The sequence below is a fragment of the Nocardia jinanensis genome, from assembly GCF_014645735.1.
Classification (GTDB): Bacteria; Actinomycetota; Actinomycetes; order Mycobacteriales; family Mycobacteriaceae; genus Nocardia; species Nocardia jinanensis.
This window is the reverse complement of the sequence record NZ_BMMH01000003.1, coordinates 452,265-508,748: the sequence shown is the minus strand read 5'-3', so window position 1 is coordinate 508,748 and position 56,484 is coordinate 452,265. Positions and strand designations below refer to the sequence as shown.

At 67.4% G+C, this 56,484-nt stretch carries 57 protein-coding genes, 1 tRNA gene and 2 pseudogenes (2 of these 60 running past the window's edge); 39 read left to right on the top strand and 21 right to left on the bottom strand.

The genetic code is table 11. From position 1 onward, the window contains the following. Positions 1 to 170 carry the final stretch of a winged helix-turn-helix transcriptional regulator gene (locus IEY68_RS11230; protein ID WP_058854139.1) on the top strand. Its footprint begins 226 nt before the window's first position, so the window shows 170 of its 396 coding nt (coding positions 227–396); the start codon falls outside the window, past its left edge; the stop codon is at positions 168 to 170. Between the two features lie 145 nt (positions 171 to 315). Here the strand turns inward: IEY68_RS11230 and IEY68_RS11225 are convergent, their stop codons facing one another. Further along, complete coding sequence (locus tag IEY68_RS11225) at positions 316 to 489, bottom strand: hypothetical protein (protein WP_189094215.1); 174 nt, start codon at positions 487 to 489, stop codon at positions 316 to 318. Between the two features lie 235 nt (positions 490 to 724). After that, a pseudogene (locus IEY68_RS37070) lies at positions 725 to 931 on the bottom strand (AsnC family transcriptional regulator); the annotation flags it as partial. A gap of 174 nt (positions 932 to 1,105) precedes the next feature. On the opposite strand from IEY68_RS37070, the gene IEY68_RS11220 reads away from it, so the two are divergent. The 3 genes from IEY68_RS11220 (at position 1,106) to IEY68_RS11210 (ending at position 4,657) form a co-directional block, all read left to right on the top strand. Beyond that, complete coding sequence (locus IEY68_RS11220; protein ID WP_156426102.1) at positions 1,106 to 1,249, top strand: hypothetical protein; 144 nt, start codon at positions 1,106 to 1,108, stop codon at positions 1,247 to 1,249. 475 nt (positions 1,250 to 1,724) lie between these two features. Then, positions 1,725 to 3,776: an Hsp70 family protein gene (locus IEY68_RS11215; RefSeq protein WP_058854141.1), complete on the top strand. Its 2,052-nt coding sequence runs from the start codon at positions 1,725 to 1,727 to the stop codon at positions 3,774 to 3,776. Positions 3,777 to 3,859: 83 nt separating this feature from the next. Next, entirely contained in the window at positions 3,860 to 4,657 is a 798-nt protein-coding gene (locus tag IEY68_RS11210; RefSeq protein ID WP_058854142.1) for an HAD family hydrolase, read from the top strand. A 70-nt stretch (positions 4,658 to 4,727) separates the two neighbouring features. Here the strand turns inward: IEY68_RS11210 and IEY68_RS11205 are convergent, their stop codons facing one another. From IEY68_RS11205 to IEY68_RS37065, 6 genes are all read right to left on the bottom strand, one after another. After that, positions 4,728 to 5,477 carry a sirohydrochlorin chelatase gene (locus IEY68_RS11205; protein ID WP_058854143.1) on the bottom strand — a complete coding sequence of 250 codons (750 nt, stop codon included), beginning with the start codon at positions 5,475 to 5,477 and terminating at the stop codon, positions 4,728 to 4,730. Beyond that, positions 5,477 to 6,805, bottom strand: a complete 1,329-nt coding sequence (locus IEY68_RS11200; RefSeq protein WP_058854144.1) for a sulfate adenylyltransferase subunit 1 — start codon at positions 6,803 to 6,805, stop codon at positions 5,477 to 5,479. The genes IEY68_RS11205 and IEY68_RS11200 overlap by 1 nt, the downstream gene beginning before the upstream one ends. 1 nt (position 6,806) lies before the next feature. Further along, positions 6,807 to 7,757 (bottom strand): sulfate adenylyltransferase subunit CysD, encoded by a 951-nt coding sequence (gene cysD / locus IEY68_RS11195; protein WP_058854145.1) that lies wholly within the window; start codon positions 7,755 to 7,757, stop codon positions 6,807 to 6,809. Further along, positions 7,736 to 8,500 (bottom strand): phosphoadenylyl-sulfate reductase, encoded by a 765-nt coding sequence (locus tag IEY68_RS11190; protein WP_229718712.1) that lies wholly within the window; start codon positions 8,498 to 8,500, stop codon positions 7,736 to 7,738. The genes cysD and IEY68_RS11190 overlap by 22 nt, the downstream gene beginning before the upstream one ends. Then, positions 8,497 to 10,230 carry a nitrite/sulfite reductase gene (locus IEY68_RS11185; protein ID WP_058854146.1) on the bottom strand — a complete coding sequence of 578 codons (1,734 nt, stop codon included), beginning with the start codon at positions 10,228 to 10,230 and terminating at the stop codon, positions 8,497 to 8,499. Before IEY68_RS11185 ends, IEY68_RS11190 begins: the two co-directional genes overlap by 4 nt. Before the next feature lie 130 nt (positions 10,231 to 10,360). Then, positions 10,361 to 10,453: an Ms4527A family Cys-rich leader peptide gene (locus IEY68_RS37065; protein ID WP_357054283.1), complete on the bottom strand. Its 93-nt coding sequence runs from the start codon at positions 10,451 to 10,453 to the stop codon at positions 10,361 to 10,363. A 151-nt stretch (positions 10,454 to 10,604) separates the two neighbouring features. Here IEY68_RS37065 and IEY68_RS11180 point away from each other — a divergent pair. Continuing rightward, a pseudogene (locus IEY68_RS11180) lies at positions 10,605 to 10,847 on the top strand (SgcJ/EcaC family oxidoreductase); the annotation flags it as partial. A 75-nt stretch (positions 10,848 to 10,922) separates the two neighbouring features. Next, on the top strand, positions 10,923 to 12,080 hold the full coding sequence (hemW, locus tag IEY68_RS11175) for a radical SAM family heme chaperone HemW (RefSeq protein ID WP_058854243.1): 1,158 nt from the start codon (positions 10,923 to 10,925) through the stop codon (positions 12,078 to 12,080). A gap of 121 nt (positions 12,081 to 12,201) precedes the next feature. Here hemW and IEY68_RS11170 read toward each other — a convergent pair whose 3' ends face one another. From IEY68_RS11170 to IEY68_RS36745, 3 genes are read right to left on the bottom strand one after another with little or no spacing between them, the layout of a single operon-like run. Next, positions 12,202 to 13,092 carry a WXG100 family type VII secretion target gene (locus IEY68_RS11170; RefSeq protein WP_058854147.1) on the bottom strand — a complete coding sequence of 297 codons (891 nt, stop codon included), beginning with the start codon at positions 13,090 to 13,092 and terminating at the stop codon, positions 12,202 to 12,204. Beyond that, positions 13,092 to 13,436, bottom strand: coding sequence for a type VII secretion target (locus tag IEY68_RS11165; protein WP_058854148.1), 345 nt, complete (start codon positions 13,434 to 13,436; stop codon positions 13,092 to 13,094). Before IEY68_RS11165 ends, IEY68_RS11170 begins: the two co-directional genes overlap by 1 nt. 7 nt (positions 13,437 to 13,443) lie before the next feature. Then, a complete protein-coding gene (locus IEY68_RS36745) occupies positions 13,444 to 14,112 on the bottom strand; it encodes a YbaB/EbfC family nucleoid-associated protein (protein ID WP_058854149.1) in 669 nt (222 codons plus the stop codon). 192 nt (positions 14,113 to 14,304) lie between these two features. Here IEY68_RS36745 and hrcA point away from each other — a divergent pair, with 192 nt between their 5' ends. The 17 genes from hrcA to IEY68_RS11075 all read left to right on the top strand — a co-directional run bounded on the left by hrcA (position 14,305) and on the right by IEY68_RS11075 (position 31,843). Beyond that, positions 14,305 to 15,336 (top strand): heat-inducible transcriptional repressor HrcA, encoded by a 1,032-nt coding sequence (gene hrcA / locus IEY68_RS11155; RefSeq protein ID WP_058854150.1) that lies wholly within the window; start codon positions 14,305 to 14,307, stop codon positions 15,334 to 15,336. A gap of 172 nt (positions 15,337 to 15,508) precedes the next feature. Continuing rightward, entirely contained in the window at positions 15,509 to 16,672 is a 1,164-nt protein-coding gene (gene dnaJ / locus IEY68_RS11150) for a molecular chaperone DnaJ (RefSeq protein WP_058854151.1), read from the top strand. Positions 16,673 to 16,676: 4 nt separating this feature from the next. Next, a complete protein-coding gene (locus tag IEY68_RS11145) occupies positions 16,677 to 17,417 on the top strand; it encodes a 16S rRNA (uracil(1498)-N(3))-methyltransferase (protein ID WP_058854152.1) in 741 nt (246 codons plus the stop codon). A 190-nt stretch (positions 17,418 to 17,607) separates the two neighbouring features. After that, positions 17,608 to 19,764 carry a PhoH family protein gene (locus IEY68_RS11140; protein ID WP_058854244.1) on the top strand — a complete coding sequence of 719 codons (2,157 nt, stop codon included), beginning with the start codon at positions 17,608 to 17,610 and terminating at the stop codon, positions 19,762 to 19,764. Positions 19,765 to 20,263: 499 nt separating this feature from the next. Beyond that, positions 20,264 to 20,833: an rRNA maturation RNase YbeY gene (gene ybeY / locus IEY68_RS11135; RefSeq protein ID WP_058854153.1), complete on the top strand. Its 570-nt coding sequence runs from the start codon at positions 20,264 to 20,266 to the stop codon at positions 20,831 to 20,833. A 5-nt stretch (positions 20,834 to 20,838) separates the two neighbouring features. Then, positions 20,839 to 22,161 carry a hemolysin family protein gene (locus tag IEY68_RS11130; RefSeq protein WP_058854245.1) on the top strand — a complete coding sequence of 441 codons (1,323 nt, stop codon included), beginning with the start codon at positions 20,839 to 20,841 and terminating at the stop codon, positions 22,159 to 22,161. Next, positions 22,154 to 22,504, top strand: coding sequence for a cytidine deaminase-like protein (locus tag IEY68_RS11125; protein WP_058854154.1), 351 nt, complete (start codon positions 22,154 to 22,156; stop codon positions 22,502 to 22,504). Before IEY68_RS11130 ends, IEY68_RS11125 begins: the two co-directional genes overlap by 8 nt. Beyond that, positions 22,497 to 23,411 carry a GTPase Era gene (gene era, locus IEY68_RS11120; RefSeq protein WP_058854155.1) on the top strand — a complete coding sequence of 305 codons (915 nt, stop codon included), beginning with the start codon at positions 22,497 to 22,499 and terminating at the stop codon, positions 23,409 to 23,411. Before IEY68_RS11125 ends, era begins: the two co-directional genes overlap by 8 nt. A 645-nt stretch (positions 23,412 to 24,056) precedes the next feature. Beyond that, on the top strand, positions 24,057 to 25,649 hold the full coding sequence (locus tag IEY68_RS11115) for a sensor histidine kinase (RefSeq protein WP_063916426.1): 1,593 nt from the start codon (positions 24,057 to 24,059) through the stop codon (positions 25,647 to 25,649). A 2-nt stretch (positions 25,650 to 25,651) separates the two neighbouring features. Continuing rightward, entirely contained in the window at positions 25,652 to 26,065 is a 414-nt protein-coding gene (locus tag IEY68_RS11110) for a roadblock/LC7 domain-containing protein (protein WP_030523153.1), read from the top strand. After that, entirely contained in the window at positions 26,062 to 26,421 is a 360-nt protein-coding gene (locus IEY68_RS11105) for a DUF742 domain-containing protein (RefSeq protein WP_058854156.1), read from the top strand. The genes IEY68_RS11110 and IEY68_RS11105 overlap by 4 nt, the downstream gene beginning before the upstream one ends. Continuing rightward, complete coding sequence (locus tag IEY68_RS11100) at positions 26,402 to 27,028, top strand: GTP-binding protein (protein ID WP_058854157.1); 627 nt, start codon at positions 26,402 to 26,404, stop codon at positions 27,026 to 27,028. Before IEY68_RS11105 ends, IEY68_RS11100 begins: the two co-directional genes overlap by 20 nt. Beyond that, on the top strand, positions 27,025 to 28,308 hold the full coding sequence (locus IEY68_RS11095; protein ID WP_058854158.1) for a cytochrome P450 family protein: 1,284 nt from the start codon (positions 27,025 to 27,027) through the stop codon (positions 28,306 to 28,308). Before IEY68_RS11100 ends, IEY68_RS11095 begins: the two co-directional genes overlap by 4 nt. Continuing rightward, positions 28,305 to 29,543: a cytochrome P450 family protein gene (locus IEY68_RS11090; protein ID WP_058854159.1), complete on the top strand. Its 1,239-nt coding sequence runs from the start codon at positions 28,305 to 28,307 to the stop codon at positions 29,541 to 29,543. The genes IEY68_RS11095 and IEY68_RS11090 overlap by 4 nt, the downstream gene beginning before the upstream one ends. Before the next feature lie 184 nt (positions 29,544 to 29,727). Beyond that, a complete protein-coding gene (gene recO / locus IEY68_RS11085; RefSeq protein WP_058854246.1) occupies positions 29,728 to 30,486 on the top strand; it encodes a DNA repair protein RecO in 759 nt (252 codons plus the stop codon). Positions 30,487 to 30,605: 119 nt separating this feature from the next. Next, positions 30,606 to 31,421, top strand: coding sequence for an isoprenyl transferase (locus IEY68_RS11080; RefSeq protein ID WP_058854160.1), 816 nt, complete (start codon positions 30,606 to 30,608; stop codon positions 31,419 to 31,421). Next, positions 31,418 to 31,843 carry a hypothetical protein gene (locus tag IEY68_RS11075; protein ID WP_058854161.1) on the top strand — a complete coding sequence of 142 codons (426 nt, stop codon included), beginning with the start codon at positions 31,418 to 31,420 and terminating at the stop codon, positions 31,841 to 31,843. Before IEY68_RS11080 ends, IEY68_RS11075 begins: the two co-directional genes overlap by 4 nt. A 6-nt stretch (positions 31,844 to 31,849) precedes the next feature. Here IEY68_RS11075 and IEY68_RS11070 read toward each other — a convergent pair whose 3' ends face one another. After that, on the bottom strand, positions 31,850 to 32,494 hold the full coding sequence (locus IEY68_RS11070) for a TetR/AcrR family transcriptional regulator (protein WP_058854162.1): 645 nt from the start codon (positions 32,492 to 32,494) through the stop codon (positions 31,850 to 31,852). 102 nt (positions 32,495 to 32,596) lie between these two features. Between IEY68_RS11070 and IEY68_RS11065 the strand changes: the two genes are divergently transcribed. Further along, positions 32,597 to 33,583: an ABC transporter permease gene (locus IEY68_RS11065; protein ID WP_058854163.1), complete on the top strand. Its 987-nt coding sequence runs from the start codon at positions 32,597 to 32,599 to the stop codon at positions 33,581 to 33,583. Between the two features lie 77 nt (positions 33,584 to 33,660). Here IEY68_RS11065 and IEY68_RS11060 read toward each other — a convergent pair whose 3' ends face one another. Both IEY68_RS11060 and IEY68_RS11055 read right to left on the bottom strand, forming a co-directional pair. After that, entirely contained in the window at positions 33,661 to 34,104 is a 444-nt protein-coding gene (locus IEY68_RS11060) for a Fur family transcriptional regulator (RefSeq protein ID WP_189094206.1), read from the bottom strand. Between the two features lie 3 nt (positions 34,105 to 34,107). Then, positions 34,108 to 34,461 carry an ArsR/SmtB family transcription factor gene (locus tag IEY68_RS11055; protein ID WP_058854248.1) on the bottom strand — a complete coding sequence of 118 codons (354 nt, stop codon included), beginning with the start codon at positions 34,459 to 34,461 and terminating at the stop codon, positions 34,108 to 34,110. A 278-nt stretch (positions 34,462 to 34,739) separates the two neighbouring features. Between IEY68_RS11055 and IEY68_RS11050 the strand changes: the two genes are divergently transcribed. Beyond that, positions 34,740 to 36,125: a glycine--tRNA ligase gene (locus IEY68_RS11050; protein WP_058854164.1), complete on the top strand. Its 1,386-nt coding sequence runs from the start codon at positions 34,740 to 34,742 to the stop codon at positions 36,123 to 36,125. A 108-nt stretch (positions 36,126 to 36,233) separates the two neighbouring features. Here the strand turns inward: IEY68_RS11050 and IEY68_RS11045 are convergent, their stop codons facing one another. Continuing rightward, a complete protein-coding gene (locus IEY68_RS11045; RefSeq protein WP_058854165.1) occupies positions 36,234 to 36,503 on the bottom strand; it encodes a WGxxGxxG family protein in 270 nt (89 codons plus the stop codon). A gap of 168 nt (positions 36,504 to 36,671) precedes the next feature. Here IEY68_RS11045 and IEY68_RS11040 point away from each other — a divergent pair, with 168 nt between their 5' ends. Continuing rightward, positions 36,672 to 37,349 (top strand): MBL fold metallo-hydrolase, encoded by a 678-nt coding sequence (locus IEY68_RS11040; RefSeq protein WP_058854166.1) that lies wholly within the window; start codon positions 36,672 to 36,674, stop codon positions 37,347 to 37,349. 848 nt (positions 37,350 to 38,197) lie between these two features. Continuing rightward, positions 38,198 to 38,674, top strand: coding sequence for a hypothetical protein (locus IEY68_RS11035; RefSeq protein ID WP_058854168.1), 477 nt, complete (start codon positions 38,198 to 38,200; stop codon positions 38,672 to 38,674). Between the two features lie 164 nt (positions 38,675 to 38,838). Here IEY68_RS11035 and IEY68_RS11030 read toward each other — a convergent pair whose 3' ends face one another. Both IEY68_RS11030 and IEY68_RS11025 read right to left on the bottom strand, forming a co-directional pair. Next, positions 38,839 to 39,741: a cutinase family protein gene (locus IEY68_RS11030; protein WP_082681249.1), complete on the bottom strand. Its 903-nt coding sequence runs from the start codon at positions 39,739 to 39,741 to the stop codon at positions 38,839 to 38,841. Positions 39,742 to 39,940: 199 nt separating this feature from the next. Further along, complete coding sequence (locus tag IEY68_RS11025) at positions 39,941 to 40,471, bottom strand: MarR family winged helix-turn-helix transcriptional regulator (RefSeq protein WP_058854169.1); 531 nt, start codon at positions 40,469 to 40,471, stop codon at positions 39,941 to 39,943. Positions 40,472 to 40,896: 425 nt separating this feature from the next. Between IEY68_RS11025 and IEY68_RS11020 the strand changes: the two genes are divergently transcribed. From IEY68_RS11020 to dnaG, 3 genes are all read left to right on the top strand, one after another. Next, positions 40,897 to 41,469, top strand: a complete 573-nt coding sequence (locus IEY68_RS11020) for a YdcF family protein (RefSeq protein ID WP_082681250.1) — start codon at positions 40,897 to 40,899, stop codon at positions 41,467 to 41,469. A gap of 68 nt (positions 41,470 to 41,537) precedes the next feature. Continuing rightward, positions 41,538 to 42,785 carry a deoxyguanosinetriphosphate triphosphohydrolase gene (locus tag IEY68_RS11015; protein WP_373292968.1) on the top strand — a complete coding sequence of 416 codons (1,248 nt, stop codon included), beginning with the start codon at positions 41,538 to 41,540 and terminating at the stop codon, positions 42,783 to 42,785. Between the two features lie 64 nt (positions 42,786 to 42,849). Beyond that, positions 42,850 to 44,781 carry a DNA primase gene (gene dnaG / locus IEY68_RS11010; RefSeq protein ID WP_058854171.1) on the top strand — a complete coding sequence of 644 codons (1,932 nt, stop codon included), beginning with the start codon at positions 42,850 to 42,852 and terminating at the stop codon, positions 44,779 to 44,781. 6 nt (positions 44,782 to 44,787) lie between these two features. Here dnaG and IEY68_RS11005 read toward each other — a convergent pair whose 3' ends face one another. After that, on the bottom strand, positions 44,788 to 45,036 hold the full coding sequence (locus IEY68_RS11005) for a hypothetical protein (protein WP_058854172.1): 249 nt from the start codon (positions 45,034 to 45,036) through the stop codon (positions 44,788 to 44,790). Positions 45,037 to 45,234: 198 nt separating this feature from the next. Here IEY68_RS11005 and IEY68_RS11000 point away from each other — a divergent pair. From IEY68_RS11000 to IEY68_RS10990, 3 genes are all read left to right on the top strand, one after another. After that, a tRNA-Asn gene (locus IEY68_RS11000) sits at positions 45,235 to 45,307 on the top strand. Between the two features lie 442 nt (positions 45,308 to 45,749). After that, positions 45,750 to 46,250: a Fic family protein gene (locus tag IEY68_RS10995; RefSeq protein ID WP_189094204.1), complete on the top strand. Its 501-nt coding sequence runs from the start codon at positions 45,750 to 45,752 to the stop codon at positions 46,248 to 46,250. Positions 46,251 to 47,184: 934 nt separating this feature from the next. Then, on the top strand, positions 47,185 to 47,724 hold the full coding sequence (locus IEY68_RS10990) for a hypothetical protein (RefSeq protein ID WP_058854175.1): 540 nt from the start codon (positions 47,185 to 47,187) through the stop codon (positions 47,722 to 47,724). A 991-nt stretch (positions 47,725 to 48,715) separates the two neighbouring features. Here IEY68_RS10990 and IEY68_RS10985 read toward each other — a convergent pair. Next, positions 48,716 to 48,964, bottom strand: a complete 249-nt coding sequence (locus tag IEY68_RS10985) for a hypothetical protein (RefSeq protein ID WP_058854177.1) — start codon at positions 48,962 to 48,964, stop codon at positions 48,716 to 48,718. Between the two features lie 205 nt (positions 48,965 to 49,169). Here IEY68_RS10985 and IEY68_RS10980 point away from each other — a divergent pair, with 205 nt between their 5' ends. Then, positions 49,170 to 50,003 carry a sigma factor-like helix-turn-helix DNA-binding protein gene (locus tag IEY68_RS10980; protein WP_189094203.1) on the top strand — a complete coding sequence of 278 codons (834 nt, stop codon included), beginning with the start codon at positions 49,170 to 49,172 and terminating at the stop codon, positions 50,001 to 50,003. Between the two features lie 204 nt (positions 50,004 to 50,207). On the opposite strand, the gene IEY68_RS10975 is transcribed toward IEY68_RS10980, so the two are convergent. Then, complete coding sequence (locus tag IEY68_RS10975; RefSeq protein ID WP_058854180.1) at positions 50,208 to 51,005, bottom strand: amidohydrolase family protein; 798 nt, start codon at positions 51,003 to 51,005, stop codon at positions 50,208 to 50,210. 96 nt (positions 51,006 to 51,101) lie between these two features. On the opposite strand from IEY68_RS10975, the gene IEY68_RS10970 reads away from it, so the two are divergent. Beyond that, on the top strand, positions 51,102 to 51,584 hold the full coding sequence (locus IEY68_RS10970; RefSeq protein WP_156426106.1) for a MarR family winged helix-turn-helix transcriptional regulator: 483 nt from the start codon (positions 51,102 to 51,104) through the stop codon (positions 51,582 to 51,584). A gap of 13 nt (positions 51,585 to 51,597) precedes the next feature. On the opposite strand, the gene IEY68_RS10965 is transcribed toward IEY68_RS10970, so the two are convergent. Continuing rightward, positions 51,598 to 52,515 (bottom strand): bile acid:sodium symporter family protein, encoded by a 918-nt coding sequence (locus tag IEY68_RS10965; RefSeq protein ID WP_267886563.1) that lies wholly within the window; start codon positions 52,513 to 52,515, stop codon positions 51,598 to 51,600. Between the two features lie 703 nt (positions 52,516 to 53,218). Here IEY68_RS10965 and IEY68_RS10960 point away from each other — a divergent pair. From IEY68_RS10960 to IEY68_RS10945, 4 genes are all read left to right on the top strand, one after another. Beyond that, positions 53,219 to 54,115 carry a DUF7064 domain-containing protein gene (locus IEY68_RS10960; protein ID WP_058854183.1) on the top strand — a complete coding sequence of 299 codons (897 nt, stop codon included), beginning with the start codon at positions 53,219 to 53,221 and terminating at the stop codon, positions 54,113 to 54,115. 27 nt (positions 54,116 to 54,142) lie between these two features. Then, complete coding sequence (locus IEY68_RS10955; RefSeq protein ID WP_058854251.1) at positions 54,143 to 54,757, top strand: hypothetical protein; 615 nt, start codon at positions 54,143 to 54,145, stop codon at positions 54,755 to 54,757. Positions 54,758 to 54,849: 92 nt separating this feature from the next. Then, positions 54,850 to 55,158, top strand: coding sequence for a hypothetical protein (locus IEY68_RS10950; protein ID WP_058854184.1), 309 nt, complete (start codon positions 54,850 to 54,852; stop codon positions 55,156 to 55,158). Then, on the top strand, positions 55,155 to 56,484 hold the 5' portion of the coding sequence (locus tag IEY68_RS10945) for a PEP-utilizing enzyme (protein WP_058854185.1). 281 nt of this gene lie beyond the right edge of the window; the window shows 1,330 of its 1,611 coding nt (coding positions 1–1,330); it begins with the start codon at positions 55,155 to 55,157; its stop codon lies off the right edge, out of view. The genes IEY68_RS10950 and IEY68_RS10945 overlap by 4 nt, the downstream gene beginning before the upstream one ends.

The window sequence follows — 56,484 nt, the reverse complement described above, 5'->3', positions numbered from 1 at the left end:
ACGGGCTTGTCTCACGTGCGGTGGAACCCACCAGGCCGCCCCGGGTCAGCTACGAGCTCACCGATCTCGGCCGGAGCCTCGCCGGGTCGTTGCTGCAGTTCCTGGACTGGATCCGCCTCCACACGATCGAGGTCGTGGCCGCCCAGCGCCGCCACGACGGGGAGAGCTGAGATCCCGGCGGGTGCGCCGACTCGTTCGGAACCGTCGGAACTGTTCCGCCCGAACATGATCCGCACGCCGCGATCGGGTGATCGGCGTTCACTCCGAGGTCGGCACTGTGTTGTCGACAGCGGCCGTGCTCCGGCGCCGTGGCGGTCAGCCCACGCGACTCCTCCGGACCGGGGCGAAACGTTCGGCGTACGCGGTGATCGGCGCGCTCTCGATCCGCTCGACTCCGGCCAGCGCCCCGATCCGATCGGTGAGGTAGCCGTACAGGGCATCGGCGTCGCGGCAGATCGTGACCGCGAGCAGATCGATCGGGGTGCTCACCGAGCATCGCCAGCGACGCCGCGCCCGAACCGGGAACTCGGAACAGGCAGACGATCTCGGTGCCGCCGGACAATTCGGTGACCCAGGCGGTGTCGTGGCGACCGGCCAGTGCGCGCGCAACGGCGGTGGCCGACCGGGGCCGGACCCGGAGGCGCACCAGCCACTGGGTGTCCACGGCGAGGTGATGGTGCGGTACGGCGCTGACGCGAAGCGCGCCGGTGGCCCGCAACCGGCCGAAGCGGCGGGCGACGGTCCGGTCCGAGACGTCCAGGACGGCGGCGATCCTGCTGAACGGCACGCGCCCGTCGATCTGCAGGGCGTGCAACAAGCACCGGTCGAGGGTGTCGAGCGTGACCGAATCCACCAGATCAGGATAGGGCGGTGCCGGTATCCGTCGTTTCCCGCGCGAGGTGCTGACCGTGGTACCCCTGCGGCGCACCATCGCCTCGTGACCAGCACTGTTCACGGTTTCCATCACACGGGCCCGGTGACCCCGCGACCTCGACGGCCTCACGCGCAGATACGAGTCCTTCGGCTTCACCCTGAGTCCGCGACCCAGGCTGCCGGGCGGATTCTGCCCGGGGAATCCCTGCCCGGCGGCTCATACCTGGCGGCGATGACGATCGCCGTCACCGATATCGGTCGCGCACGTCGAGCGGTCGAGGACGGGGGAGTCGGGACCCGTTCCACCGGAACCGGCTTCTTCGTCTCCGCGTGTGCCGCCTACGGTGCGGGATTGTTCTTCACGACCGCTGGATGACAGCGGCCGTGCGCCGGCCTCGCGGCCGCCTACCGGTATACCGCTTGTCCGTGATCCCGGGGCTACCGCGCAGCTTTCGGCCCGCACCGGAATGTATCGGACGGATGGGCTCTGCTGGTGTACGTGAATCGGTTTTCGACAGCTATTGATCGGTTACCGGTGAGTAGCTGCTGTTTGCGGAGAAAATAGATGTCATCGGGCCTTGCGCGCGGACGAGGTGGCGGACGCTCCGCCGTCCTCTCGTTGTAGTGACATAAGTGCTGTTCAGTCTCATGTTTTCGGGATTCGGTGTAGTGGACTATCGGTTTGTTTCCGTGGGCATGAACGGGGATTTGTTCCGTAACAGTAGCTTTCATCATTGATTATTAGATTTGCCGGCGCTGTTGCAGCTAACCTGTGGACGCTGTTTGGAAAACGACCGCGCCCATGGCTCTTTCATAAGGACGTGGTCTCGGTGCGTTGACGGGATAGCAAATTGACTTCTGGGCTGGGTATCAGCATCGGCACGGTGAACGTGGTCTCGGCGCGAGCCGGGGGGCAGGACGCGCGGCCCGTGGTACGGACACGACGGACCGCCGTCGGATTCGACAGCGGGGGAACCGCCAGACTGGGCGGGATCACCCGATTCTCCACGACGGTCAACGAATTCGCCGATCTGGGGCGTAACCCGGAATCGGTCTATGTGGACGGGCGGATCTGGTCGCCGGCCACGATCTTCGCCTCGGTGGTGCAGGGCCTGGTGGTAGCGGAACCGGCGACCGGGGTGGTCGCCACCCATCCCGCCGGCTACACCGCGAAACAACTGGATCTGCTCCGGCAGAGTCTGGATCTCGCCGGTGTCGGTCACGTCCAACTGGTACCGGAACCCGTGGCGGCCGCCCACTGGCTCGATACCGAGCACGGCCCGCTGGACAGCGGGTTCGTCCTCGTCTATGACCTGGGCGGGAACAGCCTCGATGTGGCGGTGGTCCGCACCGGGCCGGACTGGCCGAACCATCCGGTGGTCGGGAAGCCGGTGCGTTCCTACGAATTCGGGGCCCGGCCACTGGGAGCCTTGATCGCGCGCTGCGCAGGCGACCGGGCGATCGGTCCGGCCGAACCGCAAACCGGTGCGGTCTCGCTCGTATCGTTCGTCGACCCCGAGGGCCTGCGACGCGAACACGTGCGTGATTCGCTGGAAGTGGTGCGGGCGGCGGTGCGTTCGGCCGGGGTCTCGCTCTCCGATATCGGGCGAGTGCTGGTGGTCGGCGGCGCGGCCCGGCCACCACAGATCGCCGAGACCCTCGCCGAACTGGGCCTGCCGGTGACGGTGGCCGCCGATTCCGGGCAGTGCGTCGCACTCGGCGCCGCCGCGATGGCCGCGGAGAGCATGACGCCGGTGGGATCTTCGCGGATCAAGCACCCGCCGATCTTCTCCGGCGCGGCTCTCTTCTCCGCGGTGGCCATGTCCGCGGCCACCATTCTGGGTACCGGGCCGGCGGATACCGAACTGCCGAAGGACCGGACACCGTTACAGAGCCCGGGAGCCGTGCTCTACGAGATCCACGGGGAGGCGCAGGTCGAACGGTCGGGCAGCGGGTGGACCGTGTCCTACGCGCCCCTGGGCGCCCCGGCGCTCATCACCCCCGCGGCGGCGACGCGATCGTACGGCCCGCCGATGCCCGCACAATCGCCGGCCCCGGCGCGGACGGAGACCGATCGGCCGGCCGCGAACAGGGCTGGGACGCATCACGCCCCGTTCGCCGAGCACTCCGATTCCGGACCGCGGCACGAGAACCCGGCTCGATTCGACCCTCCGATACCGTTCGGGCATCCCGGCGGAGGCCGGCCCGACCGTGACAACGCGGAGCCGGGCGAACCCGCCGGGCCCGGGCCCGAGGTGCCGGGCGGCAGCCCCGGACCGGATCGTCCGCCGGTGGTGGACGGCCCGGGCGGGACGTCGCCGGGCGGAGACGAAGGCTCCGGAGACGGTCCGGGTGGATGGTCGCCGGGAACCGGCCTGCCGGATATCGGAGTCCCCGGAGCGGGACAGGACGAGGGTGACGGGTCCGGTGGTGGATGGACCCCGCCGGGTAGCGGTGGTGCCGGGTCGGGCGAGGGTGACGGGTCCGGTGGTGGATGGACCCCGCCGGGCGGCGAAATACCCGGGGCGGGGAATACCGGCCCTGGTGGCTACGGCACCGGCGATTCGGGTGGGTTCGGCGGCGGGGACAGCAGTGGTGCCGGATCCGGGGGTGACGAGGGCTCGGGCGGTACGTCCTCCGGCGGCTCGGGCCGGTCCGATTCCTCCGCTTCGGGACGCTCAGGTGATTCCGGTGGATTCGGCGGGTTCGGCGGACGCCCGTCGGGCAACGGTGGATCCGGCGGCGATTCGGACTCCGGTGGCTCTTCTTCGGGCGGTTCCGACTCCTCCGGCGGGTCGCGTTCCCGGAGTTCGGATTCCGGCGGCTCCCGTTCCGGTGATGGTGGATCGTCACGGGGTGGATCGTCAAGGGGCGGGTCTTCGCACGGCGGATCACACCGCTGAAGCGCCGTGATGTGCGGTGACGCGGCTGTCTGTTCCGGAAAATCCGGTGCCGCGGGTCGGCGCTACACGGCACAATCGGTGATGTGGACACGGACGGGGGCCCGCCGCGGCTGATCGCACTCGATGTGGACGGAACACTGCTGAAGACCGGTGCGCAGGTGAGTGACAGGGTCACCGCCGTCGTGCGCGCGGCGGTCGGGGCCGGAGCGCACGTCGTGGTGAGCACCGGGCGGACCGTGGTCTCCACTCGGCCGGTGCTCGCCGAACTCGGCCTCGTGCGGGGCCACGCGATCTGCTCCAACGGCGCGGTGCATATCGATATCGAGCAGACGATCCCGGTAGCGGTGCACCATTTCGACCCGGCGCCCGCCGTTACCGCGCTGCGGCGGCTGTTCCCGAACATGATCTTCACGGCCGAACGGGTCGGTCAGGGGTTCTGGGCCACCGGTATGAGCCCCGGGGAGTATTACGCCGGTGGCGAATACGTGGTGGTCGACGATCTCACCCTGGGCAGTGAACCGACGCCACGCCTGAACTGCTGGTGGCCCGAGGGCGCACCGGAGGAGATGCACCGGCTGCTGGAGGGGCTGGCGCTGCCGGAGATCAGCTGGGTCTACGGCGAATTCGGTCCCTGGCTCACCATTTCCCGGCACGGTATCTCCAAGGGGTGGGCGCTGGAACACTTGCGTCGCCTGCTCGATATCCCGCGCGACGCCACCCTGGCCATCGGCGACGGTTTCAACGATCGTGAGATGTTCGCCTGGGCCGGGCATTCGGTGGCGATGGCGAACGCACCGGTCGAGCTCCACGGTCTGGTCGACGAGGTCACCGATGATGTCGCCGCCGACGGTGTGGCCGCTGTACTCGAACGATGGTTCTGAGTTCCGGATGCGCGGTGGTGTTCCGGGCAGTACGGCAGTGGTGTCTCAGGCTGTCAACGGTGATGGTGTCTCAGGCCGACAGCGGCAGTGTCCGCGCGAGTGCGGCGTCGTAGCGGTCCCAGACGATCGCGGCGAGTGCCGGATCCGGGCCGAGTACCTCGGCGTGCGGAAGCAGCGGGTCCTGACCGCGTAGCCGGTCGGTGAGCAGACCAGGCGCCAGGAACCAGGGCGCGACCAGCAAGCGGTCGGCCCCGCCGGCTCGTAGCCGCGCTGTCGCCAGGCGGAGCGCGGGTTCCGCGGTGGCGAAACACACCTCGGTGGGAATACCGGTGCGGGCGGCGAGGCGGCGCGCCAGCTGGGCGGTCTGCCGGTTGGCGGCGGCCGAGGACGACCCGACCGCGGCCAGCACGATTCCGAGCCGCTCGGGCGCGGTATCCCAGCCGCGTTCGGTGCTCGCCGTCCGCACACGTTCGTGCAGCACCTCGAGCAGCCGCGGGTCGGCGCCCAACACCTCGGCCTGGGTGAGCCGCAGCCTGGGGTTGCGGGCGGCGGCGTCGGCCAGTAGGGCGGGCAGGTCCACCCGGGCGTGGAACGCGCTGCCCAGCAGCAGCGGGACGACCACCGCGCGGGTTTCGCCGCTCGCGGCGACCGAATCGAGTACCTGCCCGATCGCCGGTGCGTTCAGATCGAGAAAGGCCAGGCGGGCCGGGACCCCCGGACGCGCAGCCCGTACCCGGTCCAGCAACGCGGCGACGGTGGCGGCCGACCGGGGGTCCCGGCTACCGTGCGCCACCGCCACCAGCGTGGGACTGCCCGGCATCAGGCCCTGGTTCCGACCTCGACCGCCGTGAGCACATCCCCGACCAGACCCGCCGCCAGTGTGTTCCCACCCGCCGGGTCGATGAGCAGAAAACTGCCGGTGTGCCGGTTGGTCCGGTAGTTGTCGGCCGCGATTGGTTCGGCGACCCGCACCGAGATGCGGCCGATATCGTTGAGCGACAGCGATTCCGGATTCGGGTCGGCAGCCAGGCGCTGCTCGTCGAAACGTTCGGTGAGCGCGCCCACGATCGCCTGCGTGGTGCGGGTCCCGTGCTTGAGCAGCAACCGGGCACCGGCGTGCAGCGGTTTATCGCCGAGCCAGCAGACGGTGGCGTCGAAGGTATCGAGCGGTTCCGGTGCGTCGTGCGGGGAAGCGATGGTGTCACCGCGCGAGATATCGACCTCGTCGGTCAGTACCAGCGTGACGCTGCGGCCCGCCTGGGCGACCGCGAGTTCGCCGTCGGGGGTGTCGATCCGTTCGACCGTGGTGCGGATACCGGAGGGCAGCACCACCACCTCGTCGCCGGGCGCCACCGATCCCGCGGCGATCTGGCCCGCGTACCCGCGGTAGTCCGGATACTCCGGTGTCCGCGGCCGGATCACATACTGCACCGGGAAACGCAGACCCACCGCGTGCTCGCCGGAGTTGTCCGCGTCCACCGGGACAGATTCGAGATGCTCGATCAGCGACGGGCCGCTGTAGTACGGGGTTCTATCGGAGCGGGTGGCGATATTGTCGCCGTTCAGCGCCGATACCGGAATTTCGAGGACGTCCTCGTCCGGCCAGCCGAGGGTCCGGGTGAGGTGGGAGAACTCCGCGGAGATCTCCGCGAAGACCTTGGCGGCCGCCGCTTGCTGTGCCTGTTCGCTGGGCTCGTCGACCCCGATGAGGTCGATCTTGTTGACCGCCAGGACCAGCTTCGGCACCCCCAGCAACGCCAGCACCGCGGCGTGGCGGCGGGTCTGCTCGATAACGCCCTTGCGCGCGTCCACCAGCAGGATCACCAGCTGGGCGGTCGACGCTCCGGAGACCGTGTTGCGGGTGTACTGCACATGACCAGGAGTATCGGCCAGGACGAACGACCGCTGCGGTGTCGCGAAATACCGGTAGGCGACATCGATGGTGATGCCCTGCTCACGCTCGGCCCGCAGCCCGTCCACCAGCAGCGACAGGTCGGGGGTGGACAGACCCTTGTCCACCGAAGCCCGGGTCACCGCATCGATCTGGTCGGCGAGCACGGATTTGGTGTCGTAGAGCAGACGTCCGACCAGTGTGGACTTGCCGTCGTCGACAGAACCGGCGGTGGCCAGCCTCAGTAGGTCGGACATATCAGAAGTAACCCTCTCGTTTACGGTCTTCCATGGCGGCTTCGGAGACCCGGTCGTCGCCACGGGTCGCGCCGCGTTCGGTCAGCCGGGAGGCGGCGACCTCGGCCAGGATGGCCGCGTTGTCGGCGGCGTCGGACAGGATGGCGCCGGTGGTGGAGCCGTCGCCGACGGTGCGGTACCGCACCGAGCGGGTCTCGAGCGCTTCACCGTCGCGCGGGCCGCCCCAGACGCCGGGGGTCATCCACATGCCGTCGCGCTGGTACACCGGACGCTGGTGCGCGTAGTAGATCGTGGCGAGTTCCACGTTCTCGCGTGCGATATAGCGCCAGATATCGAGTTCGGTCCAGTTGGACAGCGGGAACACCCGGACGTGCTCGCCCGGCGCGTGCCGGCCGTTGTACAGATTCCACAGTTCCGGCCGCTGCCGCTTCGGATCCCACTGACCGAAGGCGTTGCGCAGCGAGAAGATCCGCTCCTTGGCGCGGGAGCGTTCCTCGTCGCGGCGGCCGCCGCCGAAGACCGCGTCGAAGCGGTTCTCGGTGATCGAGTCCAGCAGCGGCACGGTCTGCAGCGGGTTGCGGATACCGTCGGGGCGTTCGGTGAGGCGGCCGTCGGCGAGATAGTCCTCGACGCTCGCCACGTGCAGGCGGAGGCCGTACTTTTCGACCACACGGTCGCGGAAATCCAGCACCTCGGGCAGATTGTGCCCGGTGTCCACGTGCAGCAGCGCGAACGGCAGCGGTGCCGGCCAGAAGGCCTTCAACGCCAGATGCAGCAGGACCGTGGAGTCTTTACCGCCGGAGAACAGGATCACCGGGCGTTCGAACTCGCCCGCGACCTCGCGGAAGATATGGATGGCTTCCGATTCCAGCGCGGCCAGGGTGTCGAAATCCGAGAGTCCGATGGAGCGTTCGGTGGTGAATACGTCGGTCATGATGCGTGCAACCCACATTCGGTCTTGGCGAGGCCGGCCCAGCGGCCACTTCGCGGATCGGATCCCGGCTCCGGCTTCCGTGTGCACGGAGCGCAGCCGATGGATGGATACCCTTCCTCCACCAGGGGATTGACGAGAATCGAATGTTCTTCGATGTAGTCCTGCATCTCGTCGTCGGACCAGGGTGCGATCGGGTTGATCTTCACCAGCCCGAAGCCCTCGTCGAAGGAGATGAGTGGGGCGTTCGCGCGAGTGGGGGCCTCGACCCGCCGGATTCCGGTGACCCACGCGTTGTAGGGCGCCAGCGAATTGGTCAACGGCACCACCTTGCGCAGGCGGCAGCATTCGTTCGCGTTCCGGGCGAACAGATCCTTGCCCAGCAGTGCGTCCTGTTCGGCGACCGTCTGTTCCGGGCGGGCGTTCACCACGTTCACCCCGTACACCGCTTCCACGGCGTCCCGGGTGCCGATGGTCTCGGTGAAGTGATAGCCGGTATCGAGGAACAGCACGTCCACGCCGGGCCGGACCTGGGCGGCCAGCTGTACCAGCACCCCGTCCTGCATATTCGACGCGACGATATAGCCGGTACCGAAGTTCTCGTCGGTCCAGCGCAGCAGCTCGTCGGCCGAGGCGTCCGGGCCGAGTTCGGCGGCGCCGCGTTCGGCCAGCGCCCGGAGTTCGTCGGCGCTCAATTTGGCCGGCAGCAGTTTCTGCTCGGTTGTCACAGTGGGTTCTCCCGTCACCAGGCTCGCGGGTTTCATCGCAGATCGGTTTCCTCGGCGCGCACGGCCCACTGCGCGAACCGTTCCCCGCCTTCGCGGTGTTTGACGAAATTGCGGACCACGCGCTCGATGTAGTCACCGAGTTCGGCGCTGGTCACCTTGTGCTGACGCAGTTTGCGTCCGAAGGCGCTGTCGAGGCCGAGGCTGCCACCCAGATGAACCTGGAAGCCCTCGACCTGATTCCCGTCGCCGTCGTCGACCAACTGGCCCTTGAACCCGATATCGGCGATCTGCGACCGGCCGCAGGAGTTCGGGCAGCCGTTGATATTGATGGTGATCGGCACATCGAGCTCGGCGTTGATATCGGCCAGCCGCTGTTCCAGCTCCGGCGCCAGCACCTGGGAGCGTTTGCGGGTCTCGACGAAGGACAGTTTGCAGAATTCGATCCCACTGCAGGCCAGCAGATTGCGCCGCCAGACCGACGGCCGTGCGTGCAGGCCCAGCGGCTCGAGTTCGGCGATGAGCTGCTCGATCTTGTCGTCGGCGATATCGAGCACGATCAGTTTCTGATAGGGCGTGAACCGGATCCGGTCCGATCCGGCCCGCTCGACCGCGTCGGAGACCTTCGTGAGGATGCTGCCCGAGACTCGGCCGGCGATGGGGGAGAAGCCGACGGCGTTGAGCCCGTTGCGCAGCTTCTGCACACCCACGTGATCGATCGGGCGGCTCGGCTGCTCCGGTGCCGGACCGTCGATCAGCTTGCGTTTCAAGTACTCGTCCTCGAGCACCTGGCGGAACTTCTCGATACCCCAGTCCTTGATCAGGAACTTCAGCCGTGCCTTGGTACGCAGGCGGCGGTAGCCGTAATCGCGGAAGAGGCCGACCACCGCTTCCCACACCTCGGGCACTTCGTCCAGCGGCACCCACGCGCCGACTCGCTGGGCCAGCATCGGGTTGGTGGACAGTCCGCCGCCGACCCACAGGTCCAGGCCGGGGCCGTGTTCGGGATGCTCGACCCCGACGAAAGCGATGTCGTTGATCTCGTGCACGACATCCTGCTGACCCGAGATCGCGGTCTTGAACTTGCGCGGCAGGTTGGAGTACTCCTTCTTGCCGATATAGCGGCGCACGATCTCGTCGATCGCGGGCGTGGGATCGAGGATCTCGTCGAGTGATTCACCGGCCAGCGGGGAGCCGAGCACCACGCGCGGGCAGTCGCCGCAGGCCTCGGTGGTCTGCAGGCCCACCGCCTCGATGCGCCGCCAGATCTCGGGAACGTTCTCGATCTCGATCCAGTGGTACTGGACGTTCTCGCGGTCGGAGAGGTCGGCGGTATCGCGGGCGAACTCGGTGGAGATACCGCCGAGGGTGCGCAACTGCGCGACGTTCAGCGCGCCGCCGTCGCAGCGGATCCGCATCATGAAGTACTCGGCTTCGATCAGGTCGATATTCTCGTCGCCGGTCCAGGTGCCGTCGTAACCCTGCTCACGCTGGGTGTACAAACCCCACCAGCGGAAACGGCCGCGCAGATCGCCCTTGTCGATACTGGCGAAACCGTTCTTGGCGTAGATGTTCTCGATCCGGGTACGAACATTGAGCGGGTTGTCGTCCTTCTTGGACTGCTCGTTCGGGTTGAGCGGTTCGCGGTAACCGAGCGCCCATTGGCCCTCGGCACGGCGGCGGGCCGGTTTGCCGGTACGTGCGCGCGTGGGCCGCTTAGCCGGGGCCTCGGCCTTCGCGGGGGTGGTGGCGTCGGTGCTCGACGTCATGAAATCGCTCCTGCTGGGTTGGTCCAACGTCCGTGCTGAGGGCGCGAGGGGCTGACTCGCGCCCGCGGTGTCAGCGGGCCGAAATCCTCGAATCGGAAGTGCCGGGAATCCGGGAAGGGGCGCAGCTGAGCTACCGGGCGGAACCGGGCAGACAACAGGCGCTGCAGACGCGCTTGTAGTCGACGTGGCGACGTGCCACAAGTCGTACTCCGGATGCGCGCATGCGGACCATTGTGCCATGCCGATGCCCGCGTTCCGATCGCCCTACCAGTATTTCCCGCGAACAAGCGGGAAATTCCCTGGTTCACCGCGTCTATTTGTGACGGCCGTCATATTTCCACCGGCGGTGGTATCCGGAGACTCGGCCCGGACGGACCGCCATCGCCGAGTTCACCGCGCGGGTGCTGCCCGGGGCCACCGCCCACGGCCATGCCACCTATGAAGTCGAACACATCCTGTTCCTGCGGCCCGATACAGCCGCCGTGAAGGTGCGGCAGCGCTACTTCACCACCGCGGGCGAACTCGACAGCGAGGGCACCCCCATGTACGTCATGATCAAGGAAGGCGGCCGCTGGGTGCTCACCGCGAACCAGAACACCCCGATCGTCGAGGGCTGATCCGCCCACGGTCACACTGGAGGGGTGAGTCCCGCCGCCACCACCGCATCGCATACCGACGCCTCCGCTCCGGTACTGCGCGACTTCGGCGGCGGTCCCTTCGGTATCTACATCCACGTACCGTTCTGCGCGACCCGCTGCGGATATTGCGATTTCAACACCTACACCGCCGGTGAACTGGGCACTTCGGCCTCGACACAGTCGTGGGCCGAGGCGCTGCGTGGGGAACTGGCGACCGCTGCCCGGGAGTTCGCGGCGCTGCCCACCGCGACACCCCCGGTGGAGACGGTCTTCGTGGGCGGCGGGACCCCCTCCCTCCTCGGCGGCGACGGTCTCGGGGCCGTACTCGACGCGATCCGCGCGGAGTTCGACCTCGCCCCCGGCGCGGAGGTCACTACCGAATCGAATCCGGAATCGACCTCACCGGCGTTCTTCGACAAGATCCGGGCGGCCGGTTTCACCCGTATCTCGCTCGGGATGCAATCGGCGGCACCGCACGTGCTGGCCGTGCTGGACCGCACCCACACCCCCGGCCGGGCGGTCGCCGCCGCCCGGGAAGCGCGGGCGGCCGGATTCGACCATGTGAACCTCGACCTGATCTACGGAACGCCGGGCGAACGCGATCGCGATCTGGACGCCAGCCTGGACGCGGTACTCGACGCGGGTGTCGACCACGTCTCGGCCTATTCGCTCATCGTCGAGGACGGCACCGCGCTGGCCCGCCGGGTGCGTCGCGGTGAACTGCCCGCACCCGACGACGATGTACTCGCCGCCCGGTACGAGCGAATCGACTCGCGGCTCGAAGCCGCCGGCCTCACCTGGTACGAGGTGTCCAACTGGGCAGCCGGTGATACCGCACGCTGCCGGCACAACCTCGGCTACTGGGACGGCGGCGACTGGCTCGGCGCCGGACCCGGTGCGCACAGCCATCTGGGGGGCGTGCGCTGGTGGAATGTGAAGCATCCCGCCCGCTACGCCGACCGGGTGGCCCACGGCGGGCTGCCGGCGGCGGACTGGGAAGACCTCACCGCCGCCGATCGCTACCTCGAGCGCATCATGCTCGCCCTGCGTCTGCGTACCGGGCTGCCGCTGACCGACCTCGACGCGGAAGGAGCCGCCGCGGCGCGGCGTATCGCCGCCGACGGACTGGTCGCCGTCACGGACGAGCGGTTGATACTCACCGATCGCGGCCGATTGCTGGCCGACGGCGTGGTCCGGGATCTGGTCGGCTGATCACCGGACCTGTGCGGACCTTCATCCGGTAGGACTCGGAACGGCACGGCGTACCCGATCCTGTTTCGAGAAGGGCGTGGCCGAGGGCTCACGCTCTGTTTCGCTGGTTCAGTCGATACGGTCAGGCAGGCGCCGGGGCTTCTTCGGAGCCGGTGATCTCGTTGAGGACTGCCGCCAGCGCGTGCCGGATCGGAGCCATATCCTTGAGCGCCAGCCCGAGTTTGGTGAGCAATACCGAGACCCGGACCGATTCCACGGTGATCCGGTTGGCCGCCGCGAACGCCACCACCGGCGCCGAGGTGCCCAGCGTCAGGCCCAGTTCGATGGTCCAGCCGATCAATGCGCCCGCCAGCGCCACCAGGATGTCCTGCACCATGGTGCGTACCGCGTCGACGATCTTCTGGGCTTTCTCCGTCATCGTGGCGAGACCGGCGGCCGCGGCACCGGCCGCTTCGATACGGTCGATGGCGGTCGCTGCGTAATTGCGGTAGGCGGTGGCTGTTTCACCGGACCACGTGGCGACATCCTGGTCGACGGCTGTCTTCCAATCCGCGCCGATCGCCGTCAGTTCGCCCGCGATATTGCTCCACGTCTCCGCGTATGCCTCGACCATGTCCGGGTTGCCCGCCAAGGCGTCGAAGCTGCGCCGCAGGTACTCGACATGCTCCAGCATCCATCCCGCGATCTGGCCGCCGGCGAATCCGAACGGGTCGGTGACCGCCCCCCACGTGGTGAGTCCGACATCGACCAGACCGAAGGCGGAGCTGAGGTAGTCCTCTTTCCGGAAGTCCGACACCATTTTCCACGCATCGAACGCCAGCGTGCCTTCCAGCGCCCCCCACGGCCCATCCTCGCCGTCGAGGCCGATATTGGAGAAGGTGAACAGCGTCTCCTGGAAATACTGCTCGCGGAAGTTCGTACCGTCGGCGATCAACGGGTTGCCCTCGGGGGCGGCCTCGTCGTCGAACCCCGGTAGTGACTCGTTGAGCCAGTCGCCCACCTGATTGGCCACTACAGTCCCCCGGTGGTTCCGTCGATGGTCGTCTGCAGCCCCTCCAGCGCCTTCGAGATCGCGCCGTCGGCGCCCTCGAACGAATCCGCGTCGGCGGAGAGCTTCTCGGGTACGGCGCCCACCTTGTCGGTGAGATCGCTGATCGCCTTCACGGTGGCGGTGTGGTTGTCGCCGAGCAACCAGTCGACGATGGGTTTGGGGATCTCCCCGTAGCCGTCGTCGGCCGCGCTGATGTAGTTCGCCGCCTGCAGCGCGGTACCGAGTCGCGCGGCGAGTTGCCCGAGAGAGGTGGCGTGCCTGCGCAGAGCTTCGGGATCCACATGCACGGGAACCGGATTCGTCATCGCGGCCTCACACCAGCCATGAGGCGCGGCGGTAGTACTCGCCCTCTTCGTCTTCGACATCGGGGATCAGCGACGAGGGCGCCGGCAGTTGTTCCGGTGACCCCGGGGGCCGCTGGGGTGAGGGCGCCGGGGCGGCGGGTCGCTGGGTAGCCGGTGGTGGTGCCGCCGGTGAATGTTGTGTCTGTGGTGGCTGCGGCGCGGCCGGTGAGTGTGGCGGGACGGGCTGCGGCGGTGGTGGCGCCGGCTGCTGCGACCAGATGGGGTCCGGCGCTGCGGGTGCCGGGGGTGCGGACGTAGTGGGAGCGGGAGTCTCCGGGGCGGCGTACCGGTCTTCGTACTGCTTGATGATGTTCGCGCCGATCGGGTCGTCGCCCACCGCGTCGCGAATGGTCGCGGTGACCTCGCCGACCAGGGTTTCCCGGGCCCGGCGCAGGCACTGCATCACCTCCACCGACAGCGCGGCCGGACTCTTGCGGCGAATACCGTCGGTGAACCGGATATCCGTCGGTGCGCCGTTCGCGTCGACGACCACGACGACACTTTTGTCGCTCGAGGTGATCGTCACCGCCAATTGCGTCATCCGGGTCTGAAGCGACTGGAAACGCTGCGTCTTGCGTTCCATCTCCTGGGCCCACCGGGCCAGGTCGGCGCCGGCCCGGGACGGATCATCGATCACGCGGTTTTCCCCCCTCTGTGTATCTTGATGGTGCGAATCCGACGCTAACATGCGCGCCACGACGGGCACCGGGTGAATCCGCCGGGCGCAATTACACTGGGTAACGAACCCGGTGGTATGCGCGCCGGATTCACCGGATGCGGTGCGCCGGACGACCACATCGACGCGCGGCAAGGCTAGGAGGTGGGGTCGATGTCGAGCACCGAGGATCGGCGCTTCGAGGTCCTGCGGGCGATCGTCGCGGACTATGTCTCCACCAAGGAACCCATCGGCTCGAAAACGCTGGTGGAACGCCACAACCTGGGTGTTTCCAGTGCGACGGTGCGTAACGATATGGCGGTCCTGGAGGCCGAGGGTTACATAGCCCAGCCCCACACCAGTTCCGGCCGCATCCCCACCGACAAGGGCTATCGCCAGTTCGTGGACCGGATCGCCGAGGTGAAACCGCTCTCGGCGGCCGAACGCAAAGCGATCATGCAGTTCCTCGAATCGGGGGTCGACCTCGACGACGTCCTGCGCCGCGGGGTACGTCTACTCGCCCAGCTGACCCGCCAGGTCGCGGTCGTCCAGTATCCGACGGTCTCCGCGTCCACCGTGCGTCATCTCGAAGTGGTGGCGCTCAATCCCGCCCGGCTGCTGCTGGTGGTGATCACCGATACCGGCCGCGTCGACCAGCGCATCGTCGAACTCGGCACCGTCGTCGACGACGAGGACCTGGCCGCGCTGCGGGGCATGCTGGGCGCCGCCATGGACGGTAAACGGCTCGCCGCCGCCTCCGCCGCGGTCGCCGAACTGCCCGAGCAGGCACCCCTCAAACTGCGCGACGTGCTGATCAAAGTGTCGACGGTCATGGTCGAGACGCTGGTCGAACACCCCGAGGAACGCCTCGTTCTCGGCGGCACCGCCAACCTCACCCGCAATGCCGGAGATTTCGGTATCCACGGTTCGCTGCGCACCGTGCTGGAGGCGCTGGAGGAGCAGGTCGTGGTTCTGAAACTGCTGGCCGCGGCCCAGCAGCCGGGGATGGTGACGGTGCGGATCGGCGAGGAAACGCAGGTCGAGGAAATGCGCGGGACCTCTGTCGTCACCACCGGCTACGGCGCCGCGGGCGCCGTCCTCGGCGGTATGGGCGTCCTCGGGCCCACTCGCATGGATTACCCGGGCACTATCGCCTCGGTCGCGGCGGTAGCGCGGTACATCGGCGAAGTGCTGGCGGAGCGCTGAAGTCTCCGGCAAAGGGTCACGGACGGCTCGCTGTTACGCTCGTGTTCTCCGCCGATATAAAGTTGAGTCGACCAGACTAACCTCACGGGCGGGCGGCTCACCCATCAGGAGCCACGCGGCCGGCCGTGCGAGCCGGAGCCGTGGACAGCGACCAAGGACTAAGAGAACTCAAGTGGCACGGGACTACTACGGATTGCTCGGTGTGGGCAGAGACGCCTCCGACCAAGAGCTCAAACGCGCATATCGCAAACTGGCTCGCGAACTGCATCCCGATGTGAACCCGGACGAGGCGGCGCAGACCCGATTCAAAGAGGTCTCCGCCGCGTACGAGGTGCTCTCGGATCCGGAGAAGCGCCGCATCGTCGATATGGGCGGTGACCCGCTCGACGGTGGCGGTGGCGGCGCGGGCGGTTTCAGCGGCGCCGGGTTCGGTGGCGGCCTCGGGGATGTGTTCGAGGCTTTCTTCGGCGGGATGAGCGGGGCCGCCGGTGGCGGCGCCCGCAAACCGCGCGGTCGCGTGCAGCCGGGTGCGGATTCACTGGTGCGGACCCGGCTGAGCCTGGCCGAGTGCGCGGTGGGGGTGACCAAGCATCTGACCGTCGATACCGCGATCCTGTGTGATCTGTGCCAGGGCGCGGGCACCAACGGCAATTCCAGCCCGGTGCGCTGCGAGACCTGTGGCGGGGCCGGTGAGGTCCAGTCGGTGCAGCGGTCGTTCCTCGGGCAGGTGCTGACCTCGCGTCCCTGCCCGACCTGCCGCGGTGCCGGTGAGACGATCCCGGATCCCTGCCACAAGTGCGGTGGGGACGGCCGGGTGCGGGCGCGCCGGGAGATCGCGGCGCCGGTCCCCGCCGGTGTGGCCAACGGTATGCGGGTGCGCCTGGCCGCCCAGGGCGAAGTGGGCCCCGGTGGCGGGCATGCCGGTGACCTGTACGTGGAGATCGTGGAACAGCCCCACGATGTGTTCGTGCGCGACGGCGACGATCTGCACTGCACCGTCCGGGTCCCGATGGTGGACGCGGCACTGGGCACCACCGTGGTGATCGACACCATCATGGACGGCCCGACCGAGCTCACCATCGGTCCCGGTACCCAGCCCGGGGAGATCTCGGTACTGCGCGGGCACGGTATGCCCCGGCTGCGCTCCAGCGCCCGCGGCGATCTGATGGCGCATCTGGATATCGTGGTGCCGAGCAGGCTGGACAGTAAGCAGACCGATCTGCTGCGCAAGTACAAGGGCCTGCGGGTGAAGGACAAGGCCGAGGTGATGTCGGCGCAATCCGAGCACAACAGCGGTCTGTTCGCCCGGTTGCGCGCATCCTTCAGCGGACGCTGACCGGATGGCCGCGACGGTCTTCTACCTCGACGAGATCCCGGAGCCGGGGATCGTCGCGGTGCTCGACGGCGCGGAGGGCCGCCACGCGGCCACGGTGCGCCGGATCCGGGCCGGGGAAGCCATCACGCTCTCCGACGGCCGGGGTGTGGTGGCGGAGACCGAAGTTGTTGCCGCACAGAAGAATCAGCTAGATCTGCTGGTCCGCAATCGGGAGCGCGCCGACCCGGCGTCGCCGGCGGTCACCGTGGTCCAGGCCCTGCCGAAATCGGAGCGTTCGGAGCTGGCGGTCGAATTGATGACCGAGGCCGGCGCGGATGTGATCGTGCCGTGGCAGGCGGGGCGCTGTGTCTCGAACTGGGAGGCCAAGGCGGACAAGGGCGTGGCCAAATGGCGGGCGGCGGCCCGGGCCGCCGCCCGGCAATCGCGCCGCGCCTACATTCCCGAGGTCACGGCACTGCAACGCACGCCGGAGGTGGTGGCCGCGGTCCGCGCGGCGCAGGCGCAGGGTGCGGTGGTGGCGGCCCTGCACGAGTCCGGTACGGCGACCTTCACCGCCCTGCCCTGGCGATCCGCCGCGGCCGTCACCCTGATCGTCGGCCCGGAGGGCGGTCTCGACGATGCCGAGTTGACCGCACTGGCCGAGGCGGGGGCCGAGGTGGTCCGTTTGGGGCCGACTGTGTTGCGCACCTCCACCGCCGCCGCGGTGGCCCTGGGCGCGCTCGGAGCGCTCACCGCCCGGTGGTGACCGGCGGTGAACCCTCGGTGCTGCGGGGCCGCGGCGCTGTGGCCGGGTGGAATTCCACTGGGACCTGTCGGGACCGGGAGTTAGACTCTGGGCAGCGAAAGTATTCGCAGCCAGTTCTACCAGCGGCGTATCACCGCAGCTCCGAGACCGGAAAGCAGGCCATAGCGACTACGTGCGATCACAAGGTGATATCGGCGATCAGAACCCCTCCGCGGCCGAGAACGGCGCCTCGGGGCCCGGGGTACGCGCCGTCCGTTCCAGTATCGAACTCGCTCCCGAATCGGTTTTCCCCTTTCTGGGTTCCGCGGACGAGAACCTGCGTGAACTCGAAGAGCTGCTGGCCGCGGACATCCATGTGCGTGGCAACCTGGTCACTCTCACCGGCGCGCCGGGCGATGTCGCGCTGGCCGAGCGGATCGTCGAGCAGCTGGCCGCGCTGACCGGCCGTAACCGGGTGATAACCCCCGAAGCGGTACGTCATACGGTGTCCATGCTCACCGAGGGCAGTTCGGAATCTCCCGCCGAGGTGCTGAGCCTGGACATCCTCTCCCGCCGCGGTAAGACGATTCGTCCGAAAACCCTCAATCAGAAGCGCTATGTCGACGCGATCGACGAGAGCACGATCGTCTTCGGTATCGGTCCGGCCGGTACCGGGAAGACGTATCTGGCCATGGCCAAGGCGGTGCAGGCGCTGCAGACCAAGCAGGTCAATCGGATCATCCTCACCCGGCCCGCGGTCGAGGCGGGGGAACGGCTGGGCTTCCTGCCCGGCACCCTCAACGAGAAGATCGACCCGTATCTGCGCCCGCTCTACGACGCGCTGCACGACATGATGGACCCGGAAGCCATCCCCAAGCTGATGGCGGCCGGAGTGATCGAGGTCGCACCCCTGGCATATATGCGTGGCCGCGCTCAGCCGCTGTTCACGAAGGTGCTCACCCCGGACGGTTTTCGGCCTATCGGAGACCTCGCGGTCGGGGATCTGGTAATCGGTTCGGACGGTTGTCCCACTCCGGTTCTGGGGGTGTTTCCGCAGGGCCCGAAGGAGATCTACCGGGTCCATACGCAGGATGGCGCGTCGACCCTCGCGTCCGCGGACCACCTGTGGTCGGTCTACACCAGGAGCGACCGGCGGCGGAACAAACCGCCGCGGGTGCTCGAGACCAAGGAAATGGTCGGCAATCTGCGAGCGGCTCACTATCACCGCTATGAGCTCCCGCTGCTGAGCGAGCCGGTTCGTCTTCCATCGCGTCCTGTTCCGATCGATGCCTATGCACTCGGGCTTTTGCTGGGAGACGGGTGCCTGACCGGCAGCACAACGCCCGCGTTCTCCACCGAGGACCCCGAACTCGTCGACATGCTCGTACAGGCGGTGCCCGGTATCGCGGTGCGACGTACCTCGCGGGTCGATTATGTATTGAAGCGGGACCGGCAGCCCGGCGAAGTCGTGACGTTGGAGAACCCGATCACCGGGGTCGCCCGCGGGCTTGGGCTCGCGAGCACACGGTCGAGTACGAAATTCGTACCCGAGGTATATCTGCACAACGACGACTCGGTGCGACTAGCAGTGTTGCAGGGTCTGCTCGATTCCGATGGTGGCCCGGTTGTCCAGGAGGGCCGGACCTGCCGTATCCAGTTCACCACCGTCTCCGATCGGTTGCGTGACGATATCGTCTTCCTGGTTCGCTCGCTCGGTGGTGTCGCTCATGCGCGGACGAGGCTCGCAGCCGGCCGCAAGCCCGGCAGGGCGAACGGGCGCCCGGTGCTGTATCGCCACAACGCCCACATAGTCGATATTCGCCTGCCCGCCGGGATCGAGCCGTTCCGGCTCGCGCGTAAGGCTGCGAAATACGCCGCCGGTGGTGGTAGGCCCAAGCGCTTCATCGATCGGATCGAGCCCGCCGGTACCGAGGAAGCCGTCTGCATCCAGGTCGCCGCGCAGGATTCGCTGTATGTGACCGAGGATTTCCTGCTCACGCACAACACGCTCAACGATTCGTTCATCATTCTGGACGAGGCGCAGAACACGACCGCCGAGCAGATGAAGATGTTCCTGACCCGGCTCGGGTTCGGATCGAAGATCGTGGTGACCGGCGATGTCACCCAGGTGGACCTGCCGCACGGCGCGCGGTCCGGGTTGCGCGCGGCCTCCGAGATCCTCACCGGTATCGAAGATATCCATTTCTCCCAGCTCACCAGCAGTGATGTGGTGCGGCACCGGTTGGTCTCCGATATCGTCGACGCCTACGAGAAGTTCGAGGCCGAGACCCGGCCGCCGGTGGGTCCGCCGCATATGTCGGGGAACCGGGCGCAGCGGCGGGCGGCGAGCAGGACGGCGCGGCAATAGGCGTACCTCCGCATTCGCTCCGGCCGTGCGCGTCCGCATACTGACCGGCTCGCCCACAACACCACCGTGGCGTGCCTCGGCGTACCTCCGCATTCGCTCCGGCCGTGCGCGTCCGCATACTGACCGGCTCGCCCACAACACCACCGTGGCGTGCCTCGGCGTAGCTGCGCATTCGCTCCGGCCGTGCGCGTCCGTATACTGACCGGCTCGCCCACAACACCAACCGTGGCGAACCTCCGCATTCGCTCCGGTTGTGGGCGTCCGCATGCCGACCCGGCCGCCCACAACGCCAACCGTGGCGTGCCTCGGCGTGCCTGCGGATTCGCTTCGGTCGTGCGCTCTGTGCGTACCTCCGCCTTCGCGTGCGCTCTCTGCGTACCTCCGGGCGGGTTGCGGGTGCGCTCTGCCCCGGTGGCGCTGGTCGGGCGTGGTCGGTGTTCGGTAAGGCTGCGCGGAGTGTGGATGGGCTCCCCCCGGCGGCACCCATTAGGCTGACCAGGTGAGTATCGAGATCGCCAATGAATCGGGCATGGAAGTGCCCGAAGAAGACCTGGTGGACGTCGCCCGGTTCGTGATCGACCGGATGGACGTGCACCCGGCCGCCGAATTGTCCATGGTGCTGGTGGATCTCGACACCATGTCCGATCTGCATATGCGTTGGATGGATCTGCCCGGTCCCACCGATGTGATGTCCTTCCCGATGGACGAACTCGAACCCGGTGGCCGGCCGGACAGTCCCGAACCGGGTCCGTCGATGCTGGGCGATATCGTGCTGTGCCCGGAATTCGCCTTGGATCAGGCCGCCAAGGCCGGTCATGCGCTCGATCACGAACTCGCCCTGCTCACGGTGCACGGGGTACTGCATCTGCTCGGTTACGACCATGCGGAACCGGCCGAGGAGAAGGAGATGTTCGACCTGCAGGGCCGGTTGCTCGAACAGTGGTACGAGGAGTTGCGGGAGGAGCAGCGGCGGGCCGAACTGGCCGCTCGCGATGCTCGCCTGCTGGATAAGACAGGTTTCGCGGCACCGGAGGAAAATCGCTCCCGGCCGGGTGACGCGCACGCGTGAACGAGATGACCCTGCTGTTGGTCGCCGTTTTGCTCGCTGCCGTGGGTGGTGTCTTCGCCGCGGTGGATTCGGCCTTGAACACGCTGTCACCGGCCCGGCTCGACGATATGGCCCGCAGCGATCGTCCCGGTGCGGTGCGGCTGGGCAGGATCGTGGACGACCGGCCGCGGTACGTCAACCTCATGGTGCTGTTGCGCATCCTGTGCGAGATCACCGCGACTGTGCTGCTGGCGGCCGCGCTGAGCAGTTTCCTGGACAGCGGCTGGGCGCTGCTGGTGACCGCGGTGGTGATGGTGCTGGTCTCCTATGTGGTGATCGGGGTGGGCCCGCGCACCCTGGGACGCCAGCACGCGTACACGATCGCGCTGGCCGCCGGGTTGCCGCTGCAGTTCATCGGTGCGCTGCTGGGCCCGGTGAGCCGGTTGCTGATCCTGCTCGGTAACGCGATCACTCCGGGTAAGGGTTTCCGCAACGGCCCGTTCGCCTCGGAGATCGAATTGCGCGAAGTGGTCGATATGGCGCGGGAACGCGGGGTGGTCGCCGACGAGGAGCGCCGGATGATCCAGTCGGTGTTCGAACTCGGTGAAACCGCGGCCCGCGCGGTGATGGTGCCCCGTACCGAGATGGTGTGGATCGAGGCCGATAAATCGGTGGCGCAGGCGATGTCGCTGGCGGTACGCAGCGGACATTCCCGGATTCCGGTGATCGGGGAGAATGTCGACGATATTCTGGGCGTCGTCTACCTGAAGGATCTGGTGCCGTACGGGGATCGCGGGCGCAGCGTCCGGGTGCGCGAGGTCATGCGCGACGCGGTGTTCATGCCCGATTCCAAACCGCTCGACGATCTGCTCGACGAGATGCAGCGGCGGCGCAACCATATGGCACTGCTGGTGGACGAATACGGAGGGATCGCCGGCCTGGTGACCATCGAAGACGTGCTCGAGGAAATCGTCGGGGAGATCGCCGACGAGTACGACACCGACGAGACGCCGCCGATCGAGGAGATCGAACCCGGGCGGTACCGGGTCTCGGCGCGGTTGCCGATCGCCGATCTGGGGGAACTGTACGGGTTGCCGATCGACGAAGAGGAAGTCGATACCGTCGGCGGGCTGCTCGCGCACGAGCTCGGACGGGTGCCGCTCCCGGGTGCCGAGGTGGTCGCGCACGGTCTGGAGTTGCGCGGCGAGGGCGGAGCCGACGCGCGCGGGCGTGTGCGAGTGCACACCGTGGTAGTGGGCCGGGCGCCCGAGCAGAGTACGGAAACCGACCCGGGATCGGAGCGGGAAAGCCCGTCCGCCCGGCACGACGAGGGAGCAGGCGATGAGTGAACTGGATGCCGAGGACAACAAGTTGCTGGTGCTCGCCCGGGGCGCGCTCGGTCGCACGGGCGGATCGGCGGGCGCGGCGATCCGCGATACCGACGGCCGCACCTACGCCGCGGGGGAGGTCGCGTTGCAGGCGCTGCGGCTCACCCCCCTGCAGTCGGCGGTGGCAGCCGCGATCTCCAGTGGTGCGGAGGCTTTCGAGGCCGCGGTGGTGATCGGCGGGAAGTTCGCGGATGCCGGTGTGGCCGCGGTCCGGGAGGTATCCGCGGGAGCGAAGATCATCTTCGCCGACGCGTCCGGCGCGGTGTTCGACGTCGCCGAAGGTTACGAGGCCACCGATGCCTGAACCCACCGAGGGTGAGTTCCGTTCCGGGTTCGTCTGTTTCGTCGGGCGGCCCAATACCGGTAAATCGACGCTGACCAATGCGCTGGTGGGCGCGAAGATCGCGATCACCAGTTCGCGTCCGCAGACCACCCGGCACACCATCCGCGGCATCGTGCACCGCGAGCACACCCAGCTGATCCTGGTCGATACTCCCGGTCTGCACCGGCCCCGGACCCTGCTCGGCCAGCGGCTCAACGATCTGGTGCGCGATACGTATTCCGAGGTCGATGTGATCGCGCTGTGCATCCCGGCGGACGAGAAGATCGGGCCGGGGGATCGCTGGATCGTGCAGCAGGTGCGGCAGATGGCTCCGAAGACCACACTGCTCGGCGTGGTCACCAAGATCGACAAGGTGAGCCGGGATCAGATCGCGCGGCAGCTGATGGCGGTCTCCGAACTGCTCGGACCCGAGACCGATGTGGTGCCGGTATCGGCCACGAAGGGGGAACAGGTCGAGGTCCTGGTCGATGTGATCGCCGCGCAGATGCCTCCGGGTCCGGCGTTCTATCCCGACGGGGAGCTCACCGACGAGCCCGAGGAAACCCTGATGGCCGAGCTCATCCGGGAGGCGGCGCTCGAGGGGGTTCGCGACGAATTGCCGCATTCGCTGGCGGTGGTGATCGAGGAGATCCTGCCGCGCGAGGAGAACGAGAACCTACTCGACGTGCACGCGCTGCTGTACGTGGAGCGGCCGAGTCAGAAGGCGATCATCATCGGCAAGGGGGGCGCCCGGTTGAAAGAGGTGGGCACCAACGCGCGCCAGCAGATCGAGCACATCCTGGGCAGTCGTATCTACCTGCATCTGCATGTGAAAGTCGCCAAGGACTGGCAGCGCGATCCCAAACAGCTGGGCAAACTGGGGTTCTGAGACCGGACCGCCGGGCAGTGCCGCGGCGCCGGTGGACATCGCGGCGGGCACGGACGTCGTGGGTGCCGGACCGAACGGCAGCTCTGCTGGGCGGTACCGGGTACAGGGTTTTCCCGTGCGTCCATCCATGACCCCTGCACGGACGCATTGCCGGGTCCGCAGTGGGCACCGGGGGATCCGCTTTGTTCCGACGATCGGATCGACGGTACCGGGGTGGCTGCGATGAACTCGTCCGGCTCCGGCCGCTGTCGACGTTGCGCTCGCCGGTCGTGCTCATCGACCTCACCGGGCCCACCGGTGAGACGGCGTCCAGTTCGACGATATGTGCCGGAATAGCCGCCTGGTCAGCGCGTACGGAGATGTGCCGGGCCAGGATCTGTACGACAGAGGGCGGCCGTCATCCCTATCCGAGGGCTGCCGGAGAGTCCGGCCGGCGCCCCCGCTCCGGACATCGAGAGTTAGCTGAGGTTTGGCTTCCTCGGAGTGGCGGAGGTTGGACTAGGCCGATATGCTTCGGACCCGTACCCGAATCGCCCGGAGCGAAACCGATTTCCATCCGACGATTCGGTAACGGCACGAAATGGTGCCGCATGCGGGCTCGAGTTTGGGTCGGCAGGACAAAGCGCGAGCGGGGGTACCCGACCTATGTACGAATCAGTGCCGGTGGCCTCGGCCGGGGGGATGGGCCGGAGGCAGCTGCTGGCTCCGGCGCTGGCTCTGGGAATCTCGGTCACCGTGGGGATCGGGCTGCTGGCGGCGGCCATCATGTCGGTGGCGCCGGCGGACCGGATGATCACGGCCGTATGGGTCGCGGTCGCCGTGGTGGCGGCCTGTACCGCGATCGCCACCGCCGTGTACTTCCGCGGGCAGATCACCGCCGAACAGCGGCGCGGTGCCGAAGCGCTCGACCGGCTCGCCCACACGGAGCGGCGCGCCGCTGCCGCCGAACAGGCCGTGGCGGCGGAGAAAGAGATCAGCGCGAGCAGCGAACGCCGCCGGTCGGCGGCCATCGCGGCACTGGCGAACGCGGCCGGGCGGATGCAGGCCATGACCACCAGCATGCTGGCGAACCTGCAGGATCTGGAGCACCGGTACGCCGATCAGGCGGTGCTCACCGATCTGCTGAAAATGGATCACGCCACCGCCCAGGCCGGGCGCCTCGCCGACAGTATCGCCATCCTCAGTGGTGCGCGCACTGGCCGCCGTTGGGCCAAACCCATCGTCATGGAACGTATCCTGCGCGCCGCGATCGGCCGGGTCGGCGGCTATCAGCGGGTGCGGCTGCGGGCGATCGTCGATATCGCCATCGCCGGGCACGCCGCTGAAGGCGTTATCCACGCACTGTCCGAACTCGTCGACAACGCGTGCCGGTTCTCCCCACCCACCACCGAGGTGCATATCTACGCCGCGGAGATCCCGGCCGGTCTGGTGGTGACCATCGAGGACAGCGGCCTGGTGATGAGCGAATCCTCACTGCACCGCGCGCAGCTCACCGTCTCCGGTGCCGAGGGTGATGCCGCCGAGGGCCTCTCCTCGCTCAACGGCACCCGGTTCGGGCTCGCCGTCGTGGGCCGGCTCGCCCGGAAACACGGTCTCACCGTCAGCTATCGGCCGTCCGCCATCGGCGGGACAGCGGCGGTCGTGATGATCCCACGGGAACTCACCGCCCGGATCGAACCGCCCGCGACTCCGGCGCTACCGACCGGACATTCGGCCGGTCAGGCGGTCCTGCCGCCCGGCGCCGGTGACGCGGCCGATTCCGGTCCCTTCGCCGTCGTCTCCGAGACCGGCGCACGGTTCCGCGCCGCACCTGTCGATACCGCCGCGGCCGATTCCTCTCGCACCCGTTACGGAGCAGCGAACACCGCACCGGCCGGGCATGTTCCGGGTCGGCACAGTAGTGCGCAGCACCGCTCCGGCGAGTTCCCGGCGGTGGCCGCGACCGAGCCCGAAGCGACCACCACCACCGTTCTGCCCAAACGGCGCCGGGGTAGCACCCTGGCCGCCGCGCATCCCGCAGGTCTGCCCGACCCCACATCATTCGATGGTGCCGCCGGGCACGATTCATCTGCGAAACACCGGACATCGGCATCGTCGCTGGGTGCCTTCCAGCGCGCGGTCACCGGCCGCGCCGATGACGAGGCCCAGCCGTTCGGCGGACCGATCCACCCGCCCGGCAACGGCGCCGCGCGAGTGTCCCGTCACTCCATGACAACCGACCGGGAGAACGATCGATGACGATGACATCGGATCCAGCGCAACTGGATTGGCTGTTGCAGCGCCTGCTCAGCGAGACCGCGGGGGCCCGGCACGCGGTGCTGCTGGCCGCGGACGGTATCCAGATGTGCCATACCGCGGGACTGTCCATGGACCAGGCCGACCGGCTCGCCGCGATCGCCTCGGGTGTGCAGGCCCTGGCGGGCAGCGCCTCGGCCGAATTCGGAAACGGACGCGGCGGGGTCCGCCAGTCGATGACCGAGTTCTACGGGGGGATCCTGTTCATCGTCGGTGCCGGTGCGGGTGCCCAGATCGCGGTGCTGGCCGACGACGACGCAGACGCCGGCCTGGTCGGCGCCCAGATGGCGGCGTTGATCGAGCAGGTCGGGGAGTATCTGTCCGCACCGCCGCGAGGGAGCCGGGCGAGGCTGTTGTGAACCGGCCCGGCCGCGACGACGAACCCGACCGTTTCTACACGCTCACCGGTGGTCGCGCCGCTCCTACCACCGAGGAGTTCGATCCGGTGACCCTGGTGGTCAGCGAATGCGCGCCCGCGGCGGCGATGCAGTACGAACACGCGGCGATCCTGTCCATGTGCCTGCAGCCGACCGCGGTGGTGGAGATCGCGGCCGAACTGCGGCTGCCGATCGGCATCGCGACGGTCCTGGTCGCGGACCTGTTGCACGCAGGCAAAGTCACCGTCCGCCACCCCGAATTCGATACGGGCCCCTGCGGTGACACGTTCGATATCGACATGCTCGAGAAGGTGCTAGTTGGACTCCGTAGCCTATGACGACCGCCCCACGCGCGCCCGGGCGCCACTGAGCAGTTCGGTGCGGCACGCCCTGAAGATCGTCGTCGTCGGCGGCTTCGGGGTCGGGAAGACGACCATGGTCCGCGCGGTGAGCGAGATCCAGCCGCTGGACACCGAGGCGGTGATGACCAATGCCGCTGTGGGCGTGGATGATCTATCCGGGGTGACCGGGAAATCGACCACCACCGTCGCCTTCGATTTCGGCCGGATCAGTCTCGCCGAGGAATATGTGCTGTATGTGTTCGGCGCACCCGGCCAGGAGCGGTTCTGGTTCCTGTGGGACCGATTGTTCACCGGGGCACTGGGCGCGGTGGTGCTGGTCGATCCGCGCCGGATCAGCGATTCGTGGTACGCGATCGATCGGCTGGAACACCAGGGCACCCCGTTCGTGGTGGCCTGCAATTCCTTCGAACCGATACCGCCCGCGCTCGACGAGGTCCGCGACGCTCTCGACCTGGACCCGCACGTTCCGCTGTTCTCCTGTGACGCGCGGTCGCGGACCTCGAGCAAACAGGTGCTGATCGGCCTGGTCGAACACCTCATCGAGCGGCAGACTCCACCGGCGGTGGCGGAGGTTCGATCGTGACCCGTCCGGACTACAACACCGCGATCTCACCCGGCGGCTGCCCGGTCGCGCCGAACGGCGCTGTCACCTTGGATGGTCCCGGTTTCCACACCGACCCCGCTCTGCTCTACACCCGGATGCGGTCCGAGTACGGACCGGTGGTCGCGGTGGAACTCATCGGCGGCATACCGGCGTGGCTGGTGATCGGTTACCGGGAACTGCATCAGGTCACCACGGACGGTCTGCTGTTCCCCCGGGATTCGAGCCTGTGGAACCAGTGGCCCGCGATCGCGCCGGACTGGCCGCTGCTGCCCATGGTCGGCCGGCCGCAGCCGGGGATCTACTTCACCGCCGGTGCCGCGCACGCCCGGCATGTGGGTCTGGTCGAACCGGCTCTGGAATCGGTGGACCCGTTCGCGCTGCGCACCGCCTGTGAACAGCTCGCCGACGGGCTCATCGACCGGTTCTGCGGGCGCGGTTATGCCGATGTCGTCACCGAATTCGCCGAATTGCTACCGGTGCTGACACTGGCCTGGATCATGGGTGTCCCCGAATCGGACGGACCCTATCTCGCGCAGACCATGCAGACACTGTGCGACGGTGGTCCGGAGGCACCCGCCGCCTATCAGCGGTTCGCCGAATACATGCAACAGCTGCTGGCGCAGAAGAAGGCCGCGCCGGGGCAGGATCTGGTGTCGCGGATGCTGGCGCATCCCGCACCGTTCGCCGACGAGGAATACGTGCTGAACATGCAGTCGGTGACTGCGGCGGGCCATCTGCCGACCGCCGACTGGATCGGTAATTCGATCCGGCTCATGCTCGTCGACGACCGGTTCGCCGCCGCGTTCGGCGCCGCCCGGCACAGTATCGGCCAGGCGATGACCGAGGTCCTGTGGGAGGACACCCCGACTCAGATCCTGGCCGGTCGCTGGGTATCCCGTGACACCCGCCTCGGCGAGGCGCTGGTGCGGCGCGGGGATATGTTGCTGCTCGGGTTGGCCGCGGCCAACGCCGATCCGCATATCCGCCAGTACTCCGGCGACGGCGCCGAACCCGCCCATTCCGGCAATGCCGCCCATTTCGCCTTCGGTCACGGCGAATACCGCTGTCCCTACCCGGCCCAGCAGATCGCCGAGATCATCGCGCGGACCGGGATCGAGGTCCTGCTCGACCGGTTGCCCGATCTGGATCTCGCGGTCCCCGCCGGGTCCCTGGTCCGGCGGCCCTCCCCGTTCTTGCGCGGATTCATCTCGCTACCTGTCGATTTCACACCTGTTCCCGCCGTTGGAGGTGGTTCGTGAGCCAGCAATGCCCGCACAGCGCGGCCCTGACAATCGACCCGATGGTCGCCGATCTCGCCGGGGAGACCCGCACCCTGTCCGAGGGCCCCGCGCTCACCAGGATCGAACTGCTCGGCGCGTCCGCCTGGACCGTCACCCGGCACAACCTTGCTCGCCAACTGCTCACCGACACTCGTCTGGTGAAGGACCACACGCAGTGGAATCTGTGGCAGTCCGGCGCGGTGACCCGCGAGTGGCCGCTGATCGGCATGATCGACGCCGGGCGTTCGATGTTCACCGTGGACGGTGCCGAACACCGCCGGCTCCGGATCAAGACCACCCGGGCGCTGGCACCGCGCCGGCTCGGTGCGCTGCGCCCGAAGATCGAACATTTCACGGCCGAACTCCTCGACGATCTCGCCGCGGCGGGCGCGGCGAACGAGGCGGTGGACCTCAAGCAGATCTTCGCCTATCCGCTGCCGATGCGGGTGGTCAGCGAGCTCATGGGGGTGCCGCGCTCCGATCACACCACGCTGCTGGAGTCCTATAAGGCGTTCTTCTCGCTGCTGACCCCGCACGAGGAACGGATGCGGGTCTTCGCCGAACTCGACGACTATTACACCGGCCTGATCAAGGAGAAGACCGCCCGCCCGTCCGACGATCTGACCTCCGATTTCATCCACGACGTCGCGGAGGGCGAAACGCCGCTGACCGAGGCGGAGGTGCTCGGCAATCTGAAGGCGCTCGTCGCCGCGGGGCACGAGACCACGGTCAGCCTCATCATCACCACCGTCCGTGCCCTGCTCGCTCACCCGGAGCAGTTGGCGGCGATCCGGGCCGGCGACCGCACCTGGGAGGAGGCGATCGAGGAGACCCTGCGCTGGGACGGCCCGGTCATCCACCTGCTGATGCGTTTCGCCACCGAGGACATCACGGTCGACGATTTCACCATCGAGAAGGGCGACGGCGTCGTCATGTCCTATCGCGCGATCGGACGCGACCGGGGCCTGCACGGCGAAGACGCCGACACCTTCGATATCACCCGGCCCACCGCCAATCGCAATATCTCGTTCGGCTACGGCCCGCATATCTGCCCAGGCGCGGCCCTGGCCCGGCTCGAGGCCTCGATCGCCCTGCCCGCGCTGTTCGAGCGGTTCCCGAACCTGCAGTACGCCATGCCATCGAGCGAGATCGGCAACCTGCCGGTGCTCACTCAGAACGATCCGGCAGCCTTCCCCATCCGGCTCGGGACCTAGTACCCGCTGTTCGTTGCCGGGCGCCGTGATTCCGGCACCCGGTGACCACGTGACCATCCTGCCGCCGCCGGGTTACGCGACCCTGACGCGCCTCGGGGGAAGCCGGGTGGGCGGCTCCCGGCGATACGTATCCGAGCCGGGACGGCTCGAGGTGACGCGGCCGGACACGTGCAAGACTGGTCGCGTGCGTTTGTATCGTGACCATGCCGTCGTGCTGCGCCAGCACAAACTGGGCGAAGCCGACCGTATCGTCACGCTCCTCACCCGGCAGTACGGTCTCGTGCGCGCCGTGGCCAAAGGAGTGCGCCGCACCAAATCGAAATTCGGGGCACGGCTGGAGCCGTTCGCCTATATAGACGTGCAGCTCCATCCCGGCCGCAGCCTCGATATCGTGACCCAGGTCCATACCATCGAGGCATTCGCGACCGCCATCATCGCCGACTACGGCCGCTATACCACCGCCTGCGCCGTACTGGAGACCGCCGAACGACTGGCCGGTGAGGAACGCGCCCCCGTGCCCCGCCTGCACACCCTCACCGCGGGCGCCCTGCGTGCGATCGCCGAGGGACAGCGTCCCCACGAACTCGTCCTCGACGCCTTCCTGCTCCGCGCCATGGACTACGCCGGCTGGGCCCCCGCCGTCGACGAATGTGCCCGCTGCGCCACCCCCGGCCCTCATCGCGCGTTCCACGTGGGCGCCGGGGGAGCGGTGTGTGTCCACTGCCGCCCGCCCGGCGCCGCCACGCCGGCCCCCGCGGTCTTCGACCATCTACTGGCCCTGCGCCACGGCCGCTGGGACCGGGTCGAGACGATCCCGGAATCGGCGCGCCGGCAGGCCAGCGGCCTGATCGCGGCCCATCTGCAATGGCATCTGGAGCACAAACTCCGCACCTTGCCGCTGGTGGAACGCACGGGAGCGGCACCGGCATCGAGTTCCCCGTGAGCCGTGTACCGCGGCGGGCCCCCGGGGGCCTCGACCCGCGCCGCCGCAGGCGGCGCCGGAAAATACAGCCCCCGACCCCGCGCGCGTCGGCGCGCCGTGAACACGACTAGTCTTTTGACGTGATCCTGCGTCGTGACTCCGCCGGTTCGGACGTGTCCGCGTCCGACGGTGTTCGAACTGTCCGCCCGCCGGCACCGCATCCTTCCGGGGCTCGTCCGCCGGAGATTCCGCAGGAGCTCGTGCCCCGGCATGTGGCGCTGGTGATGGACGGTAACGGCCGGTGGGCGCAGGAGCAGGGGCTGCCGCGTACTGCGGGGCACGAGCGGGGTGAGGCCGTGCTCATGGACACCGTCGAGGGTTGTATCGAGATCGGTGTCAAATGGTTGTCGGCGTACGCGTTCTCCACCGAGAACTGGCGACGCAGTCCCGACGAGGTGCGGTTTCTCATGGGATTCAACCGGGATGTGATCCGGCGGCGGCGCGACGAGATGCACGAGATGGGGGTGCGGGTGCGCTGGGCCGGGCGGCGGCCGCGGTTGTGGCGCAGCGTGATCCGGGAGTTGGAGACCGCGCAGGAGCTGACCCGGGACAACACGGTGATGACGTTGACCATGTGCGTCAATTACGGCGGTCGTGCCGAGATCGCCGATGCGGCACGAGAGATCGCGCGCCGGGTGGCGGCCGGGGAGATCGATCCGGAGAAGGTGAACGAGGGCACCGTGGCCCGGTTCCTGGACGAACCGGATATGCCCGATGTGGATCTGTTCCTCCGGCCCTCGGGGGAGTTCCGTAGTTCGAATTTCTTGATCTGGCAGTCGGCGTACGCGGAGTTCGTCTATCAGGCGACCTTGTTCCCGGATTTCGATCGGCGCAATCTGTGGGACGCCTGCCTCGAGTACGCGCGGCGGGATCGCCGGTTCGGAGGTACCAAATGAGCGGCGAGGCCGAATCGGGTGCGCTGGCACCGGATGTGGAGTTGAAGGCCCGGGCCGGGGCGGGGCTGGGGCTCTACGATATCGACGTCCGGGTCGACAACGACAGTTCGCTGCGTTTCGATTTCCAGGGCGCGTTGTGTTCGCTGAGCGCGTTCACGCTGACGCCGGGGCTGGACGTGCTGTCGCTGACGTGCGTGCTGGCCTGGGACCGTCCGATCAAACCGCAGTTGCACAAGCGGGTGGCCGAACGTAACGCCTCGTTGCAGTTCGGTTCGATCGCGGTGATCTCGCACGGCAAGCTCGCCGATGTGATTCTGCGATACACCTTCCCGGCGGCCGGTCTGGATGATCCGGCGTTGACGACGATGCTGCTGCTGGTGCTCGGGGGCGCCGGTGAGGCCCGCAAGGGCTTATTGCCCTGATCCCGCTCAGGCCGGGTCCGCGGTGGCCGCGGGTTCGGCCCGCGGCCGGGTTGCGGAGTGGCTGTAGGGGTATAGCGTTTCCACCCCGCGCAGGTACTGCTCGCGGACCAGGTCGTCGAGGAGCAGGTGCTGGAGTACGAATCCGGGGAGAAGTCCGAACAACGCGGCGGCGACCGCGTCCAGGTCGGCATCGGGCGGTAGCCATCCGACGGCGCGCATCCGTTCGGCGTATTCGCGCCACATCTCGCGGATACCCGCCATCGTCTTGCGCACGGGTTCCGCGGCTCCTTCGTCTATGAGGGCCAGCGACCATGCCTGGGGTGCGAGGCGTATCCGGCCTTCGGGGCCGCTCTGGGCACTGATCCAGTCCGTCATCCGCGCGACCAGTTCGGCGGGGGTGGGGAGCGGGTCGCTGTGGATGACGGCAGTCATCTGCGCGCGGATATCTCCGGCGGCGGTCGAGGCCAGCGCGATGACCAGTTCGTCCTTGCTCTTGAAGTAACGGTAGACCGCACCCGCGGACAGCCCCGATTCGGTGAAGACATCCTGCATGGAGGTCTGGTGGAAGCCTTTGCGGACGAAGCAGACCCGAGCGGCGTCGAGGATCTGCTGGCGGCGGCGTTCCAGGTGCTCGTTACTGACTCGGGGCATATCTCCAAAATAAAACGAATGTTCGTTCTTGACAAGCGCTGGGCCCGGTGGGACGGTGAATGCAGAAAAAGAACGAGCCTTCGATTTTCTGGGGAGAACGTCATGAACGTCATCCAGCGTGCCGTGGCACTCGGGGTGGGCGCGGCCCTGTTGCAAGCGCTGATGCTGGTCGCCTTCGCATGGCCGGCGACCAATATCGCGCCCCGTGATCTGCCCCTCGCCGTGGCAGGTCCGCAGGCGGCGGTGGTCGAGGCCCGGCTCAGCGGCCAGAATCCGGGCGCATTCGAACTGACCGTCCTGCCCGACGAGACGGCCGCTCGCGAAGCGATCAATGAGCGTGAGGTCTACGGCGCGATCGTCACCGGCGGCGGCGCGCCCCGGATGCTCGTCGCTTCCGGTGCGGCTCCAGCGGTCGCTCAGCAGCTCACCCAGATCGGTCAGCAGCTGTCCGGTGCACCGGCCGCACCCGTCGAGGATGTGGTCCCGGCCGACCCCGACGATCCGCGCGGGGCCGGATTCGGCGCCATGGCGCTCCCGCTCGTCATGGCGGGTATCGCGGGCGGTGTACTGCTGACACTCCTGGTGCCCTCGGCCGGTGGCCGTGCCCTCGGCGTCCTCGTCTTCGGTATCGCCGGTGGTCTGCTGAGCATGCTGGTCACCCAGGGGTGGTTGTCCATCGTTCCCGGCGATTACCTCACCTTGTCGGCGGTGGCCGGACTGGTCTCGTTCGCGGTCGCGGGTACTGTCACCGGCCTGGCCACGGTGATCGGCCGCGCCGGAATCGGTATCGCTGCCCTGACCATGCTGCTCATCGGTAACCCGTTCTCGGCCGCCACCGCCGCTCCCGAACTGCTGCCGCAGCCGTGGGGCGCGATCGGCCAGTTGCTGCCCCCGGGGGCAGCGGCCTCGCTGCTCCGATCGGTCGCGTTCTTCGACGGGGCCGGGGCGCTGCGCCCGATCCTGATCCTGCTGGCATGGGCGGGGTTCGCGGTCGTGCTGCTCGGAATCGGTGCGATCCGTGATCGCGACCGCGCCGAGCCCGCTCTGTCCACTGGTCCGGCCTCGGAGCCGGTGCCGGTCACTGCCTGATCTGGAACCCGGCACGGCGAAGGCCGCTACCACCCGGTGGTAGCGGCCTTCGCCGGTTTTCGGAGCTTTTCGGAATGCTAGCGCCGTCCGACCGCGGAGCAGGAGTGGCAGGTGCCGAAGATCTCCAGCGTATGGCTGACTTCGGTGAACCCGTGGCTGGAGGCGGTGCTCGCCGCCCACGCCTCCACGGTCGGCCCGGCGACCTCGACGGTGCGGCCGCAGTGGCGGCACACCAGGTGGTGGTGATGGCCGGTCGAGCATTGCCGGTAGACCGATTCGCCGTTATCGGTGCGCAGGACGTCGACCATTCCGGCGTCGGCGAGCGATTGCAGTGTTCGGTAGACGGTGGTGAGTCCGATTCCCTCGCCGCGGCTGCGTAGCTCGTCGTGTAGCTCCTGAGCCGACCGGAACCTGTCGATATCCTCCAGTAGCGCGGCGATCGCGTTGCGTTGCCGCGTGGTGCGAATACCGACTGCTCTCTGTGTGGTGGTCCCTTTGCCGGTGACCAGGTTCTCGGACACGAATTACCCTTCTTCTTCGGCGTGCGCTACTGCGTCGACCACGATATGTGCCAGATGGTCGTCGACGAGTTCGTAGAGGACCTCCCGGCCCGAACGCTCACCGTGTACCACCCCGGCCGATTTGAGAATCCGCAGATGCTGGCTGACCAGGGGTTGTGTAACACCGAGGGCGTCCACCAGCTCGTGCACACAGCGCGGCGACTCCCGCAGTTGTAGCACGATGGCGATGCGAACGGGTGCCGCGAGTGCGCGCAGCAGTTCCCCGGCGTTCTCCAGTACCGTCCGGGTGGGTATCGGGACCGGTGCCGGGGAGCGATAGGGATTGTGCTGTCCGGCGGCGGCAGTGTGCGTTGTCATGGTCCACTCCTTATTGGAAACCGGTCCCATTTTGATATGCATGGGTATGCATGTCAAATGCCCATGCCGATGCGAGCGCGAATTATGGTTCGTCGGGTGAAACGGCGCGTCTGCTCCGGGCCCCGCGCAGGCTGCCGATGGGATCCACCGGGAGCACCCACTAGGCTGTACCCGATCAGCCGCGCACGGCAGAGTAGCTACCGTGGGCAACCGCGATCACGTAGCCCGGTCCGGGCGGCGTAACTACTGGCGATTCGTAGTGGATGGAGAATTCTCGCGTGGCACCCAAGTCGAAGGTGGACACCGTTGCCAACCTCGCCAAGCGCCGGGGTCTGGTGTACCCGTGTGGTGAGATCTACGGCGGTACCAAATCGGCGTGGGACTACGGTCCGCTGGGCGTCGAGCTCAAGGAGAACATCAAGAAGCAGTGGTGGCGCTCCACGGTCACCAGCCGCGAGGATGTGGTCGGCCTCGATTCGTCGGTGATCCTGCCGCGCCAGGTCTGGGTGGCCTCCGGCCACGTCGAGACGTTCTCCGATCCGCTCGTCGAATCCCTGCACACCCACAAGCGTTACCGGGCCGACCATCTGCTCGAGGCCTACGAAGCCAAGCACGGCCGTCCGCCCGCCAATGGCCTCGCCGATATCAACGACCCGGAGACCGGTCAGCCCGGCAGCTGGACCGAGCCCAAGAACTTCTCCGGCCTGCTGAAGACCTACCTCGGCCCGGTCGACGACGAAGAGGGCCTGCACTATCTGCGCCCGGAGACCGCCCAGGGCATTTTCGTGAACTTCGCGAACGTGATGACCACCGCGCGCAAGAAGCCGCCGTTCGGTATCGCCCAGATCGGCAAGAGCTTCCGTAACGAGATCACCCCCGGCAACTTCATCTTCCGCACGCGCGAATTCGAGCAGATGGAGATGGAGTTCTTCGTCAAACCCGGCGAGGACGCCGAATGGCACAAATACTGGATCGACACCCGCTTCTCCTGGTACACCGACCTGGGTATCGACCCGGAGAACCTGCGTCTTTTCGAGCATCCGAAAGAGAAGCTCTCGCACTATTCGGCCGGTACCACCGATATCGAGTACCGCTTCGGTTTCCAGGGCGGTGAATGGGGCGAGCTGGAAGGTATCGCCAACCGCACCGACTACGATCTGTCCACGCACGCCAAGCATTCCGGCGCGGAGTTGAGCTACTACGACCAGACCACCGAGGAACGCTACGTTCCGTACGTGATCGAGCCCGCCGCCGGTCTGACCCGTTCGCTGATGGCGTTCCTGGTCGACGCGTACGCCGAGGACGAGGCCCCGAACGCGAAGGGCGGTGTGGATACCCGCACGGTGCTGCGCCTGGATCGCCGCCTCTCGCCGGTCAAGGCAGCCGTGCTGCCGCTGTCGCGCAACGCCGACCTCACCCCGAAGGCCAAGGACCTCGCCGCCCGGCTGCGCCGGAACTGGAACGTCGAATTCGACGACGCCGGCGCCATCGGCCGCCGCTATCGCCGCCAGGACGAGATCGGCACTCCGTTCTGCATCACGGTCGATTTCGACACTCTCGACGACCAGGCGGTCACGGTGCGCGAACGCGACACCATGACCCAGGAGCGGATCGCCCTGGATCAGGTCGAGGGTTATCTCGCGCAGCGGCTGCTCGGCTGCTAGAGGCATCGGCGCGTTGATACCGATCGGACGCCGGCGCGAGGTGCGAGCTGTCCTGGGGCGGCCTCCTCGCGCCGGCGTCATCGTTCGAGCCGGGTCCTGCCGCTCGGGCTATGTCGGCCGGCGCGGGGTCGTGGTGTTGTCGTAACGCGTCGTGTCCTTGTTCCGCTTGGCCAGGCCGCCCAAACCGAGCAGGCCGAGCAAGCCGAGTAGACCCCAGAGACCGGTCTTGTCGCTTTCTTGTTCGTGCTCGTCGGCCACATTGTGCTGTGCGACCGCGACCACCGGCTGCGGCTGTTCCAGCGGATCGGCCGCGACTACGCCCGCTCCGCCGAAGGTCAGAACGAGGGACGATAGAGCAACTGCGACAGTCTTGCGCATGAGTATCTCCTTTCCTCGTTGGGCGCTGCCGCCATACCCCGACATGATCAACGCAAACCACCGCCCAGAGAACTGTCTCGCGCACTGCCCAGGCGAGCACCATCGGGCCGAGGACCGTCCGGACGCGACTTCCGGGGAATCTCTCGCCCGTCTCGCTAGCATCGGGATGTGATCACCATCGACACGTCCTATACCGGCCATGTCTCACCGGGTTCTGCAGCCCAGCGTCGCGAGATCCCGGGTGCCCGGGTGACCAAGATGTCGGTCGGCCCGATGGACAACAACACCTACCTCGTCCAGTGCGCCGCCACCGGAGCCGCCCTGCTGATCGACGCCGCCAACGAAGCCGGCCGGATCATCGAGCTGATCGAGCAGGAGACCACCGGCGGGATCGGCCTGATCGTCACCACTCATCAGCACGGCGACCACTGGCAGGCGCTCGAAGCCGTCACCGCCGCCACCGGTGCGCCCACCGCGGCGCATTCTCTGGACGCCGACCCGCTTCCGGTACCTCCGCACCGCACCCTGGCCGAGGGGGATGCGGTCGATGTCGGCGAGCTGACCCTCGAGGTGATCCACCTGGTCGGGCACACTCCCGGATCGGTCGCCCTCGCCCTCACCGACGGGGCCGGCCGGACACACCTGTTCACCGGAGATTGCTTGTTTCCAGGAGGAATCGGAAAAACCTGGCGTCCGGGAGATTTCACCACCCTGCTAGACGGTGTGACCACTAAGCTGTTCGACCGCTACGGCGACGATACGGCCGTGTACCCGGGACACGGGGACGACACCACCCTGGGTGCCGAGCGGCCGCAGCTGGCGGATTGGAAGGGCCGGGGCTGGTGAGCGCATCGCGGGCGGCGGCGGGTCGGTCGCACCGGCCCGGTCGACAGCCATCGCCGCCGCGATATCCCGGCGAGGCATCCGCGACCCGCGGCCCGTGCGGTTCTGCGCACCGCTCCGTGCCGTAGGTGGCGTACCGACCGTGGCGGCACACCGGATGCGGTAACTTCTGAGAAATCCTGGCGCGATGCTCCTTGGCGTAGGGACGACTCGGGGAGCTATCTACGGTAGCGCGGGGGAGGTCAGCGGATGGGGTGGGTTCGTATACTGCCGAAATCGGGCGGTCGCGCCGATATCGGAGATATCGAAAGCCGGGTCGGTGGTGACGTTCGGTATCAGCAGCGGAACCGGCCACGGCCACCCGGCTGTGACGGCCGTCGCCGGTACGCCATGAGGTCCGCGCTCGAACTCCGCCGCCGTGTCGACGGGGGTGGTCTGCGGTGAGAGGTTTCCCGGACGGCACCGCGAATGAGCTGTGCCGGCGGTTGCGGGACGACTTGGTGGAGCTGCTCAGCCGGCGGACCGGTGGCCACCTTCACGACAAGGTGGACGGCGTCTCGGGTGGTGCCACCCGAGCGGCGGATACGCATCGACATGCCGCCGAACGCGGTAGGCAGCAGATCCCGGCCGGTTCGCGTGAGGCGGATCGGTCACCGGGGGACTCCCGCGGAGCACCCACGTCACGCCCCGCACAGGCATCGCCTCCCCTCGAAAAGGAAACTCCGTCGCCGATCACCGGATCCCACAGCGACTCCCCGGCACCCGGTCGGGTCGAACACTTCGTATTGCGACTCAGCCAAGAGGACAGAGGCAGCTTTGCGAGCCTCGCCGATAAGCTTTCCCTTTCCTGCATGATCGGTGAGGTCAAGCATCTTGCGGCGTTCGACGAAATGCGCGGAACAGAGTTTTCGGCCTCCGAGAAAAGGCTCATCGGACTCCTGGACAATATGCAGGCGCAGCAAGGTGGAAAACTGGAGGAATTGGACCTGGAATTCCGATGGGTCTCGGCGGATCGGGATCTCGCAGTTCCGAAGCTCGTGGAAGACGCACGTGTGCACGGAGGAGCGGATCCGAATGGCCCCTGGACGCATATCGGGGGCAGTGTTGTCGAAGACATCATGGCGGGACATCGAGATCCCGGCGTCTTGTTCATCTACGACGGCGACAAGCTGAGAACGCCGACCAAGGAAGAAATGTCGGCCGACCCCGACGGCAAGAATATGTTCATGCACGCCAAGAAGCCTGGACCCGGACTGGAGTTGAAAGACGCGCTCGTGGGAATGATCCGCTTCGATGCTCCCGGTGATGAGAAGTACGGCGTGGTGTGAACTGTGGCGAGCCCCGGTTCTTCTCGGCTCGCGCGCATGCTGTGGCCGGCACCATGATCCGAACCCGCCACCGACCGGGCGGAATGCTCACTCGGACGGTGATCGGGGATTCGGTGTGTCACCGCGCCCGGCGGCCGTGGCAACGGTGCCGGAGGCGGGGTGATTCAGGACAACTCGGTGAGTTTCCGACGCAGCCAGCTCAGGGCGGTGGCGCCGCCGGCCACCTGGTAGTGCGGGTAGCTCTGGTGGATACCGGATTTGACGAAGTCGTCGACCTGCTTCTTGCGTTCCTCGTAGGCGCTGCCGTTGAGCTGGTCGTGCAGCAGGCCGAGCCCGCCCGCGGCCAGGGCGTCGTTGAGCAGCTGCATACCGAGGGTCTGGTAGTTGCCGAGCTGGGTGGGATCGGCGTTGGAGACCTGGGCGAAGAATCCGGCGATCCGGGCCGCGAAATCGCCGTCGGGAGTCGAGCAGTACAGGTCGCCGACCGCGCAGAAGGTGTAGGTGCGGTTGCTCAGCCAGCCGAAACCGGTCAGGCGGGTGCCGCCCGCTCCGGCGCCGGGAACCGGTGGGCCGACGAGGTTGTCGAGGGGGGAGCGGCGGGGGTCGGCGATCAGGCCGACCAGGCCCACCCGGTCGGCGGGAACCACACCGAGGCCGGTACCGATCTCGACCGCGAGGTCACCGGCGGCATCGGCGCCCTGGCTGTAGCCGAGAAGGGCGAACCGGGTGTTGCCGCAGCGGCGCGCCACATCGGCGATGAGTCCGCGGGCGCCGGCGACCGCCTCGTTCTTGGACCGACCGTAGACCTCTCCCTCCCAGGGGAAGGCGGTCGCGGTGTAGGCGACGTAGTCGGTTTGGGAGTTGCCCGGCAGTCCGTCGGCGGCCAAGGCGAGCATTCCCCTGCCCGGCTCGGCTTTCGACGTCTCCCAGGTGCCGGGGATGGCGACCACATACAGGTTCGGGCAGCCCTCGGGCGCCGCGTGGGCGTTCGTCGCCACCGCGGGGGCGAGGACCGCCGCGAGGGTTACCGCCATACCGGCGGTGGCGCTCTTCCATCCAGAAAACATCGTGTACTCCATGTGCTCACCGAGACGGCCACCGGCCGTTCACCTGTTCCCAGGATTCCCAAAACAGTCGACGGGCAGCCACGCCTCTGTGGTGTGACGTGTGGGTGCGAGTCCGTGGTCACCGATGGGTCGATCGGGGACGCAGCAGTTCTCGCCGAGGGATAGCCAAGCACATCCGCGCCCGTTCCGGAAGTCGAATCTACCGGTGTTCGGACCCGATCAACGAGATATTCACTGTCGGGCGGTGGCCTGTCGCGAAATTCACCCGCTCGCGGCGGTTTCGGGGTCCGGTCGGTGTGCCGCGCTCATTCCGTGTCGGCGGCGTGTCCGTGAAGCGGGTCGGCAGTTCGTTCAGTTGCCCGCGGTCGCGGGGCGGCAGCGGGGCGAGTAGTTCGGTCATCGCCTGTTCGGTGGCCTTCTCGGCGGCGAGCCGATCTAGGCCGCATGGGGTGAGGCGTACCGCATAGCTGCGGCGGTCGCGTTCGTCGCGGCGGCGTTCGGCCGGACCCTGTCGTTCCAGCTCGTCGACGATGTACACCATCGACGATTTGTCCACCTGGAGCCGGGTGATCAGGGCGCGCTGGTCGAGCGGGCCGCCCGCGGCGAGGCACGACACTACGCCGAGGTGGCGTAGTGCCAGTTGATATCGCCGCAGGGCGCGGTTGGAGCGGTGCGCGAGATAGCGCCGGCCACCGATCTGCGCGCTCAGGCTGTCATGAGTGTCGTCCACGACGAGGAGATGCTCGACTACGGTTTCCGGCCCGTGGCAGAGTCGTTGCGCGCGTCCGGATGACCGCGGGGGCGGTTTCGTTCGCGCTGCGGAGTCCCGCTGATAACGATTCGGGGCTCGAGGTGCGCCCGTCGAATCGATGCGCGCCTCCCCGCACCGTCCGGTTCGCCCGCTCTGTGCTGCCGTCTGCCGATCTACGAGCCGCTGACCAGCGGAGACGATTTCCCGTCGCGCCGTGGCGAACCGGAGGGGTGTGATCGCGCGGTGTTCGCGGCCCGGAACCTGCCTGGCAGACTTGTGTCGTGACTTGGACGCCAGTGCGTACACGACCGGACTCGCGTGCCGATTCCGGTGCTGCGCGCGGAATCGGCGCCGGAATCCTGCGCTGGGGCGGACGGCTGATCGGTGGAGCCCTCGTGGTGGGGATGATCCTGGTGTGCGGTACCGCCGTGCGGGTGTGGCAGGTGGCCCGGATCGAGGATTACACCAGGGCAGACGCGATCGTGGTCCTGGGCGCGGCGCAGTATTCCGGGACCCCGTCGTCGGTGTTCGAGGCGCGTCTCTATCAGGCGGCCAGCCTGTACGAGCAGGGAGTGTCGGATCTGGTCGTCACGGTCGGCGGAAAACAGGAAGGCGACCTCTACACCGAGGCCGCCTCGGGGAAGATGTACCTGATGGAAGCGGGCGTCCCGGAGGACGCCATTCTCGCGGTGGAGACCGGCTCCGACACCCTGCGCAGTATCGAGGCCGTGGCCGACGCGATGCACGGACGCGAACTCGAATCGGCGGTACTGGTCAGCGATCCGTGGCATTCGCTGCGCACTCGCACCATGGCCCGCGACGCCGGACTCGACGCCTGGACCGCGCCCACCCGCACCGGCCCCGCCGTGTACACCCGGGAATCGCAGGCCCACGGGATCGCCCGGGAGACCGCGGCGCTGCTCTGGTATCAGCTCACGCATTTCTCGGCGGATTTCAACTACACCGCCGGGCAGTGAACCCTTCACCCGCCGGTGCCGTCGAACATCCCGATCGGTCACCGCCCGGTGGCAGACTGGGTGCGGTGATCTACACCGAGCACGATCGCGAACGCCTGGTCGTCGAGGCGCCCAAAACGGCCGGCCTGGCCGGTGCCGGCGCCCACGGCAACGGCCACCGCACCGAATTCGCGCGCGACCGTGCCCGAGTGCTGCATTCTGCCGCCCTGCGCCGCCTCGCCGACAAGACGCAGGTGATGGGTCCCCGCGACGGTGACACCCCGCGCACCAGGCTCACGCATTCGCTGGAGGTCGCGCAGATCGGCCGCGGTATCGCCGACGGTCTCGGATGCGATCCCGACCTGGCCGAACTCGCGGGTCTGGCGCACGATATCGGCCATCCGCCCTACGGGCACAACGGGGAGAAAGCACTCGATATCTTCGCCGCCGATTTCGGCGGCTTCGAGGGCAACGCCCAGAATCTGCGGATCCTCACCCGCCTCGAACCGAAGGTGCTCGACTCCTACGGCGGCAGCGTCGGGCTCAACCTCACTCGCGCCGCCCTCGACGCCGCGATCAAATACCCCTGGCACCGCACCGAGGCCGGTGGCAAATTCGGCGCCTACGAAGCGGACGCCGACCGGCTGTCCTGGGTCCGCAAAGCTGCCCCCGATCGGCGGCCGGCCCTGGAATGCCAGGTGATGGACTGGTCCGACGATGTGGCCTACTCGGTGCACGATGTGGAGGACGGCATCCTCGCCGGGCGTATCGATCTGCGGGCCCTGGCCGACCCGGTGGAGCGGGTGGCGCTCGCCGAACTCGGGCATGTGCAGCACCGCGGCCTCTCGGTCGACGATCTGGTGGCCGCCGCACAGCGGCTCTCCGAACTGCCGGTGGTGGCCGATGTCTTCGTCTACGACGGCACCCTGACCAGTTCGGTCGCGTTGAAGCGGCTCACCAGCGAACTCGTCGGCAGGTTCGCGAACGCGGCGGTCGTGGCGACGCGCGAGACCTGCCCCGGACCGCTGGCCCGCTACTCCGCCGACCTGGTCGTGCCACCGGTGGCGGCCGCCGAGGTCGCGGTGCTGAAGACGGTGGCGCTGCGCTATGTCATGTCCGATCCCGACCACAAACTGCGCCAGGCCGAGCAGCGTGACAGGCTCACCGCCGTCGCCGAACATCTGCTGGCCACCGGCCCCGCCGCGCTCGACCCCCTGCTGCTGCCCTGGTGGGATGCCGCGACCGACGACAGCGCCCGGGTGCGGGTGATCGTCGACCAGATCGCCTCCTACACCGAGAGCCGCCTCGAACGCATCGCCGCCACTCTTCAGTGGTGAGCGGGCACACCACGGTGAGGGTGCTCGGGTTCTGGCGTGGCCCCGCTGGCCTAGACTCGACTCCGTGACCGGACGAATACCTGCTCGCGATATCACCGCCATTCGGGAGCGCGTCCGGATCGAGGATGTGGTGGGCGAATATGTGGCGCTCAAACGGGGCGGCCCGGATTCGATGAAGGGCCTGTGTCCGTTCCACGACGAGAAGTCTCCGTCCTTCCACGTGCGGCCCAACCACGGACTTTTCCACTGCTTCGGGTGCAATGAGGGCGGCGACGTGTACGCCTTCCTGCAGAAGATCGAGCACATCGGTTTCGTGGAAGCCGTGGAGCAGATGGCCGACCGGCTCAACTACCGGATCAATTACGAGGGCGGCGGGACCTCGGTCCAGCGTGACCGCGGTACCCGGTCCCGGCTGGTGGCCGCGAATGCCGCCGCGCACGAGTTCTACGTCGAGCGGTTGCGCGGCCCCGATGCCACTGTCGCGCGCAAATATCTCACCGAGCGCAATTTCGACGAGGCCGCGTGGACTCAGTTCGGCTGCGGTTACGCCCCCGACGGCTGGGATGTCCTCACCAAGCATCTGCTGAACCGGGGCTTCGATTTCAAGGAACTCGAGGCGGCGGGTCTGTCCCGGCAGGGCCGGCGTGGCCCGATCGACCGGTTCCACCGGCGGCTGCTGTGGCCCATCCGCAATCTCGGCGGCGATGTGATCGGCTTCGGCGCCCGCAAACTCTTCGAAGACGACACCATGCCGGGCAAGTATGTCAACACCCCGGAAACCCTGCTGTACAAGAAGTCTCAGGTGCTCTTCGGTCTCGAACATGCCAAACGGGAGATCGCCAAGGGGCATCAGGCCGTGGTCGTCGAGGGCTACACCGATGTGATGGCCATGCATCTGGCCGGGGTGAAAACCGCCGTCGCCGCGTGCGGCACCGCCTTCGGCGACGACCATCTGGCGATCCTGCGCCGCCTGCTCATGGACGATAATTTCTGGCGCGGCGAGATCATCTTCACTTTCGACGGCGATGCCGCCGGTCAGGCCGCCGCCCTCAAAGCGTTCCTCGGCGATCAGAAGGTGGCCGGGCAGACCTACGTGGTGGTCTCACCCGACGGCCAGGACCCGTGCGAGATGCGCCAGCATTCCGGCGACGCCGCCCTGCGCGATATGGTCGCCCGCCGTGAGCCGCTGTTCGACTTCGCGCTGCGGCAGGAGATCGCGAAACGTGAGGACAGCCGCACACGCGCCCTCACCTATGACAGCCAGGTCGAGGTGATGCGCTGGGCGGTTCCCATCGTCGCCCAGATCAAGGATCACGGCCTGCGCAAACGCTATGCCACCCAGCTGGCCGAATGGACCGGCTGGCAGGATCCGCAGCTGGTGTACCGCCGGGTCGACGAGGAGGCCCGCAAGCTGCGCGGCGCGGCCGCCGCCCCGCCCACCCGCACACCCCGGGCCGAGCAGTCCGGGGTGGTCCCTTCCCAGTCGGCGGCTCGTCCCGATCCCCGCGATCCGGTGCTGCGTTCCCAGCGCCAAGCCCTCGCCGCCGGACTACAGTACCCGGAGATCGCGGGCCCGGCATTCGACGCTCTGGAAGCCGACGCCTTCACCCACCCCGCCTATATCGCGGTGCGCGTTCTCATGGCCGAAGCCGGGGGAGCATCGGCCGGGCTGTCGGGCGCGGACTGGGTGGGCACGATCAGCGAACTCACCGACGACCTCACACTGCGCGCCCTGATCTCCGAACTGGCCAGTGAGCCGCTGCCGGTGAAAACCACCGCCGATATCCCGCGGTTCATCACCGGTGTCCTCGCCAATGCCCAGGCGGTCCTGGTCGGCCGGCAGATCGCCGAACTGAAATCACGACTGCACCGAGTCTCCTCGGTGGACGAGCCGGAGACCTATATGGCACTGTTCGCCGATCTCGTCGCCCTCGAGCAGTACCGCAAGAGTCTGCTCGAACAGGCCATGGGCAACAACGAATTCGGCGCTGCCTGAACCTATCTAGCGCCGCCGCAACTGATCGTGCGGCACCATCACGGTGGTGCGTTCGTCGAGCGGCTCCATCGGCTCCAGTTTCGGCTGGGTGCTCAACTTGTCCGAGAGGCGCTGCCGGCTCATCTGCACCAGCTTGCGGGTCACCGGGCTTCCCGCGACCGCGCGCGCACTCGCACTGATCTGCTCGTAGCGCGCCCGCCCGGCTTTACTGCCCAGTACATAACCGGCAGCGATACCGATGATCAACCGCAGCATATGGGTGGAGCTCCTCCCGGTAGTCCGTGCTGACCTATCCTGCCCGACCGCACCGACACCTGTCGATCCGACTCCCACCTGCCGCTCGGGCCCCGTTTTCGCCGCCCCCACCGGTTCGACCCCGCGATTTGGGCGCGTGCCCACCCATACGCTAAAGTTTCCTCTCGGCCAGCCCGGTACGGGCGAGGCCGGGAGCAATCCCCTATAGCTCAATTGGCAGAGCAGCCGACTGTTAATCGGCAGGTTACTGGTTCGAGTCCAGTTGGGGGAGCACGAACAGCAGGTCGAGCCCGATAGTAAGGCTTGACCTGCTGTTATTTTCGGCCGATCACCAAAAACGCAGCAAAGTTTCCGCGCCGAACTTCCATTCAGTCGAACGACATGGTGATCGTTCTTCGCGGGTTCGTGCCCCTGAAGGTGTGGGCCCGACGCCGATCAGTTCGAACCATCCCGGAGGCCGACGGTCCCGAACTTCGGGTCGAGCCGGTGGGTTCAGCTGGGCGGATGCGTCGTCTCGATGATGGTCGGGTTCGGGAGCTGATTGCTGGTTACGTGGGTGGGGCGACGTATACGAACTGGGAGAATTCGGCTCCGCTACCGCCCCGACGATCGCCCGGCTGGGGTCGCCGGCGACGCCTGCGGGACCACGAATCGTCCTGGGCGCGGTGCAGAGCCTCCATACCTGGAGGCGCTGTGATGCCCTGCGGTACACGTTGGTCCCGATCAGTGCCGTGTTCGCCGCGCGCACCGACGTCTATCTGGCGGGCCTGACCTCCTACCGCGATCCGGAACCATACACCGATGAGTGGGTCATCGGGTTCGCCCAGGCCGCCGAGCAGGCAGCGCAGACCGGAGTGCGGCTGGCCCGAGACGCCGCCGCACTTGGTGATCAACTCCTGCAACGCCTGGTCGAGCACCGTCGCCGACGGGGCACCAGTCCCGCCCTAGCCCGTCGCGATGCGGTCGTCATGAAGATCCTCGCGGACTTGTCCACACACCCCGTACTCACCACCGAATCGGCCGCCACTCGGTACGGCGTCTCGGCTGTCGCCGCCCACCGTGCCCTCACCGAGTTGGCCGACGCCGGAATACTCGGCCGCTCGAAGAAGCACAAGGGCAAAATCGTGTGCTGTAAAGCCGACGCCCACCTGGGTCTTACTGCCCTAGCTGAGCGCGCCAACCGGGTCGGGGTCGGCGATACCGACCGTCGGTGACCCGATCAGGGGCCAGCACATCCAATGCCTGTCGGTGAAGCCGTTCAGCATCGCAATCTCTGGTCCTACGAGCTCAGTGAGTGCCGGATGTATCACGATGCTCCCGTCCAGCCGGCCGAGCAATTCGTCGGCCCGGTATCCGGGACACCCATCAGCCATGTCGCCATCATGCCGAACTCGGCTTCGACGCGCTCCACCTTCATCTCGCGGCAAGGCGCGGAGGTGTGGGAGACCTCTGGGCACGAGCGGTGAGCGCACCAACGGCGTAGGCGAGACCCACAGGGCACCAACGCATCTCATGTGCAATCTGCACTGGGCTCTTCGCGAAGTCTGGCCCCTGGGCACCTATCTCGGCAGCGAGCCGCTGGTTAATCTCGGATCACGCTGACCAGGGAAGTTGATGAGCGCTATGTCCTGAGCTGTTGATCATCTCGTGTGACGCCACGTCGGTGTCGCACCGTATCGCCGCCGTGCGCGGATGCACTGCGAGTCGGCCGAATGTGTCGATGCGGCGCCCGCGCAACGACCGGGCGGGAACGATATCGCGGTCTCTCTACCCGAACGACCCGAGCTGTCGACGGTTCGTGTGATCGTCCGGCGGTTCGGCACGATCCCCGGCCCCGGACCCGGGGCCGGTCGGGTTCAGGCCGAGTAGTGAGCAGTATCCGGCCACTCATCGTCTGGTGCAGCGAGTCGGCCCGGGGCCGGCAATCACCCCCTCCGCTCCGAGTATCTCGGGCATCGCCCGGACGACTACGAAATCAGGATCTTCATGGCCGGATTGCCAAATGTAGTAAAAGAAGTTCTGCACCGATTGATGAATGCTGCAGCGGGCGTCACCCGTATACACGAGTCACCAACTCGGGGGGCCGCCGACTCTGCGCTGGATGCGAGCAGAACAATGGGTCGGGAAGACAGTGCGATACCCGGAACAATGGACCGGGATTTCGGCGATCAGCCCGATATTGCCGCGCGGCCTCGCGCTCAGGGCCGGGGAAGCCTGTCGGCGGCGCGTCGAGACGAGCTGACCGAGGAGCTGGCATCTCGCTTGCACAACGAATGGCGCGCACCGCGGCTGCGCGACGACGGACGTTACGAGGAACGGCCCAAACAGGTGCGAGATGATCAGGAGTGGATAACAGCGCACGGCACAGACCAGGTCGATATCGCCAATACCGACTATCGCGACCTGCCTCTCGACTATCGGCGGGAGAATCAGGAATCCGCGAAAGTGGCGCTACCGCTTGCCCTGGACGAACACCTCGCCGGCCGTGACCCCGCCCGGGCCGGGTTCGTCGAGGACGCGAGTGAACAAGTTCATATTGCCTGGCTGGACCGAAACCGGGATTGGGCGCCACCCGACCAGTCACTACCCTATGGCCGCCTGTCCGAAGAGGAGAAGGAAAAGGACCGAGTCGTCGTGCGCGCGGCGGTGGATCTGATCAATGAACAACTTCGCGACGGCCCAGCGTAAGACTGCCCGTCCGCGAACCGGCTCGGCGAGGGAGCACCACTGTCGGAACATGAGTTCCTCACACCGGGCCGCCGGGCGATATTCCGTAGCCCGGCGGGTTCCCCGGTCGATTTTCGAGGGGGTCGACACGGTCTCCTGCCGGTGAACCCGGCGCGTGCAACCACACAGTGCCGACATATCGTAGTCAATTCGCGCTGCGTCCGGATTTTGAGAATACAGGTCGCAGGAGAGGTCGCTCTCGATACGTGAGCACAGCGGCAGTCTTCCGGACGTCGGTGGGACCGCACGCGACAGATGCCCCGGTTATACAAGCGCCGAATCACATGCTGGTATCGGCGCGGCCAACCATGCTGGAGCGGCTTATTGCAAATAGCCGATGCGGCGGTAATCGACCGAAGTTTGTGCGCACGACACGTTTTGTAAGAGCTTTTATGTCTCCATTGCACAATCCGGACTGTTGATGGCACGACCTGTGCATTTGCGGCCGACTCATCCGATGCCTGTAGCTCAGCGCGTTGGTGGGAACAGTGGCGGGGGAGAGCCGATCGGGACGATCCGGGTACCGGACCAGGGGCATCGGGTGCTGCTGTCGCGTGGATGATCGGCTACCCGATCGTCCACAACCGGGACCAGCGTTCCCGGGCACAGCCCCGGGCAGCCGATAGCGGTCACGGGTCCGATGAGGTTCTTGCGGAGAGAGATTCGTAGCTGCCGGAGATCGATCCACGGTCCGCGCCCGCATTCGCACGCCGGACTGTCGATGACTTTCATTCCGATCCAGGGGCATTCACCGGGGACGTTTCGCCAGTGGTCGGCTACCCGGCCGCCTTCGAGGCGGGTACCACGTAGGCAGTACAGCTTTTCCGGGCAGTAGTAGAGCCCCGTGGACGTTTTGGGTACGAGCATTCCGGTGTGGATCCAGGGCGCGATTCGGCATCCGCAGTCCGGCCCGCCTTGCAGTGGCATGTCGTTCTTTCCGTGATCGGTGTTGTCAGAATCCGGCATCGTCCGGGTGCCGTGGAATCCCCGCGGCGGTGCCCGGATCGGTGTCCGGTGCGGTTCGAATACCGCTGGGTGAGTGGAGGGTTCGTGGCGCGGCATCGGGTAGTTCACGTAGCCCCGCGGCGACCTGTTCGAGGATCGTCGGATCCGTGCACCAGGTGACTTGCCAGAGCCGCAGCGTGGCGGCCATGGCTCGGTTGGTGGTTCGGGTGGGCAGCGGGGGATGTTGTTCGGGCATGGTGCGACCTCGCGGGTTCGATGTGCTGAACAGGGACGTCTGGCGCGCGTCGGAGAACCGACGAAGGGCAGGTGGAACACGCATTACTCGAAGGTTTACCCCTGCTAAACACCGCGGGCGTGTAGTGCCTCGTTGGTTGAGGGGGTATAAACACGACCTTACTGCCGCCGCCCGTCCGTCGTCAAGACGTTCTAAACTCGGACGCGTGGATGGCGCGAACGAGTTCGACGAGGTCCGAAGCGATCCGGACCCGGTGCGCCGTGGGCAGCTGGCCACCGAACTGATCACGCTCTACCAGCAGCGGGCCACCGAACTGGCGAGGCTCCGGAGAGAGGCGATCGAAGAAGCGCACCGAACCGGGCTCAGCTACACCGAGATCGCCGAGCGTCTCGGGATCACGAAAGGCCGGATCAGTCAGATCAGGACGAACGCCCCGCCGCCCGAACGCGCGTTCTTCGGTGTCGGCCGGGTAGCGGTCGGGATCCCCGGGCAGGCCGGAGCCGAGGACGAGCGCGAACATCTGCACTTCGACGTGAGTTACCAGGCGACCCAGGAACGCGTGGAAGTCGACCTCGCCCGCCTGTCGCTGGCCTCTACGCGGTTCGAGATCGACTCCGATACCGAGCAGGTGCCGGCTGGTGACGCCGTGGTGATCTGTGGCCCCGACTCGGCTCCGGTGGCGGAGAGTCTCCTCGCCGCCGACGAGTCTCTGAGCTTCGAGAACATCGACGGAACCTGGTGTCTGATCGAGAAGTCCTCCGGTCGCCGGTACAGCTCTCCGTTCCGTGCCGACCTCACGAACCGAATCGATATCGGCTACCTCGGCCGTCGAGTAGAAGACGGTCGCGTCATTGTCCAGATCGCAGGTGTGACGAGCATCGGCTCGATGGGTGTCGCGCATTGGCTGACCGGCAACCTGTCCGAGCTCTACGAGCCGTCGGCCGAGTTCACCAGCGCCGTGATCGAATGTGACTTCGATACAGAGCCCTCCATCACCGGGAGCCGGATCGTCGCGGGACCGTTCACGACACGCGAGTGAGTCGATGGAGATCGCGATAGCCGAACTGCCCGAGAGCTCCGGCGAGGACCGCGCCCAGGCATGAAACTCTCGAGGCAGTGGATATCCGGTGGTCCGAGGTTGCGGCTCGATCCGCACCGGTCAGGCGGACGCCGAGAGGGGACATCAAACCCTGCCGTTCGAAGCTGTCCGTGACGAGTGCGCGCATTCGGGGATCGAGTGTGATCATGACCGAACCTTCGCTCCGGCGGTATCGGGAAGGCGGAACACTCGCCGCGCGGTGCCCTCGAGAAAGTCGGCGTGCAGATCGTCGTCGAACTCCAGGTGCTCGAGGTCGCGCAGCGCGCGGACCGGATCGATCATCGGCCAGTTCGTGCCGAACATGACGCGGCGGCGTCCCAGGGTCCGGGCGTAGTCGAGGAACGCCGGGGGCAGGCGATCGAGCGCGTACGCGGAGGAGTCGACGTAGAAGTTCGGGAATTTCACTGTGAGTGTGGTGACTTCGTCCAGCCAAGGGAACCCCACGTGACCACCGACGACCACCAGGTCCGGGAAATCGAGCAGGACCTGTTCGAGGTACGGGATGGGCCGGCCGGTTTCCGAGGACTTCAGCGGTCCGGTGTGCCCGATCTGGGTGCACAGCGGTACGCCCGCCTCGACGCAGGCGGTGTAGACGGGGTAGTAGAGCCGATGATCGGGCGGTAGCTCCCACAGCCAGGGCACGACCCGGACGCCCACGAAGGTGTCACCGGCCAGTTCGCGAACTGTCCGCGCGGCACCCACGGGGTCGCGGAGGTCGACTCCGAGCAGGCCCCGGAATCTGGTGGGCGCGTGGTCGATGGCGGCTCGTACCTCGTCGTTGGTGATCAATGGACCGCCGGGGCCGTACCAGGCCGAAAGCAGCGCCAGATCCACTCCCGCGGCGTCCATCCGCGCGAGAGTGTGGTCGATGCCGGGGGCCATCTCGGCGGAGTTCTTACCGGTCCAGCGCAGCAGGGTGGCCAGCCAGGGTTCCCGGGCCATTCGCGGGCCGACCTGCTGGGCCCATACGTCGATCGTTCCCACGCGTGACTCCCTTCCCGATATACTTCACTATCAAAGTATTGAGAGGTGGACCGGATGGCAAGGGATCCGTATCGGCTGATCGGCCGGATCCAGCAGGTGTCCCATTCGTTGCGCAAGAAGTCCGACCGCCTGCTGATCGACAGCGCCGGGGTCACCACGGCGCAGGCCGGGATCCTGGCCGTGGTGGCGGACGATCCGGGCTGCTCACAGCGGGATGTCGCCCGGCGGCTGCGGCTCGGTGAATCCGCCGTGGTCGCCGCTGTGGGGCGCCTGCTGAGTGCCGGCCTGGTCGAGCGGCGGGTCAGCGACCAGGACCCGCGGGCGGTTGCCCTCTTTCTCGCCGCGCGCGGAGTCGAGACGGTCGGGCGGGCCCAGGAGACCTACGGCGTGATCAACGGTCTCGTCCTGGAAGCGCTCGGTGTCGAGGGCCGGGCACGGTTCGCCGAGTTGCTCGACGCGCTGGATCTGGCCGTCGGCTCGTTCCCGCTCCCAGCGATCGACGAGGATTCCGCGGCGAATACTCCCGACCGGGGATGACGGGCCGGGCGAGTCAGGCCGAGACCGGCGCGGATTCGGTGCGCCGGGAACGGGCGAACAGGAAGGTGGCGACGGCGGCGGGGATGTTCATGAGGAAGCCGTACACCGCGCCGGGTACCGCCATCGTCTCGTTACCCAGCACGGATACCGCGACGGTGATGGCCAGCGCCGCGTTGTGCACCCCGATCTCCATACCCGCGGCAATCGCGTCCGCGCGTTCCACGCCGAACGCGCGCGGCACCGCGTAGCCGATGAGCAGGCTGCAGACGCACAGCAGCAGGGCGATCGCACCCAGCTGCCCGACATGGTCGGTGAACGCGCCGAACTCCGAGACCAGCGCCGCGACCACGACGAGCACCAGCACGACGGCGGCGGCGACCTTGACCGCGGTGTGCATTCTCAGCGCCCAGTCGGCGAACAGGCGCCGCACCGTCATCCCGGCCACCACCGGTACCAGGACCAGCGCGAAAACCTGTAGGAATTTGGCGGGTTGCAGGCCGATACCCGCCCCGTCGTCGAGGAACACCGAATACGACAGACCCACCACGATGGGCAGGGTGAACACAGCCAGCACCGAGTTGACGGCGGTGAGCGTGATGTTCAGCGCCACATTGCCACCGGCGATATGGCTGAACAGATTCGCCGAGGTCCCGCCGGGGGAGGCGGCCAGCAGCATCATGCCCACCGCCAGGGCGCCGTCGAGCCCGAACAACCGCACCAACCCGAAGCAGAGCGCGGGCAGGACCACCAGCTGGCATACCAACGCGATCAGCGCCGCCTGGGGAAAACGGGCCACCCGGGCGAAATCGCCGGTGGTGAGGGTCAGTCCCAGGCCGAACATGACGATTCCGAGTGCCAAGGGCAGGGCGACCGCGAAAAGCATTGAACCCATACGCCATCCTTCCGACGGCCGAGTGTCACCCGGCGTCACGAACGTCGTCAAATGAGGGGTGCCCACTACCGGTGGCGCTCGGTGCGCTGATCTTCGATGAGGTATGGGGACTGGCCCGTTCAGTGGTACCCGGTCCGGTCATAGGCGATCACGGCCGGAGGAACCGACGCTGGTCACCTGCGAGGTGTCGGGTCGCCACGCTGCCGAGTGCACCGCGATGATCGAGCGGACGAGTGATGCACACGCAGGACGGTGTCGGTAGTTGTGACGACGCGCCACGACACCGGCGCGGGTGGCGGGTCGGCCCCGGAAGGTCGATCGCTATTCCCTTCCTGCCGAGTTGGTTTGACGTCCGCCGGACGTCACCGCACAAATTGACACTGCCGTCATTTCGTATAGCCTCACATCTGCACAGCGACCTCGGCGCCGGTGTGGCCGGCCGTCATGACAACGGTCCTGTGCGGCCGTTCACTGTTCACGTCCGCGCACCTGCACGCTGGGCCGGCAACCGGAGGTACCGACATGGGCGTCGAGGCACCCGACGGTACCGCCCTTACCGGGAGCGCCTGTCCGGTGGCCGTTTCTGTTGTGCCGCCGGTTCCGGTGCCCGGCGCCGAACGGCCGCAAGCCGCGCAGCTCGACGCGACAGCCTCAGGACCAGAGGGCGCCGGCGCGACCTCCGGCCGGCTCGGCCGCCACCGACTCCGCACCTCCCGCCGATCCTGACCAGAAGGGACACTCGATGACCACCGCCACCCCGACCGAGCAGAGTTGGGGCAAGCTGTCCGAACCGATCCACGCCGATGCCGCCGGTGCCGGTGATCCGGTGTGGAAGGACAACGCCTACCTCTCGTTCTGGGATTCCGCGGCACAGGTATTCGGCACGGTGCATGTCTCGACGTCGCCGAACGCGCCCGATACCCGCCGCGCCCGGTTCAGCGTCTCCGTGGCGGGCCGGGTCACCGAAGTGGTCGAAACCCTGGACGCGGGCACCTTCAGCAGTGACAGCATTAATTTCGGGCTGGACGGCCGGGTGCGGGTCGAGCACCCGCTCGTGCGGGCCGAACTCCTCAACGCCCCGCTGTTCGTCGCCGCCGACTACGCCGCGAACAACGCGATTCCGGCGCTGGTGGCCGCCGCGCCGTTGCAGCATTTCCAGCAGGCGTGCACCGTCGCCGGCAGTGTGACAGTGGACGGGACGACCGTGGCCACCACCGGTCACGGTATGCGCGACCGCACCTGGGGGTTTCGTGACGAGTCGTCGCAATGGGTCGAGTTCGCCGCCTTGTTCGCGGTGGACGACGCGGCTTTCGTCTCGGCGATGAAGTTCCGCAGGGGCGACGACACCCTGACCGCGGATGGTTTCGTCATCGACAGCGCCGGTTCGACAGCGATCACCGGAATCACCTTCGCGCGTGACGCGGCGGCCCAATTCCGCTGGGCCAGGCTCGAACTCGAGGATTCGACTACTCGCCTGGTGTCGATGAAGACCAGGCTCGGCGGTTTCCGGGTACCGGCGGGCCCGGCCGAGACCGAGGGACCGGCATTGGGGGTCTACGACGACTTCCTGTCGTTCGATACCGACGGCCGCGGTGGTGAGGGCATTTTCGAGCAGGCGATCCTGCACCGGGTCGCCTAGCCGGCGATGAGAGAAAGCGGCTACACCATGTCATACGACCTGCTCGTCCTTCAGGCGGCGCGATTCAAAGGGCGCCCCACCGAGTCCGATCTCGCCGCCGCGGCAGGCCTCGCCGACGCCGACCTCCTCGCCGTGGTGGAACCGCTCCTGGCGGCGGGAGAGCTCCAGCGGGTGGGCACCCGCGTCAAACTCACCGCCGATGGCCGAGCGCGGCTGGAGACCCTGCTGGCGGCCGAGCGGGCCACTGTCGACCAGGCGCTGCTGCGACAGCGGTATCTGGACTTCGGCGAAGTGAATATCGACTTCAAGCAGCTGGTCACCGATTGGCAGCTCATCGACGGGGAGCGTCCGAACGACCACACCGACGCCGACTACGATGCGCGGATCGTGGTGCGGCTGGGCGAACTGCACGAGCGGTTCGCGCCGCTGCTCGCGGAATTCGTCGATCTCGCACCGCGCCTGGCGCAGTACCCGGACCGGCTCGCCGCGGCGTTGGCGAAGGTTCGCTCCGGTGATCCGGCCTGGCTGGCGCGGCCACTCGTCGACAGCTACCACACCGTCTGGTTCGAACTGCACGAGGAACTGATCGGTCTCGGTGGCGTGTCACGGGTGCGGGAAGAGACCGCGGGGCGGGCGGAGTGACCGCTGCCGGACACCGGTCGGTCCTCCCGCTCGGTCCTGCGACCACTGCGGGCCCGGAACTGCCGGGCGGCAAGGCCAGGAGCCTCCAACGGATGTCGGGACTCGGGCTCCCGGTCCCACCGGCGGCCGCGATCCGGCATGCGGTACTCCTTCGGCAGGCCGGACTGATCACCGAGGGCGAAGCGGTGATCCTGGCCCGGCCGACCACCGACCCCGACGATGTGATGGCCATGTCGGTGGCCGCGGCGGTGATCACCGAACTCGCCGTCATCTCCGGCGCCCCGGTCGACGATCCCGATATCGCGCAGCTCACCCGATGGGCACGCGCGGAATCCCCACACGGCGCACCGGGTTCGCTACCCGAGCTGCTCCTGCGACGCAAGATGGAGAAGGTTCGATGAGCACCCGCGAAATCGTCGAGGAAACGCTCGACAACACGACGATCGATCCCTCGGTCACCTGGACCACCGGCAATGTCGCGGAGGCGTTTCCCGGTGTATTCACAACGCTGGGCTTCACGTTCATCAACGCGTCGGTGGAATTGGCGACCCGCACCACATTCCGGAATCTGGGTGTCCTGACCAAGAAGCAGGTCTGCGTTCCCGATCAGCCGGAGGACATGTTCTGGACACTGTTCGCCGGGCGGGCCGCGGCCAATATCGACAAGTTCCGGGAGATCGCGAATATCACCCCCGGCACCTCGGCGACGGCGGTCGAACAGCAGCTCTTCGGCTATGTCCGGCCGGAGACGGTCGATGCGAACAGTGCCCGGCGCTACCCTGTCATCGTGGCGAAAGCGCCCGCGGCGGTGCTGCGGCTGCCGAAGCGCCACGATGCCGAATTCGCCGAGCTGCGCCGCTGGCGGCTCGCCCATCTGGACCGTATCGACACACTCGACCACGCGGGATGTGTCGAACTGCTCGACGACGCGCGGCAGCGTTTCCAGCGCATGCTCACCAAACATATGCTCGTCGCCTTCGTCAGCTCCGGGCTCGCGGACCGGGTGACCGATATGCTGGCCGAACTAGATCTGGCCGATCTGGGGCCCGCGCTGCTGTCCGGAGTCGGTTCCGACGAGAGCGAGATCGCGCACGATCTGTGGGCACTGGCCCACGACGAGATCACGTTGCGCGAGTTCACCGATCGGCACGGCTACCACGGCAACAACGAAGGACAATTGTCCGGCGTGACCTGGCGGGAGGACCCGGCCCCGGTACTCAATCGGCTCGCCGACTACCGCGCGATTCCCGCGGACAGCCCACGGGCGCCGCGCAATCGGAGTCAGGAGCAGATCGCGACGCGGCACCGGGCCCTGGCCGAACTCCAGGCAGCCCTGCCGCGGCGTAAGCGCGGCGGTGCGGCCCGGTACGTGCGGTGGGCCGCCCGCTGGATCGCCCTGCGTGAGCAGGGCAAGGCCGGATATCTGCTCACCTTCGATATCGCCCGGGCCGCTGCGCGGCGGCAGGGCGCCCTACTGGTCGAAGCGGGTGTGATCGACCATATCGACGACGTCTTCCACCTGTCCTACGACGAAGTGCGCGCAGGCGTCACCGGCGACCGGCGTGCACTGGTCGGAGCTCGTCGAGCCGCATACGAACAGCGCTGCGATTACCGGTTGCCGCAAGCTTGGGCGGGTGTGCCGGTGCTGACCAAGGCGGGCGAGTCCGACGCCCCTGCCCTGGATGTTTCCGGCGTCTTGACCGGCGTAGCGGCCAGTGGCGGCGTGG

Bases quoted from the DNA above. Each gene is read 5' to 3' on its own strand.
- IEY68_RS11220 (WP_156426102.1), top strand. From the start codon at position 1,106: ATGACGATCGCCGTCACCGATATCGGTCGCGCACGTCGAGCGGTCGAG.
- IEY68_RS11205 (WP_058854143.1), bottom strand. From the start codon at position 5,477: ATGCCGGGCAGTCCCACGCTGGTGGCGGTGGCGCACGGTAGCCGGGAC.
- IEY68_RS11200 (WP_058854144.1), bottom strand. From the start codon at position 6,805: ATGTCCGACCTACTGAGGCTGGCCACCGCCGGTTCTGTCGACGACGGC.
- cysD (WP_058854145.1), bottom strand. From the start codon at position 7,757: ATGTGGGTTGCACGCATCATGACCGACGTATTCACCACCGAACGCTCC.
- IEY68_RS11190 (WP_229718712.1), bottom strand. From the start codon at position 8,500: ATGAAACCCGCGAGCCTGGTGACGGGAGAACCCACTGTGACAACCGAG.
- IEY68_RS11185 (WP_058854146.1), bottom strand. From the start codon at position 10,230: ATGACGTCGAGCACCGACGCCACCACCCCCGCGAAGGCCGAGGCCCCG.
- IEY68_RS37065 (WP_357054283.1), bottom strand. From the start codon at position 10,453: ATGCGCGCATCCGGAGTACGACTTGTGGCACGTCGCCACGTCGACTAC.
- IEY68_RS11165 (WP_058854148.1), bottom strand. From the start codon at position 13,436: ATGACGAATCCGGTTCCCGTGCATGTGGATCCCGAAGCTCTGCGCAGG.
- hrcA (WP_058854150.1), top strand. From the start codon at position 14,305: ATGTCGAGCACCGAGGATCGGCGCTTCGAGGTCCTGCGGGCGATCGTC.
- IEY68_RS11145 (WP_058854152.1), top strand. From the start codon at position 16,677: ATGGCCGCGACGGTCTTCTACCTCGACGAGATCCCGGAGCCGGGGATC.
- IEY68_RS11130 (WP_058854245.1), top strand. From the start codon at position 20,839: ATGACCCTGCTGTTGGTCGCCGTTTTGCTCGCTGCCGTGGGTGGTGTC.
- IEY68_RS11125 (WP_058854154.1), top strand. From the start codon at position 22,154: ATGAGTGAACTGGATGCCGAGGACAACAAGTTGCTGGTGCTCGCCCGG.
- era (WP_058854155.1), top strand. From the start codon at position 22,497: ATGCCTGAACCCACCGAGGGTGAGTTCCGTTCCGGGTTCGTCTGTTTC.
- IEY68_RS11115 (WP_063916426.1), top strand. From the start codon at position 24,057: ATGTACGAATCAGTGCCGGTGGCCTCGGCCGGGGGGATGGGCCGGAGG.
- IEY68_RS11110 (WP_030523153.1), top strand. From the start codon at position 25,652: ATGACATCGGATCCAGCGCAACTGGATTGGCTGTTGCAGCGCCTGCTC.
- IEY68_RS11075 (WP_058854161.1), top strand. From the start codon at position 31,418: ATGAGCGGCGAGGCCGAATCGGGTGCGCTGGCACCGGATGTGGAGTTG.
- IEY68_RS11070 (WP_058854162.1), bottom strand. From the start codon at position 32,494: ATGCCCCGAGTCAGTAACGAGCACCTGGAACGCCGCCGCCAGCAGATC.
- IEY68_RS11065 (WP_058854163.1), top strand. From the start codon at position 32,597: ATGAACGTCATCCAGCGTGCCGTGGCACTCGGGGTGGGCGCGGCCCTG.
- IEY68_RS11055 (WP_058854248.1), bottom strand. From the start codon at position 34,461: ATGACAACGCACACTGCCGCCGCCGGACAGCACAATCCCTATCGCTCC.
- IEY68_RS11045 (WP_058854165.1), bottom strand. From the start codon at position 36,503: ATGCGCAAGACTGTCGCAGTTGCTCTATCGTCCCTCGTTCTGACCTTC.
- IEY68_RS11035 (WP_058854168.1), top strand. From the start codon at position 38,198: ATGATCGGTGAGGTCAAGCATCTTGCGGCGTTCGACGAAATGCGCGGA.
- IEY68_RS11030 (WP_082681249.1), bottom strand. From the start codon at position 39,741: ATGTTTTCTGGATGGAAGAGCGCCACCGCCGGTATGGCGGTAACCCTC.
- IEY68_RS11020 (WP_082681250.1), top strand. From the start codon at position 40,897: ATGATCCTGGTGTGCGGTACCGCCGTGCGGGTGTGGCAGGTGGCCCGG.
- IEY68_RS11005 (WP_058854172.1), bottom strand. From the start codon at position 45,036: ATGCTGCGGTTGATCATCGGTATCGCTGCCGGTTATGTACTGGGCAGT.
- IEY68_RS10990 (WP_058854175.1), top strand. From the start codon at position 47,185: ATGGACCGGGATTTCGGCGATCAGCCCGATATTGCCGCGCGGCCTCGC.
- IEY68_RS10985 (WP_058854177.1), bottom strand. From the start codon at position 48,964: ATGCCCGAACAACATCCCCCGCTGCCCACCCGAACCACCAACCGAGCC.
- IEY68_RS10975 (WP_058854180.1), bottom strand. From the start codon at position 51,005: ATGGCCCGGGAACCCTGGCTGGCCACCCTGCTGCGCTGGACCGGTAAG.
- IEY68_RS10970 (WP_156426106.1), top strand. From the start codon at position 51,102: ATGGCAAGGGATCCGTATCGGCTGATCGGCCGGATCCAGCAGGTGTCC.
- IEY68_RS10960 (WP_058854183.1), top strand. From the start codon at position 53,219: ATGACCACCGCCACCCCGACCGAGCAGAGTTGGGGCAAGCTGTCCGAA.
- IEY68_RS10955 (WP_058854251.1), top strand. From the start codon at position 54,143: ATGTCATACGACCTGCTCGTCCTTCAGGCGGCGCGATTCAAAGGGCGC.
- IEY68_RS10950 (WP_058854184.1), top strand. From the start codon at position 54,850: ATGTCGGGACTCGGGCTCCCGGTCCCACCGGCGGCCGCGATCCGGCAT.